This is a genomic window from Achromobacter sp. JCM 18799 (assembly GCF_055395645.1).
Genome location: NZ_AP043866.1, coordinates 4,264,998 through 4,319,418 on the forward strand (window position 1 = coordinate 4,264,998; position 54,421 = coordinate 4,319,418).

Here is a 54,421-nt window from a genome sequence, read left to right on the forward strand (position 1 = left end):
TGGCCGGGGCCAGCGCGCGCGCCAGGTCGCCGCCGGTGGTGCGCGCGGGATCGAAATAGTCCAGCGCGCGCGTGATCAGCAGATAGGTGTTGGCGTCGAAATAGCGGGTGAATTTCTCGCCCTGGTAGCGCAGGTACGACTCCACCTCGAACTCGACGTCGTAGCCATAGTGGTAGGCGCCGTTCTCGGCCGGTGCGCGCTGGGCGCGGCCGAATTTCTCGGCCATGTCGTCGTCGGACAGGTAGGTGATGTGGCCAAGCATGCGCGCCACCGACAAGCCGCGGCGCGGCACGGTATCCTGCGCGTAATAGTCGCCGCCGTGGAAATCCGGATCGGTGATGATGGCGCGGCGCGCCACCTCGTTAAAGCCGATGTTCTGCGCCGACAGGCGCGGCGTGCTGGCGATCACCACGCAATTGGCCACGCGGTCCGGCAGCGTGATGGCCCAGCTCAGCGCCTGCATGCCGCCCAGCGATCCGCCCATCACGGCGGCGAAACGTTCGATGCCGAAGTGGTCCGCGACCCTGGCCTGCGCCCTTACCCAGTCCTCCACGGTCAGCACCGGAAAAGCGGCGCCCCAGGGCTTGCCGGTTTCCGGATTGATGCTGGCCGGGCCGGTCGAGCCGAAGCAGGAGCCCAGGTTGTTGACGCCGATGACGAAGAAGACGTTGGTGTCCACCGCTTTGCCGGGGCCCACCATGTTGTCCCACCAGCCCACGTCGCTGGGATTGTCGGCCGCCTGCCCCGCCACGTGGTGCGAAGCGTTCAGCGCGTGGCAGATCAGGACTGCGTTGCTGCGCTGGGCGTTGAGCGTGCCGTAGGTCTCGACCGCCAGTTCGTAGGCAGCCAGCGACTGGCCGCTCTGCAAGGACAGGGGCTCATCGAAACGGATGAAGGTGGGGGCAACGAGACCGACCGAACCGGGATCAGCGGAAGCGGAAGTCGTGACGGTTGCGGGTACGAACCCGCTGGCCGAATCACCGGCCAAATTTTGGGCAGGAGTGGTCATACGGACCTCTTTAGCTGGATTTATTGGAAGGCGCCCGCAAGCGGATCAGGCAAATCGGCGCCGAAAAATTTTGTACTGCGGCAGGAATTCTAGCACTGCTGAAGCGCGCCGCAACGGCGGACGGCCTATCCGGCCCGCCTGGCGCGCGCGGCGGCCCCTCAGGCGCCGGCCTCCCAGGGTTCCTGGCCCAGGTACTCGTAGCGTTCGGTGTTGACGCGCGAGATGCGCCATTCCACCGCTTGCCGCTTGTAGGAAAACGCCACGCGGCGGATCTCCAGCAAGGGGCTGCCTTCGGCCACGCCCAGCGCCCGCGCCTGCATGCGTTCGGCCACGCAGGTGCGCAGCCGCTCGTCGGTGGCGATCACGTTGACGCCGAAGACGTCCTGGTACAGCGCATACAGCGTGCTGGCGCGGTCGCGCAGGTGCGCTTCGGTCATGCCCGGAAAGCACGATTCCGGCAGGCAGATCTCATCCATCATCACCACGTCGCCGTTGAGCGACAACAGGTTGAGGAACTCGAACACCATGGCGCCGGCGGGCAGGTTCAGCTTCTCGCGCGCGATGGCCGAGGCCCGCACGCGGCGAAAACGCAGCAGCTCGGTCGCTGGATAGGACTTGTCGCCGTCCTGCCGCACGATACGGAAGAACTTGAAGAAATGGTGGTTGCGCGTGTGCACCGCCACAAAGGTGCCGCGGCCCTGATGCCGCACCAGGATATTCTCCGCGGCCAGTTCGTCGATGGCCTTGCGCAAGGTGCCGATGGATACGCCGAAGCGTTCCGCCAGCAGCTTCTCGGGCGGGATCGCCTCGCCCTGCTTCCATTCCCCCTGCGCCAGCGCGGCCAGCACGGCCTGCTTGACCTGCGCGTACAAGGGACTGCCCAAAGGCACGGTCGAGGACAGGCTGGTGTTCATGGGTGCATCGCAAAAATCAGGAGTCCACAGTGTAGCGGCGGGGACGGAACCTGCTCAAGTCATACAATTCATATATATGATTTAGTTGACATGCATGAAACACGGTCCTAAGATTTCCTGGCCGTAGCGATCCGCGCCCTGCCGCCGCACCTGCCGGGCGCCCCCAAGCCCAAGAGAGGAAGACAAATGATTCACGCCGTATTGCACGATGCCAAGGACACGGTGGCGGTCGCCGTCGTGGAAGGAGTCACCGCCGGAACCGAACTGAACGCCTGGATCATGGATGAAGACAAGATCATCCACGTGCGCGCATCGCAGGACATACCCATCGGCCACAAGGTGGCGATGAAGGACATGGCCGTGGGCGACACCGTCTTCAAGTACGGCGTCGACATCGGCCGCGTGGTGGAGCCCATCAAGGCCGGCCAGCACGCCCATGTGCACAACATCAAGACCAAGCGCTGGTAAGCCCTCCACCCCGCACAGGAATCCGCCATGTCCATCATCACCGCCTCGACCACCTTCCAGGGCTACCGCCGCGACAACGGCCGCGTCGGCGTCCGCAACCACGTCATCGTCCTGCCCGTGGACGATATTTCGAATGCCGCAGCCGAAGCCGTGGCCAACAACATCAAGGGCACGATGGCCCTGCCTCACCCTTATGGCCGACTGCAATTCGGCGAGGACCTTGAGCTGCACTTCCGCACCCTGATCGGCACCGGCTGCAATCCCAACGTTGCCGCGGTGGTGGTGATCGGCATCGAAGAAGGCTGGACCAAGCGCGTGGTGGACGGCATCGCCGCCACCGGCAAGCCGGTCATGGGCTTCAGCATCGAACTGCACGGCGACCACGACACCATCATGCGCGCCTCGCGCTGCGCCAAGGAATTCGTGCACTACGCCACGGCGCTGACGCGCAGCGAGTGCCCCATCGCCGACCTGTGGGTGTCGACCAAATGCGGCGAATCCGACACCACCTCGGGCTGTGGCGCCAACCCCACCGTGGGCAACGCCTTCGACAAGCTGTATGCGCTGGGCTCCACGCTGGTCTTCGGCGAGACCTCGGAGCTGACCGGCGGCGAACACATCGTGGCCGAGCGCTGCGCCAACGATGCGGTGCGCGAACGCTTCATGTTCATGTTCAACCGCTACCAGGCCATGATCGACCGCTGGAAGACCAGCGACCTGTCTGAATCCCAGCCCACCAAGGGCAACATCGCGGGCGGGCTGACCACCATCGAGGAAAAGGCGCTGGGCAACATCCAGAAGATCGGCAAGCAATGCCGCGTGGACGGCGTGATCGACAAGGCCGAGATCCCCGACGGCCCAGGTCTGTGGTTCATGGACTCGTCCTCCGCCGCAGCCGAAATGGTGACCTTGTGCGCGGCCTCGGGTTATGCGGTGCACTTCTTCCCCACCGGCCAGGGCAACGTCATCGGCAACCCGATACTGCCGGTCATCAAGATCTGCGCCAATCCGCGCACGGTGCGCACCATGTCCGAACACATCGACGTGGACACCAGCGGCCTGCTGCAGCGTGACATCGACCTGAACCAGGCCGGCGACAAGCTGCTGGAATGCATGCTGGCCACCGCCAACGGCCGCTGGACCGCGGCCGAAGCGCTGGGCCACCGCGAATTCGTCCTGACCCGCATCTTCGAAAGCGCCTGACCGCGCCTGTCGTCCCCGGCAACGGCGTGTCCGCAAGCAGGATTGCGGACACGCCGTCCTGCCGCCAGCATTTCCCCGCAGCATCGTCTCAGAACCACACAAGCAGACCCGGGCGACATCCGCCGCGGCAGCACAGGCGGTTGCATTCCTACCCGGGCATCCCCCAAGGAGGAAGACAGATGAACAGCGAACACGATCACCATCCCGACGCCGCGCAACGCCGGCGCCTGCTTGCCGCCCTGGGCGCCGCCGGCCTCTGTGCCGTGGCGCCGTGGCAGCGCGCGTTGGCGCAGAAAGCCTGGCCCGAACGGCCCATCAACTATGTGGTGCCGTTCCCGCCCGGCGGCCTGACCGACGTGGCCGCGCGCCAGGTCGGCAAAGCCCTGAGCGACGCCGAGCGCTGGAACGTGGTGGTGGAAAACAAGCCCGGCGGCAGCGCCAACATCGGCGCGGCGCACGTTTCCCACGCCGCCCCGGACGGCTACACCTGGCTGGCGATCACGCTGTCGCATGCGGCCAACGCCACGCTCTTCGCCGGCAAGGCGGGCTACGACCTGACGCGCGACCTCACGCCGCTGGCGGGCCTGGCGTCTTCGCCCATCATGGTGGTGGTCAACGCCAAGAGCGACATCAAGAGCATGGCCGACCTGGCCAAGGCCGCCCGCTCGAAGTCGCTTTCTGCCGGGTCCAGCGGCAACGGCACGCCGCCGCACCTGACCCTGGCGCTGTACCAGAAGCTGACCGGCGTGCCGATGATGCACATCCCCTACAAGGGCGGCGCGCCCTCCCTCACCGACCTGATAGGCGGCCACCTGGACGTGGTGTTCTCCAACTACCCGGAATCGCTCTCGCACGTGAAGAACGGCTCCTTGCGGGCGCTGGCCATCACCACCCGCGAACGCAGCGCGGACCTGCCCGACGTGCCCACCGTGAAGGAGGCCGGCCTGCCCGACCTGATCGTCGAAAACTTCACCGGCGTGCTGGCGCCTGCGGGCACGCCGCCCGAGCTGGTGCAGCGCATCGGCGACGCCATCGTGCGCCAGGTTTCGCAGCCCGCCATGAAGCAGGCGCTGCTGCAGCTGGGCTTCGTGCCGCAGCCGCGCGGCCCCGCGGAGTTCGGCGCCTACCTGAAGTCCGAGGTGGAGCGCTGGGCCAAGATCATCCGCGACGCCAACATCCAGATCGCCTGACCACCGTGGAGTCCCCACCGATGCATATCCTCATTTCCGAGTTCATGGACGCGCCCGCGGTCGACGCGCTGCGCCAGCGCTTCAAGGTGCGGTACGAGCCTGAACTGGTGGAGCAGCGCGAGGCCCTGCTGGCCGCGGCGGCCGAGGCCGACGCGCTCATCGTGCGCAACCGCAGCCAGGTGAACGCCGCCCTGCTGCAGGCGGCCCCGCGGCTGCGGGCCGTCGGCCGCCTGGGCGTGGGGCTGGACAACATCGACCTGGACGCCTGCGCCGCGCGCAACATCGCGGTGATACCGGCCACCGGCGCCAATGCGCGCGCCGTCGCCGAGTACGTCGTGGGCGCCATGCTGATGCTGCTGCGCGGCGCCTATGCGTCGACGGCCGAGGTCGCGGCGGGCGCATGGCCGCGCAACGCGCTTTCGCAGGGGCTGGAAGCGCACGGCCGCATGCTGGGCATCGTGGGCTTCGGCGGCATCGGCCGGCTGACCGCAAGCCTGGCGCAGGCGCTGGGCATGCGCGTGGCGGGCTGCGACGCAGCGCTGCCGCCGGACCATCCCGCCTGGCGGGAAACCGGCGTCGCCCCCATGACGCTGGACGAGCTGCTGGCCCAGGCCGATGCCGTCACGCTGCACCTGCCGCTCACGCCCGGCACGCGGCGGCTGATGGATGCCGGCCGCATCGCGCACATGCGACCGGGCGCCGTGCTGATCAACACCTCGCGCGGCGGCATCGTGGACGAAGCCGCGCTGGCGGATGCGCTGCGCACGGGCCATCTGCGCGGCGCGGCGCTCGACGTATTCGAAGCTGAACCCCTGCCCGCCGGCAGCCCGCTGGCGGGCGCGCCCAACCTGATCCTGACGCCGCATATCGCCGGCCTGACGCAAGAAGCCAACACCCGCGTTTCCGACATGGTGGCCGCCGGGGTGACAATGGCGCTTACGGGCGGCGACCGATGAAGCCACACGGCCCGGCGCAAGCCCATGAAGAGAAGGATATGGCTCACATCTATCTGGACGAATTGCAACATCTGGCAGCGGCAGGCCTGGCCGCCGCGGGCGCCAACCCGGCCATGGCCGACACCACGGCGCGCGCGCTGGTCTTCGCCGAAAGCCAGGGGCTCAGCTCCCATGGCCTGTCGCGCGTGCCTTTCTATGCCGGGCACCTGCGCGCCGGCCGCGCCATCGGTACGGCGGTGCCGCGCATCGTGCATGAGCGCGGCGGCGCCGCGCTGATTGATGCCGGCTCCGGGCTGGCCTTTCCCGCCTGCGCCATGGCGATCGAACAGGCCGGCCTGCGCGCCCGCGAGCATGGCGTGGCCTTCATCGGCGTGGCCAACAGCCACCACTTCGGCGAAGCCGGCTACCACCTCGAAGCCCTGGCCGACCTCGGGCTGGTGGGGCTGGCGCTGAGCAACTCGCCCGCCGCCATGCCCGCCTGGGGCGGCAAGCGCCCGCTCTTCGGCACCAACCCCATCGCCGCCGTCTTTCCACGGCGCGGCGGCGCCCGGCTGGTGATCGACCTGTCGCTGTCGCAGGTCGCGCGCGGCAAGCTCATGATCGCGGCCCGCGACAACCAGCCCATCCCCCTGGGCTGGGCGCTGGACGCCGACGGCCAGCCCACCACCGACCCCAAGGCCGGCCTGGCGGGCAGCATGCTGCCCGCGGGCGGCGTCAAGGGCGCAATGCTGGCGCTGATCGTCGAACTGCTGGCTTGCGCGCTGACCGGCTCGCACTTCGGCTTCGAGACCGAATCGTTCTTCGTCGACGAAGGCGGCCCGGCGCGGCTGGGCCAGGCCTTCATGGCGATCGACCCAGGCGCCCTGGCGGGCAACAACGCCTATCTGGACCGCGTCGAAGTCCTGGTTGATGCCATGCTGGAAGACGAAGGCGTACGCCTGCCGGGCGACCGCCGCCGCAAACTGCGCGACGAAGCGCTCAAGCACGGCGTGGAGATTCCCGATGCGTTGATGGCGCAGTTGCGCGCGATGTCGGGCGCGGCGTAACTCAAGCTCAGCGGGCGCCGGGTACGAAGCACGCAAGCGTCTGGACTTGCGGCCATCGCAATTGTCGCGACAGCGTCGCGACAATTGCCGGGCTCAAGCCCCGCGGCTGAACCAAAGTATCACCGGCGCCAGCAGCAGGAACGCCACGGTCGACACCAGCACCGCGCCCGCCGCGGTATCGCCCTGCGTCGTATAGCGCTTGACGTACATGTAGCTCACCACCGCGCAAGGCATGGCCATCTGCAGGCTCAGCGCCCCGGCCAGCACCGGCTCCAGATCCAGCGCCCACACCACCGCCAGCCCCGCTCCCAGGCCCACGGCCAGGCGGATGGCGGCGACCTTGGCGCCGTCGCGCAGGCCGTTGGACGGGATCAAGGCCAGCGCGTGGCCCAGGCTCAGCAGCATCAGCGGCACGGTCACCGCGCCCAGCATGCGCGAGGTCTCGATCAGCCATGCGGGCACCGGCACGTGCATGAGGCGCAGGGCCACGGCGACCAGGGAGGCCAGCAATATCGGACTCTTCCAGCTGCCCTTGGTGTTCACGCCCGGCAACAGGCGCACCGCAATGGTATGCATGACAAAGGAACTGACGGCGAAGAACGCGACCGCCACCGACAGGCCGGCGTCGCCAAAAGCCATCTGCGAAATCGGCAAGCCGAGGTTGCCGGCATTGGGCAGGAAGGCCGTGGGCAACAGCGTGCGCACCGGCAGCTTCCATGCCTTGAGCAACAGCGCGCACACCAAGGCGCACAGCAGCAGCGCCAGCAGCGTCGCCACCGCCACGTCGGCCAGCGCGCGGTCGTCCAGGTGGGTGGTGACGAATGTGTGGAACACCAGGGCGGGCGTGGTCACCGAGGTCACCAGCATGGTGATGAAGGAGCCGCCGAACGGCAGGTCCCGCTTGCCCCAGTACACCCCTATGCCTGCGCAGAAGAGCAAAGGCAGCATCAGCACGATCGATGAAAAATAGAACTGCACGACGGCGGACATGCGCTTATTCCGTTAGAGATAAGAGGTTTGATGCGTGAAGGCATCATCGCTTGCCGGACGGCCTGCCGGGGCGGCAGCATGGGGCAACTCGTCAATCGCCAGGCTTTTGCCCCCCACCGCCATGCCAGCCACCGCCCTTTCCGCCACGTCCCCGCATCTCGCCACAAACGCGGCCAAAAACGCGGCCACGAACCCGGCCGCAAATTCAACCGTGGATGCAGGGCCAAGTCCGGCCCGGCCCATCAAACCCCTGTCGGAACGCCAGGCCAGTTGCCTGCACTGGGCCGCCATGGGCAAGACCAGCTGGGAAACCGCCCGCATCCTGGGCGTCAGTGAAAGCACCGTGAATTTCCATCTGTGCAACGCCTGCGAAAAGCTCGGCGTGCGCGGCCGGCGCGCCGCGGTGGTCGCGGCATTGAGACTGGGCCTGATCGCGCCCGTCACGGCTTGATGACGACGGAACGCAGGAATTCATGCGCCCGCTCGGCCGGCAGGCTTTCCACGGTGCCGGCTGCCACGGCCTCGATCAACATGGTGTCGGTCACCCAAACCCTGGCGCGCAGCCAGCCCGGCTTGCCCATGGCCTTGCCCTGGACTTCGATGTCCTGCCCATAGGCAGGCCATTCGGTGGGCGGCGGCGACTGCATGTTGGCGTAGAGCGAATGCATCAGCGCCATGCCCAGCGCCTGCCTGGCGGCCGGATCCTTCGCGATGTCGGGCGGCAGCGGCGCCGACCCCACCGCAAAGACCGCTTCGCCCACGGTCGCGCTGGCCAGGGTAAAACGCAGGGTATGGGTATCCAGCTTCAGGTCGCGGGTATCGGTCGTGACCCGGTCCGGAAACGCGGCGCGCGCGTGGCCGTCGGCCACGTCGACTTCGCGCCAGTTGTAACTGGGCGAGCAGGCCGTGATCAGCAAGGCCAGCGCGACAATCGCGCCGGCTTTCTTGAACATGAAACGAAACAGCGATGAAATCGTCATTACCCGAGGATCTGGACTGTCTATTCATTTCGAGGAAGCCAGAAATTGTCGCCGATTTCGATGACCCCCGCGCCCGACGGCACGCCACTGGCCAACTATGTGTGGCCAGCCGCGCCCAATGTGCCCCCGCCGATCGCCGGCCTGGGCACCCCCAGTATCTACCTGCTGCACGGACTTAGCGAGCATGCCGGGCGCTATGACCGCCTGGCGCGCTGGCTGACCGCGCGCGGCTGGACGGTGGGCGCCCACGACCACCGCGGCCATGGCCGCTCCGGCGGCCGGCCCGCGACCCTGAGCCGCGAAGACGATCTGGTCGTCGATGCGGTCGATCGCCTGCGGGCCTGGACCGCGGCGCACGGACGCCCGCCCATCCTGCTGGGCCACAGCCTGGGCGCCCTGGTCGCGGTGCGGATCGCCCTGCGCCGCCTGACCGAGATCGACGGCCTGGCGCTCAGTTCCCCGCCCTTCGTGGTGCATGTACCGCCGTGGGTGCGGCGCACCTTGACCTGGATGTCGCTGCATGCGCCCGACCTGCGCGTGCCCCATGGCCTGGCGCCCGCCCGCATTTCCCACGATCCGGCCGTGGTCAAGGCCTACCGCAGCGATCCGCTGGTGCGGCGCCAAATGACGGGACGCCTGGCGCGCTTCGTGGACGAAGGCGGCCGCGAGTCCCTGCGAGAAGCCCCGCTGCTGGCCTGCCGCACCCTGCTGATGGTGGCGGGCGACGACTCCATCGTCGCTGCCGAAGGCAGCCGACAGTTCGCCCAGCGCGCCCCCGCCGAACTGCTGACCCTGCGCTGGTACGACACCGCCTGGCACGAGATTTTCAATGAAACCGCCCCCATCGCCGACCCGGTCTACGCCGACCTGGACGAGTGGCTGGCGCGCACCGCCCAGGCATTGTCCCTGTCCCCAGTATTGACTCCCTCGGCACAGGAGGCCGGCACCCCGTAAAATCCGGCGACAGACCCAAACGAGAAGAACCCGTGACTGATACTGCCGCCAACCGCCTCTCCCGCCTGGAGGCCAACCGATCGCTGCTGACCCAGACCCTGCGGGGCATCGAAAAGGAAGGCCTGCGCGTGGACGAACAAGGTGTCCTGTCCCGCAAGCCGCACCCCGCCGGCCTGGGATCCGCGCTGACCAACGAACACGTCACCACCGACTACTCCGAATCCCTGCTCGAACTGATCACGGGCACGCACAAGGACGTCGACGCGCTGCTGGCCGAACTGACCAACACCCATCGCCACGTCTACAGCGTGCTGGACCATGAACTGATCTGGAACCAGTCCATGCCCGCCACGCTGCCGCCCGAAGCGGACATCCCCATCGCCTGGTACGGCAAGTCCAACACCGGCATGCTCAAGCACGTGTACCGCCGCGGCCTGGCCGTGCGCTACGGCAAAACCATGCAATGCATCGCCGGCGTGCACTACAACTTCTCGCTGGCCGAAGACCTGTGGTCCGTGCTGGACACGCAGCCCGGTAGCCCCCAGGACCGGCGTTCGCGCGGCTACATCGGCCTGATCCGCAATTTCACGCGCTATTCCTGGCTGCTGATGTACCTGTTCGGGGCCGCCCCGGCCTTGTCCAGCGACTTCCTGCGCGGGCGCGAACATCCGCTGAAAAAGCTGGATGACAGCACGCTGTACCTGCCCTATGCCACCAGCCTGCGCATGAGCGACCTGGGCTACCAGAACAAGGCGCAGTCGCAGCTCAAGCTCTGCTACAACGACCTGGACACGTTCCTGGGCCGCTTGTACGACGCCGTTACCCAGCCCTGGCCCGACTACCAGAAGATCGGCACCCACCGCGACGGCGAATGGATCCAGCTCAACACCAACGTGCTGCAGATCGAAAACGAGTACTACTCGAGCATCCGCCCCAAGCGCGCCACCGGCCGCTGCGAACGCCCGATCACGGCGCTGGCCGAACGCGGCGTGCAGTACGTCGAAGTACGCTGCCTGGATATCGACCCGAACTCGCCGGTCGGCATCGACGCCAGCACCAGCCGCTTCGTCGACGCCTTCCTGCTGTTCTGCACCGCGTCCGACAGCCCCTTCTTCCCCGCCAATGGCTACTGTCAGCGCAGCGCCGACAACTTCTCGACCGTCGTCAAGGAAGGCCGCAAGCCCGGCCTGACGCTGGACCGCGAAGGCCAGCCCATCGGCCTGGCGCAATGGGGCCACGAACTGCTGGACCAGATTGCGCCATACGCCGCGCTGTTCGACTCCGCCCTGGGCGGCAGCGCCTATGCCGAGGCCCTGGCGGCCCAGCGCGCCAAGCTCGACCAGCCCGACTCCACGCCGTCGGCGCGCCTGCTGGCTTCGCTGACCGACAGCGGCCTGTCGTTCCATGACTATTCGCTGGACCTCAGCCGCAAGCATGCCGACGCGCTGCGCGCCCAGGCCTTGCCGGCCGACCTGGCGGCAGCCTATGAACAGGCCGCCGCGCAATCCACGGCGGAACAGCTGCGCCTGGAGCAATCGGACACCGAGGATTTCGATACCTATGTGGCCCGCTACCACGCCGCGCTGAAGGCCCCGCGCAAATAAGGCGTATCGTTAGGGTTTTGATCCGCGCCGACCGCCTGCCGGCCGGCGCGGACCGCTCTGTCACATCAGGAGGTTTTCCCCATGCGCCGCACCGCAACATTCCTGTTGGCCTTGGCCACCAGCGTGGCGGGGGTAGTCCATGCCGCACCGCCGCCCATGCAAACCGTGGAATCGGTGGACCTGAAGCGTTACGCAGGCATGTGGTACGAGATCGCGAATTTCCCCATGTTCTTCCAGCGCGACTGCGTGGGAGACACCACCGCTGAATACACCGCGCATCCCGACGGCACGGTCGGCGTGAACAACCGCTGCCGCACCAAGGATGGCGACATCGATTCCGCCTCGGGCACCGCCAACGTGGTGGAAGGCAGCAACAACGCCAAGCTGGAAGTCTCGTTCTTCAAGCCGTTCAAGGGCGATTACTGGGTCATCGGCCTGGACCCCGAATACCGCTGGTCGGTGGTCGGGACCCCGGACCGGAAATACCTGTGGATCCTGTCGCGCTCGCCGCAGCTGCCCAAGGAAGAACTGGACAAGGCCCTGGATGCGGCCAAGGCCCAGGGCTATCAACTGGACGAACTGCGGTTTACGCCTCAGAAGTAAGACGCGCTGCGGCGCTCTATCCCGCGTAATCGCGTGCCAGCCGCAGCACCGTTACGCCCGGCTTCAGCTGCCGCAACGACGGCATGACCAGCGTGCATTGATCGTACGGCGTCACGATGGGCTGGCCGTCGGCCCAGCCTATCGTCGAGCCGGCCCGCTCGAACGTCTCCAGGCCCGTCCAGGGCTGCGAGAAGCGCAGGTCCATGGACGGCGCAACCACCGCGTCCGTCACTTCCAGCACGCGCTGGTTTTCGGCGTCCGGCAACAGCCAGCCCGCCGGCACGTCCGCCGCATCCGCCACGCCCGATTCCAGCAACATGCGCGCCACCATGTCGCGCGCCACGTCGCGCGCAGCCAGCTCGCCATGGAAACCGCATTCGATCAGCAAGGCGCAGGCGTCTTCGCGGGCCGGATCGCCGAACTGGCCGAAGTCGCGCATGCGCACGCCGTCCTTGTGGCCCGCGTCCACGATCACGTGCTGCGGCGCCTTCAGCCTGCGCGCCAGCGCGATGTTGCGCGGCAGAACGCCGGTCAGCAGCAAAGGCGCGCCCGGTTCATGCATGGAGTGCAGGTCCAGCAGCCAATCCGCGCGCTCCACCCAGGGACGCAGTTCGGCGCCGCGCCGGCGGTCCGGCGTCGTGGGGTTGTCCAGGCGCTCGGCGCTCCAGACGCGGTTCATGTCCTCGGCGACGAAGCGCGACGCATCGTGGTTGGCATGGTCGAAACGGTCGAACGCATCGAGATTGCAGAACGCCAGCGTCAGGCTGCCGCGGCGCGGCCGCAGGCCCGCCGCCAGCAGGTCCTTCAAGGCCCAGGCGCCGCACAGCTCGTTGCCGTGCACCAGCGCGGACAGCATCAACGCGCGCCCCGGCAGGCCTGAATCGAAATGCCACACGCCAGGGGTGCCGGTATTGCCGGCGCGCTCGGCGCTCAGGTCGGGTACGGGAAGCTTGAATTCCATGGATGTCGTCCGCTGCGGTGCTAGGGTGTTGCGATGATCCGGTTTCGAATCACTGGGCTTCGATCTTGGCGGCCTTGACCAGCGCGCCGTACTTCCTGGTTTCCTCGGCCTGATAGGCCGCCGGGTCCAGGCCCGGTTGCGACAGCACGCCGCCGGCTTCCTGCATCTTGGCGCGGAACTGCTCCGACTTCAGCGTCTCGGCCAGCGCGCTGCGCAGCTTGGCCGCCACCGGCTCCGGCAGGCCGGCCGGGCCATAGAGCGCGAACCAGACGCTGATGTCCACGGATTCGAACCCCGGGGTTTCAGCCAAGGCAGGCAGGTCCGGCGCCACTGGCGAACGCTTCTTCTCGGTCACGCCCAGCGCCACGATCTTGTCGGCGCGCACTTGCGGCAGGCCCGAGGACAGCACCAGCATGCCGTAGTCCAGCTGGCCGCTCATCAGGTCCGTCACCAGCGGCGCCACGCCGCGGTACGGCACGTGCTCGGCGCGCGTGCCGGTCGACTGGTTGATCATTTCGCCGGCCAGGTGCAGGGTCGTGCCCACGCCGGAAGAACCGTAGTTGAAGCTGCCGGGCGCGGCGGCGCGCAGCTTCTGCAGATACTCGGCGGCGGTCTTCACGCCCGAATTCTTGCTGGCGGCCAGCAGCATGGGCTGCGAGGCAATCACGCCCAACGGCGAAAAGTCCTTCACGCTGTCGTACTTGACCGCATTGTTGATCATGCTGGCGATGACCATTTCATTGGTGGAGCCCAGCAGCAGCGTGTAGCCGTCGGGCGCGGCGCGCGCCACGCGCTGCGCGCCGATGGTGCCGCCGGCGCCGCCCACGTTCTCGACCACCACGCTCTGGCCCAGGCGCTTGGCCAGCTCTTCGCCGAACAGGCGCGCGGTCAGGTCCACGCTGCCGCCCGCCGGGTAGCCGACCACCAGCGAGATGGCGCGTTCGGGATACTCGGCGTGGGCGGAAGACGCCGCGGCCAGCGCAGAGACGGCACAGATAGCGGCTAGCGCGCCGCGCAACGGATGCAGGACGGATTTCATGTTTTCTCCCTGGGGTGCTGAGGCGGACGGCGGCGCCGTCTCATTTGATGTTTCGGGAGCTATTCTCGGGCGTACACCAGGGATATTTCGTGCCGAATCGACACATTGCCGTGCGGATTCGGCACACGCCTGGCGCGCGACCAGCGGATTTCAGGCCTTGCGGCTGGCCGTGGCTTCCCAGGCCGCTTCGGCCAGGTCAGCCAGGCGCGCCCGCGACCGGTACAGCCGCACCTCGAACGAGATTTCCTCGCTGCGGCCGCCCAGGGCGGCCAGCGCGCCGCGGCGGCAATCCGCCGCCACCATGGACCAGGGCAGCCAGGCCACGCCCAGGCCCTTGGCAACCGCGCCATGCGCCGCGTCCAGCGAATCGCTGCGCAGAAATGGCGCCAGGGCGTAGGGCGTGGCCTCCAGGCGGTCTCCCACGATGCGCTCCATGGCCAGGCCGCCCGCATAGGTGATCAAGGGCACGGACGGACCGCCTTCCTGCAGCACGTAACGGGGCCGGCCGCGTGAATCCGCCTGACTGACGGGCACGAGCTTGTCGGTGCCCAAGGTCATGTAGCGGTAGCGTCCTGGGCTCAGCTGCACGGACAGAGCCGGATGCTCATAGCAGCACAGCAGGTCCACCCTGCCCTGCTCCAGCCGGGCCGCCATGTCCTGCATCATGCCGGTGGACAGCTCGACCTGCGTGCCCTCGGTCAACACCTTGGGCGTGCGGTGGCGCAGGCGCGCAATCCAGTCGGCCACCAGCGTCCGGGCCAGGCTGCGGCCGGTGGCAATGCGCAGCACCGCCTCGCCGCCTGCGCCGAAACTGCGGATGCGATGACGCACCTGCGCCATCTGCTCCACCACCTGCGTCGCAGTCTTGAGCAAGGCCTCGCCTTCGGCGGTCAGGACCACAGGCAGGCGCTGACGTTCGATCAATGGCGCGCCGGCCCAGGCCTCCAGCGCGCGGATGCGCCGTCCGAACGCAGGATGGGTGACGTGGCGCAGCTCGGCCGCACGCACGAAGCTGCCGGTCTGCGCCAGGGCAATCAGATCTTCAAGGAGTTTCAGGTCGGCCATGGACGTCAAGCTTACGCCATCGGCCGGCCCTTCACTTGGCGCCCAGCCCCATCATTGCCAGGGTGGCGCGGGTCAGATCGCTGTCCGGATCTTCCAGCTCATTGACCAGGTCGAAATGGTTGCAGTGCGGCGTCGGGATGCGGGTGGAAGCCAGCCCTGCGGCATTCCAGGCTGCTTCGTATGCCGCCGTCTGGTTCTTGAAGCCCTGGGTCTCCAACCCGCCCACGGCCAGCAGCATCGGGCCCGCGCGTTCCGGCAGATGGAAGATCGGGCTTTGATGCGCGGCTTGCTCGGGCGTGAGCTGCAGCCAGGTGTTGGGCAGGACGTCGCACAGCGGACGCAGGTCGAACAGCCCGCTCAACGCCAGCGTGCCCTTGATCACGTCGTCCGGCACGCCGTAGCGCGCCTGCCACGCCGGCGCGACCAGCATGCCGGCCAGATGGCCGCCCGCCGAGCTGCCGCTGACGTAGATCCTCTCGGGATCCACGCCATAGGCCGCCACGTTGCGATACAGCCAGGCCACGGCGGAACGCACCTCGCGCACCACTTCGCCCAAGGTGGCCTCGGGCACCAACGTGTATTCCAGGGTAGCCACCGCGGCGCCCGCGGCGTTGAAGGCCTCGGCCATTACCGGAGCGTCTTCCTTGCGCTGCGCGCGCCAATAGCCGCCATGGATGAACACGAACAGCGGCGCCGGCGCCTGCGAGGCGGCGGGCAGGAACAGGTCCAGCCGCTCGTCCTGGCCCATGCCGTAGCGCAGGTCCAGCACGCCGGGGCGGCGCGTGCGCACCCGCGCCGAGGACTCGGCATACCGGCGCACGCAGGCGTCGAAATCCGGCACCGATTCGCGCGCGTTGTATTGCACCTCGCGCTCGGCGATGGTGGGAAAGAAGAGATCGATGTCGGTGTTATGCATGCCTGGCCTGCGATGTGGGCTGCGATTGGGGCTGGGAAATGATGCGTTCGATGAACTGCGCGGTCTTGCGGTAGTGCGCGGCCAGCATGGCGACCGAACCTTCCACGTCACGCGCAACGGCGGCGTCCAGCAGCTGACGATGTTCGTCGTCCACGTTGCGCTCCGGTCCGTAGGCGGTCGCACCGGCGCGCGCCGGGCGGCGGTAGCGCTCAGTCTGCGCGTAGAGTTGGGTGGACAGGTCCAGCAGCCAATGGGAGCGGCAGGCGCCGATCAGCGCGTGGTGGAATTCCAGGTGGCGCGCCTCCAGCAGTTCGTCCAGTTCTTCCGAAGGTTCGGCGGCGGCCTCGGCCCGCTGCGCGGCCAGCGTCAGCGCATGGTACGCGCCAACCAGGCGCGTTTCCCAGGCGTCGTCGGCATTGGCCAGCGAGCGGCGCAGCGCGTCGCAATCGATCAGTATGCGGGTTTCACAGGCGTCCCACATTTCCTCGACCGACAAGGGCGCGATGCTGAAGCCGCGCGACGTGGTGCTGATGACCATGCGCTCGCTGCGCAGGCGGTTGAGGGCTTCGCGGATGGGAGAGAAGCTGCTGCCGTAGCGCTGCTTCAGCAGTTCCAGCCGCAAGGACTGGCCCGGCGCGAAGGCGCCGCGCATGATGTCGCGCCGCAGCAGGCGGTAGACCTGCTCGGACAGCGTGATTTCCTCCACGCCGGCGCTCCCGTCCGATCCGGGATCGTCCTGGCGGGAAGCTTTGATTCTAGGCTTCAAGATGGTCTCCAGATGTCTGCAGCCGGGGCGCGTATCCGCGCGCGGCCCATTCTACCCGCGCCCCAGGGCCGCGCGGCCTGCTCAAATACCCAGGTAACGCTGCGCCAGCTCGGGCTGGGCGGACAGCTCGGCGGGCCGCCCCGACCAGGCTACCCGGCCCTTGTCCACGATGTAATGGCGGTCGACCAGCGTCGCCATCTCGGGCAGGTTTTTGTCGATCACCAGGATGGTCTGGCCTTCGGCCTTCAGCGCCCGCAGGCAGCGCCAGATCTCCTGGCGGATCAGCGGCGCCAGCCCCTCGGTGGCTTCGTCCAGGATCAGGAGCTTGGGGTTGGTCATGAGCGCGCGCCCCACCACCAGCATCTGCTGTTCGCCGCCCGATAGCGTGCGCGATGACTGCCCGCGGCGCTCTTTCAAGCGCGGGAACAGCGTGTAGACGCGCTCCAGGTCCCATCCCCCCGGCGCGGCGCGCGAGGTCGCCACCAGATTTTCCTGCACCGTCAGTGAACCGAACACGCGCCGGCCCTCCGGCACCAGCCCCACCCCCAGGCGCGCCACGCTGCTGGGCGCGGAACGGCCCAGCGTCTGGCCGCGGAACTGCACCGCGCCGCCGGTGGCGGGCAGCATGCCCATCAGGGTCTTGATCGTGGTGGTCTTGCCCATGCCGTTGCGCCCGATCAGCGAGATCACCTCGCCTTCGCTGGCCTCGAACGACATGCCGAACAGGACCTTGCTGGAACCGTAGCCGCCAGTCAGCCCTTCAACCTTCAACATGTTCTTCTCCCAGATACGCCGCGCGCACCTCCGGATGGCGGCGCACCTCCTCGGGCGAACCGCTGAACACCACGCGGCCATAGACCAGCACGCTGATGCGGTCGGCCAGCGCGAAGACCGCGTCCATGTCGTGTTCCACCAGCAGGATGCCGTAGTCGCCCTTCATGCCTTGCAAGAGCCGCGTCATGCGCGCCGATTCCTCGGGCCCCATGCCGGCCATGGGCTCGTCCAGCAGCAGCAACCGCGGCGAACGCGCCAGCGCAACCGCCAGCTCCAGCTGCCGCTTCTCGCCGTGCGCCAGGTCCGCCGAACGCACGTGGCGCCGGTCCTCCAGCCCCACATGCTTCAGCCACTGCATGGCCTCGGTCTTCAACGCCGCATCATGGCGCGGGTTGGACCAGGCCTGGAAGGCGCGGCCGCCCTTGAGCATGCGCGACAGGATCACGTTCTCCAGCGCGGTGTATTCCTGGCACAGCTCGGTGATCTGGAACGAGCGGCCCAGCCCCAGGCGCGCACGCTCGAAGGCGCGCAGCCCGGTCACGTCCTGTCCGTCCAGATGGATGGTGCCGGAATCCGGCCGGATCTCGCCGCAGATCTGCGCGATCAGAGTGGACTTGCCCGCGCCGTTGGGGCCGATGATGGCGTGGATCTCGCCGGCGCGCACGTCCAGGTCCACGCCGTTGGTAGCCACCACCGCATCGAAGGCCTTGCGCAGCTGCGTCAGGCGCAACAGGCTCGCGCTTGCGTCAGTCGGCATGGCGCGTCTCCAGCAGTTTTCCGAACAGGCCCTTCTGGCCCCACAGCACCACCAGCACCAGGATGGGCCCCATGTACAGCAGCCAGTGCTCGGTCAGGGACGACAGCATCTGCTCCAGCCCCAGGAACACCGCCGCGCCCGCGATCGGCCCCAGCAAGGTGCCCACGCCGCCCAGGATGACGATGGCCATGAGTTCGCCGGACTTGGTCCAGGCCGCCATGTCGGGCGTCACCAGCCCGGCATAGTTGGCCCACAGCACGCCAGCCAGCCCCGTGCCCACCGCCGACAGCACGAAGGCGCTGAGCCGGTACGGCGTGGGCGCCACGCCCAGGTTGATGGCGCGCCGCTCGCTCTGGCGCAGCGCCTGCAGCACCATGCCGAAGCGCGAGTTGGTCACGCGGATGCACAGCAGCGTCCACAGGGTCAGCAGCGCCAGGCACACATAGTAGAAAACCATGGGGCTTTCCAGATTGATGCCGGGCAGCTCATTGCGCTGCGGAATCATCAGGCCGTCATCGCCGCCGTAGAACTGCAGCGACACCAGCACGAAGTACACCATCTGGCCGAACGCCAGCGTGATCATGATGAACTGCACGCCGCGCGTGCGCAGCGCCAGATAGCCGAACAGCCAGCCGGCCAGCGCGCACACGATGAGCGCTATCGGCCACACCACCAGCGCGGCGTTGCTGCCGGCCCAGCCGAAGATCGGGCCGGCTTCCGAAGTATGGAAGGCAATGATGCCAACCGCATAACCGCCCAGCCCGAAGAACATGGCATGGCCGAAACTGACCATGGCGCCATAGCCGATCACCAGGTCCAGGCTGACCGCCGCCAGGCCGTAGATCAGAAAGCGCGTCACCACGCCGATCAGGAACGGCGAGCCCGAGGCCAGCGCCGCGGCCGGCAGCAGGATCAGCACCGCCAGACCCGCCAGGCCCCAGCGGGCGCGGTTCGTAAGTGTGTATGCCATCTTCATCCTCGCGCCGGGAACAGTCCACCCGGCTTGGCAATCAGCACGATCGCCATCAATACATAGATGCTGGCGGAAGCCATGCCTGCCGCCAGCGGGTCCGCGGTGGCGGGCGAGAACATCGTCGACAGCAGCTGGGGCAGGAAGGCACGCCCCAGGCTGTCCACCATGCCCACCAACAGCGCGCCGGCCAACGCGCCACGCACCGATCCCACGCCGCCGATCACGATGACCACGAAGGTGGTGATCAGGATGCGCTCGCCCATGCCGATTTCGACCGCCAGCAGCGGCGCGGCCATCACGCCGGCCAGGCCGCAAAGCAAGGCGCCCAAGCCAAACACCAGCGTGTAGAGCTTGCGGATGTCTATGCCTAACGCGTCGACCATCTCGCGGTCGTCGGCGCCCGCGCGGATCAGCATGCCGATGCGCGTGCGGTTGACCAGCCACCACAGGCCCACGGCCACCAGCGCGCCTATGGCGATGAACGACAGGCGGATCAGCGGATACTGGAACCCCGGCGCCAGCGTCACCGCGCCTTCCAGGAAGCTTGGGATGCCCACCAGCGGCGGACGCCGGCCGAAGATCAGGCTGACCGCTTCGTTGGAGAACAGCAGCAGGCCGAAGGTGGCCAGCACCTGGTAGAGGTGATCCCGCTTGTACAGCTTGCGTATCACCACCACTTCGACGGAAATGCCATACAGGCCCGCCCCCAGCAACGCCGCCAGCACGCCCGCCAGGAACGAGCCGGTGGTGCCGATGGCGTAGGCCGCGCAATACGCCCCCACCATGTAGAACGACCCGTGCGTCAGGTTGACCACGCCCATGATGCCGAAGATCAGCGTCAGTCCGGCCGCCAGCATAAACAGCATGGCGCCGAACTGCAGCCCGTTGAGCAGCTGTTCAAACAGAAGCGTCATGACGGCATCTTGCAGAGTTGCGCGTAGGCGTCCTTGTCATCGGACACCAGCTTGCGGACCAGCTTCGGCGACAGGCTGCCGTCGCTATCCTTCTCGATGCGCATCAGGTACAGATCCTGGATCGGATGCTGGTTGGTGTTCATGCTGAACTTGCCGCGCAGCGACGTGAACTCAGGCTTGCGCAGCGCGGCGCGGAAGTCCGCGGCCTTGGACAGGTCGCCGCCGGTGGCCTTCAGGCCCGCGCCGATCAGCTGCGCGGTGTCGTAGGCCTGCATGGCGTAGTCCGTCGGCACGCGGCCGTAGGCGTCCTTGAACGCCTGCACGAAGGCCTTGGATTGCGCGTTGTCGAAGTCCTGCGACCAGATGCCGGTGATGTAGGCGCCGGCCGAGGCGTCGCCCGTGGCCTGGATCATGCGCGCATCCATCGAGAAGCTGGGCATCAGCATCGGGATGCTCTTGTTCAGCCCGGCCGCCGCGTACTGCTTGACGAAGTTGATGCCCGTGCCGCCCGGATGGAACTGATAGATGGCGTCGGGCGCCAGCGAACGCAGGCGCGCCAGCTCCACCGAGAAGTCCGACTGGTCGAGCTTGGTGTAGATCTCGGCGACCACCTCGCCCTTGTAGGTGCGCTTGAAGCCTTCGATGGCGTCGCGGCCCGCCTGGTAGTTGGGCGCCAGCAGGACGACCTTCTTGTAGCCCAGTTCGTTGGCCGCCACGCCGCCGGCCGTGTGGAAGGCGTCGTTCTGGTAGGACGCCACGAAGTAATTGGGATCGCACTTTTCGCCCGCGAAGTTCGACGGGCCGGGATTCAGGCTGACGTAGAACGCGCCCGACTTCACCACGCTGGGCACGACCGCCGCCAGCACGTTGGAGAAGTTCACGCCGGTATAGAGCTTGACGCCCGATTGCAGCAGGCGGTCGGCTGCCTGCTTGGCGTTGGCGGGCTTCAGGCCGTCGTCCTCGATCACCAGTTGCACGGGCACGCCGCCCAGCTTGCCGCCGCCCTGCTTGATGGCCAGGTTGAACGCATCGCGCTCGTCTTCGCCGATGTAGCCCGCCGGCGTGGACAAGGTGGCGATGAAGCCGATCTTGACCGGTTCCGCGGCATGGGCCGCTCCCATGGACGCCGCTGCGCCCAGCGCGACGGACAACGCGCCGCCCAGTATCTGTTTCTTGATCATGTTTTTCCCCTTGGAGACTGCGTTGCCCGCCGCCCGCGTCGGCGGCCGGGCGTTTTAGACCGCCACCACCGGATGGCGCAGCGTGCCGATGCCTTCCACGCAGGCCACCACCACGTCGCCCGGCCACAACCATTCCTGGGGCTTGCGTCCCGCGCCCACGCCTTCCGGCGTACCGGTGGCGATGATGTCGCCCGGTTCCAGCGTGATGCCCGCGCTGATATCCGAGATCAGGAACGGCACCTTGAACAGCATGTGCCGCGTGTTGGAGCCCTGCTTCTTTTCGCCGTTGACCGTGAGCCACAGGTCCAGCACCTGCGGATCCGGGATCTCGTCGGCGGTCACGATGCACGGGCCGAAGGGCGCGTAGGTGTCCATGCCCTTGGAATAGATCCACTGGCCGGCGCGGCGGCAATCGCGCGCGCTCATGTCCAGCATCACGCTGTAGCCGAACACGTACGACAGCGCATCGGCCTCGGCCACGCGCGAAGCGCGGCGGCCCATGATCACGGCCAGCTCCACTTCCCAATCCAGCTGCTGCGTGATCTTGGCGTTGTGCTCGATGGCGTCGCCCGGGCCGATGACCGTGGTGGGCGGCTTGGAGAAGATCACCGGCTGCTTGGGCAGGTCGGCCGAGGTATCCAGCGTGCGGCTGGATTCCTCCACGTGCTCCACGTAGTTCAGGCCGATGCCGAAGATGTTCTTGCGCGGACGCGGAATCGGCGCCAGCAGCTTGACGTTCTCCTGCGGCAGCGCGCTGCCCACGGGCCAGTTGCCGCGATAGGCCTCCATCAGCTTGCTGGCCTGCGCCACCGCCACGGGACCGAGGTCGATGAAAGCCAGCATGTCGTCAGGCAGGTCCACGCCGCCGGCGCGCCCCAGCAGGGCCAGGTCGATCACATAGCCTTCGGCCAGCGCGCCCAGGCGGGCAGCGGCGGTGGGGTGAGCGCGAAAAGTTACCAAGCGCATAAGAACTCCATTGATTCAGGACGAGTTGAGTCAAGCGCGCGGGCCAAGCCCGCGCGGCGGATGAAAATTCGGGAGGGAACGGGCGGCGCTAGATCAGCACTTGATGGCCGTCGTTTTCCTTGACCGCTTCTTCGCGGTAAAGCGCCAGCGCGCGCATCACGGGCAGGTCGTTGAAGCTGAACAGGCAGGCGTCGTCGTTCGATGAAAGATTGACGTGTTCATGGATGGCCCACGAGGGCACGCAGAAGATGTCGCGCTCGGTCCAGTCATAGCGCTTGCCGTCGATGATGGAATAGCCGCTGCCCTTGGCCACCTGGTAGATGAAGCTGCCGGTATGGCGGTGGGCCTTGGTGTGCTCGCCGGGCCGCAGCAGCTGCATGCTGGCGCCGATGGTGGGCATGACCGGGCCGCCCGTGGCCGGGTTGACGTATTCGAGCAGGATGCCGTCGTAGGGGCTGCCCGCAGTGGTGCGCGCATAGCGGCGCAGCGCCTCGTAGGTGGGCTCCCATTCGTACTTGAAGAGCGGCGAATAGGGCTTGGTCCAACCGGACACCTGGGGCCGTAGCGCCGGATTGGCCCAGGCTGCGCTGGTGTCGTCGACCGGATAGGTCACGGTCTGGTTCAAGTCGGGATGCACGGCATAGAAGCCGGCTTCCATGGCGTTGACCAGCGGGATGTCCAGGCCGTCCTGCCAGATGCAGGTGGTGCCGTCTTCGGCCACGCCATGCTCGTGCCAGGTGCCGTTGGGCGTCAGCACGAAATCGTTCGCGCCCAGCGTCATCTTGTGGCCGTCGACCACCGTGAAGGCGCCCCGCCCTTCCATGATGAAGCGCAGCGCCGAATGCGAATGCTTGTGGGCGGAAGCCAGTTCGCCCGGCTTCATGACCTGCAGGCCCGAATACAGCCAGCCCACGGCGGCGGCCACGTCGCGCCGGCCCGGGTTGTTCAGGTAGATCACGCGCCGGCCCGCCTCTTCGGGCGAAACCAGCTCGGACGAACGCAGCACGTGGCCGCGCAGGTCCTGGTAGCGCCACACCACCGGCACCGAGGCAGACCGCGGCGCCCACGGTTCGATCTTGTTCGCCACCGTCCACAGGGCGCCCGTCTCCAGGCGGGCCAGCTCCTGGTAATAGGCGATCAGCTCGGGCGAGTCGGCCACATTGGCGCGGCCTATGGTGTCCTCGCGGTACGCGTCATAGCGGTTCGCTTCCATCCCTTGCCTCTTTTTATAAAAGTTCGAATATTTTCGAAAATAATAGAGGCCAGCTGAAAATCGGGCAACGAGTGCGCGCTAGGGGTTTTCCCAGGCCGCCTGAAAATTGTTGGCGCGCCGCCAAACAATACTGTACAAAAACACAGTACAACGTGATACATTTCGCTCGCCCAAAAAACTGTCGTCCAGGAGAACCCTGTGTCAGAAGCTGCCCATCTCGTCCAGTACATCGTCGTTCCCTACCGCGCCGCCGCCGATGGCGTCGCGCCCGGTGAAATCCGCGCCGCCAGCAGCGAGTTCGGCGCCATACGCATCGCCAACTCCATGGCCTCCAAGTTCGCCGGCGTCGCCGCCTACGAAGTACTGGTGGACAAGGAAACCGGCGACATGGAATCGCCGCGCATCCTCGCCCAGATCGGGACCGTACCGGCACTGGACGATTGAACGCGAGTCCGCCGTGCGGCGTCGACCCCGGCCCGGCGGCAACGACTGATCGCCGCTGGGCCGTGTCATGAATTTTCTTTGATTGGAATGAATATTTTCTAGCTTCACTAGGGCAAGGATGTCCGACAGGATGCGGGGTTACGTGCAAATCGCCTACCCACCTTGCCACCAAGAAGCCGCATGATCCGCCAACTCCCCTTGCTCCGCGCCACCACGGCCGGACTCCTGTCCCTGGCTTGCGCCCTGACGCATGCGGCGCATTCGCCGGAGTCCTCCGACTGGCCGAGCAGACCCGTGACGCTGGTCGTGCCTTTTCCCCCAGGTGGAGGCAATGACGCAGTAGCGCGCCAGATCGCAGGCCCCGCAGGCCAGGCGCTGGGCCAGCTTCTGGTCGTCGAAAACCGGCCGGGCGCGGGCGGCACCATAGGCTCTGCGACCGTCGCCCGGGCACACCCCGATGGCTACACGCTGCTGCTCTGCTCGACCAGCAGTCTGGTCGTGGCAACAGCGCTCTATCCCAGCTTGCCGTACCGCGTCGAGGATCTGGCTCCGGTCGTCCATATTGCCGATACGCCGACGGTCTGGGTGGCCGATCCGGGCGTATCCGCTACCAATCTCCAGGAATTCATCGCGGCCGCCAAACAGGCGCCCGGCAAATACGGCTACGCCTCGGGCGGCACGAACACCATGCCTCATCTTGCAGGCCGGACGATCAGCGCGCGCAATGGCCTGAACATGCTGCACGTGCCGTACCGCGGATCCACGCCCGCCTATGCGGATCTCGCCACGGGACGCGTGAACCTGATGATGGACAGCATTATTTCAGCGCTGCCCTTCATCGAGTCTGGCCGCGTCAAGGGACTGGGCGTCAGCGCCGATCAACGCCTGCCACAGATGCCGTCCGTACCGACCTTGGCCGAACAGGGCCTGGACGACTTGGGCTTCGTGGGCTGGGTAGGTATTTGCGCGCCGCGCGACACGCCGCATGAGATCACCGCCAAGGTCGCTCGCAGCGTGCAGCAAGCATTGGCCCAGCCCTCGTTGCGGGAAACGTTTGCGAGGCAGATTGCGAAACCGGTAGGTAACGGCCCCGACGCGTTTGCGCAGAAGATACAGCGCGATACCGTGGCGTGGCGGCAGATCATCGCGGCGTCTCAAGCGGGCCAGGATTGAGGCACAGGCAGCACACGCCGAAGCCCGGCTGCGCTCAGGCGGCTAGCGTCGGCCCGTTCGCCATGCCATCCGAGACCAGCCTGGCGACCTCGCAAATGCAATCGACCATGGCTGCGCGCAGCGGAATCGAGGGCTGGTCGACATAAGCGGCAAAGTAGGTCTGCTTAGGAAATGGCATGGAAAATGGCAGCCGCACAAGCTTGCCCGAATCGAGTTCCCCGCGGATGAGCTCGATCGGCAAGACCGCGTATCCCGCGCCCGCAACGGCCAACCGCAGCATGACCGACAGCGATCTCAACACGATCAGCTTGAAGCCTTGCATCTGAGGAGACGAAAAATAGCTGGCGATGGCAGAGTACAACAGCGAATCCACCGGATAGGACAACAGAGGCAGCCGCTTCAAGTGGCTCACCGACGGCTCGACATCGCCGCGCATCAGGCTTGGGCTGCAGACCCAGACGTAGTCCAGCTCGAGCAACTGCCGGTTTACCACCATCGGCTCTTCGATGCTGCCCAGCAACAGCCCGATGTCGAGCGTGCCCTCACGCAATTGCTGCCGTATGTCCGTGCTGGTCAAAGACTGCAGATGCACGGTGACGTTCGGCCATTGTCTGCAGAGGGCGGCGGCCATGGGCTCGAGTATCGCTTCCGCAACGGTCCCGCTCATGCCGATGCTGATCTGGGTAAGCCTTACGTCCGTGGTCGCGAACCGGCTGGTGAAGGCTCTCGCATGTGCCAGCAGTTCTTCCGCAGGGCCAAGCATTTCTGCGCCTATCGGCGTCAAGCTCAGCTGCTTGCCCTTCTCCCGCACAAAGACCCTTACGCCCAGTTCTTCCTCGAAGGCCGCAATGCGGGCGGAAATGGCCGCCTGGGACGCGTGGAGTTCTTCCGCGGCCAAAGTCATTTTCTTGAGCCTGGCGGCTCGGACAAACGTTTCCAGAAACCGGAGATTCATGCGTGGATATCCTAAGCCTGAGATACACCCCTGTCCCACCGGCCAGCGGCGGAACAGTCCCGGTCAGTATCGGGATGGGTTATCAGAATCCGAAGGGGCTGGGCTCCCCTGCTGCGACGCACCAATACACTCGCCGGATTGGCGAACGACGGCCGACTTTGGAAGAAAAACAAGGACCGTTAACCCGTTTTTCTCATGGCCCGCAGACGTTGGTATACGCCGACGGGCCTAAATGCAAAGCGGGAGACGATGCTCCCGCTCATAATCCCAAGCGATTGATTTTAACTAAATTTCCGGACTTTAAACACGAAATACCCCTATCAAAACTTCGTGTTTTTTCTCGTATCCCGCCCTTGTGAGACTGCGTCAATCGGCATGCAACCATGAAACTCGACGGCTGCAGCATTCCGCATGTTTCACTGCAACAAATTTCGCCATCATCGGCATCCTGACGCCGGATTCATGTCTCGCTTTATCAAGCATTTATGGATTTATGCAGACACCTCGTCCGGACAAATCAACACAGAAGTCGCTGTCCAAATTTCCAATAATCAGCAATAAACAATCATTGCCTGAATTCGAAATTCGTCACGCGCAGAGTTAATCAAACGTATCCAAACCGGCCCCGGCCGTTGACCGGCCGCGGGCCAATGCGCGTCGCCGACGCCCAGCCTTTGCAGAATGGGCGTCTCAGCGCACTCAAAAATCCCAGATGACCGGCACCCAGCGGAACGCGTCGCCGTCAACCGCGACCCGCCCGAGGGACGGAAACGGCAAGTGGGCGGCGACCAGCAACCCACGGTTCCGCGCCAACTCCTGGAACAGACCGAGACGGACGCGGGCCGATTCCTCGGGGTCGTGCTCGAAGCCGTTGTGCCATTCGGGATGGTCGAATGCCACCGGGAACATGGCGTCGCCAGCGAAGGTCAGCCGTTCGCCGCCCGAGACCAGATCGACCACGCTGTGTCCGGGCGTATGGCCGCCTGTCATGCGCACGATGACGCCCGGCGCCACCTCATGCCGGTCTTCGAAGAGCCGCAGACGGTCGCGGTATTCGTTGTAGAAGCTGGTGGCGGTCGACTTCAGCACCGCAGGCACCGGCTTGGGCATGACGGTGTGCGAGAAATCCGGCGAAGTCCAGAACGCCACTTCGGTCGCGGACACGTGGATGCGCACATCCGCACGCAAGCGTTCCTTGACGCCGGGTACGAGCAGCCCACCCACGTGGTCCATGTGCATGTGCGTGATGATCACGTCGGTCACGGATTCCAGCGCGATGCCGGCGGACTCGAGCCGCTGGGGAAACAGCCCGGCGCGCGGAAAGCCCGCGAACTGCCCGCCCAGTCCCGCATCGATGAGTATGGTCTGATCGCCGCTGCGCGCCACCATCACGTTCAACGGCCAGTCGAACGCGTCGGGCGGCATGAACATGTGTTCCAGCCAGGCCGCGAGATCGGCGGGGTCGGCGTTGGTGGCCATCGTCGAGGTCGGCAGCGGCAGCACGCCGTCGCTGACGACCAGCGCGTCGATGTCGCCGATCTGCAGCGCGTAGCGCGACGGCACCAGGTCGATGGATTCGGTGTTTTCAATGGCAAACATGGCGGTATCTCCAGGAAGGTGCGCCACCAAGGTGGCGGCGCGGAGGCTTCTGCGCGTGGCGAAGTTGGGAGGATCGTAGGTCTGGCTCTTCAGGCGCGGTAGGCGTGTGCGGGGAAGCATGCTGTTGTGCGATCCGCACCAATTCGCGGCGGTTCCCTACTCTTGTTCTGCCCACGCCGCTACGGCAAAATGCCCTGCCTCCCATCCTTCCCTCCAAGCGTTGGCCCATTCCATGACCGGCTCCGTGACTTTGTTCGACCGCCATCGCCCGCGCCTCCACGCGATCGCCTATCGCATGCTGGGTTCGGTGGCCGAGGCGGAAGACGTGGTGCAGGATGCGTGGCTGCGCTGGCATGGCGCCGACCGTGCCACGCTGGAGAACCCCGAAGCCTGGCTCGTCACCGTCACCACCCGTCTGGCGATCGACCGCCTGCGCGCCGCCCGTGCCGAACGGGAAAACTATGTGGGCGTCTGGCTGCCGGAACCGATGCTGATGGCCGCGCCCTCCACGCCCGAACAGATCCACGAACTGGCCGACGATGTGTCAGTGGCATTTCTGTTCATGCTGGAGCGCCTGTCGCCGAACGCCCGCGCGGCCTTCCTGATGCGCGAGGTGTTCGACGCCGACTACGAGGACATCGCGCAGACCCTGGACAAGACCCAGGCCGCGGTCCGCCAGCTGGTGCGGCGCGCCAAGCAGCAATTGCGCCAAGGCACCCCGCGCGAGGCCGTGCCGCGCGCGACGCTGCATCGGCTGCTGCTGACCTTTGCCGACGCGATGGACCGCAGCGACTTCCACGGCCTGCATGCGCTGCTGAGCGACGACGCCGAACTCATCGGCGACGGCGGCGGCAAGGCCACCGCCTTTGCCAGCCTGGTGGGTGGCAAGCGGCTGGCGCAGCTGTTCTACGCCGGCAAGCGTCGCTACCGCGAGGCGCTGCGCACCGAAGTGGTCCAGGTGAACGGACAATGGACGCTGCTGCGCTTTATCGATGGCGAGCTTGAATCCGTGCAATCCTACGAGACGGACGGCAAGCGCCTGACCCGGATTCTGGTGCAGCGCAATCCGGACAAGCTGGCCCGCATCGCGGCCGCGCTGGCGCAACGCTGAGGCCGCCCGCGCCGGCGTTGGTGCATGAGGGGCAACATGGTGATCCCTTGCGCGGACCTACCGCCGCGCCGCCCGCGCTTCTACGATGGACCTGTCACCCATCCACTCAGGACAGGCCATGCCGAAACTCACCAAACTCGCGTTGTCTTTCATCGCCGCCGGCGCGCTGCTGGGCCAGCCCGCCCATGCCGCATCGCACCACGCGGCGTCCGCCGGCAAGCCCGCCGATCCCATCGTCACCGAAGTAATGAGCAAAGACCTGCCGGACATCCCCGGCCGCGATGCCGTGATGCTCGTCGTCGACTATCCGCCCGGGGCGGCCGACCCCCTCCACCGCCATGACGCCTCGGCCTTTGTCTATGTACTGGAGGGCAGCATCGTCATGCAGGTCAAAGGCGGCAAGGAAGTGACGCTGACCCCGGGCCAGACCTTCTACGAAGGGCCGGACGACATCCACACCGTGGGCCGCAATGCCAGCCAGACCCAGCCGGCCAAGTTCGTGGTCGTGCTGATCAAGAAAAAGGGCGCTCCCGCCCTGATCCCCGTTCAATAGGGGACACGCACTTATCCCATCCTGGCCAGCCCCGGGCGCCACTCGCCCGAGGTTGGCCTTTTTTTTTTCCGCGGCAGCGTCACAAAACCGGCCTGCCCCACGTCTTAGGGGGTAGGATCAACCAACTTGCGGCGCTGCCACCATGCCTACCCCTCTCCCCGCCTCCCCGGTTACCTCTCCCGCGAACGGCCCGGACTCCCTGGCCGACAGCTTCGCCACCAGCTATGCCGGCGTCATGGCCTTCCTGGCCGTCGCGGCCGAGGGCAACTTCGCCAAGGCCGGCGACCGGCTGGGCATAGGCCGTTCGGCAGTCAGCCGCAGCGTGCAGAAGCTCGAAGACCAGCTGGGCGTGCGGCTCTTCGTGCGCACCACGCGCAGCACCTCGCTTACCGCCGAGGGGCAGCGCTTTTACGAACAATGCCATCCCGGCGTGGAACGGATCATCCAGGCCCTGGACAATATGCGCGACCTGCGCGAGGGTCCGCCTTCCGGCCTGGTGCGCGTCTGTTCCACCGTGGGTTTTGGCCGCAAGATCGTGGCGCCCCTGCTGAAGGCGTTCCGCCAAGCGCATCCGAACATCTCGGTGGAGCTGCTGCTGGATGACGGCCCGACCGACTTCACCACGGACCGCGTCGACGTGTCGTTTCGCAACGGCCGCATGGAAGACAGCCAGGTGATCGCCAAGAAAGTGATTCCCATGCAGATGATGCTGTGCGCCTCGCCGGACTATGCCGCCAGGCATGGACTGCCGCTCAGCGTCGACGAGCTATCCAGCCATAGCTGCGTGAATTTCCTGCTGGCGTCCGGCCGCGTATTCGAATGGGAGTTCAAGGTCGGCGGCCATCTGCGCAAGTTCGCGCCGCCCGCCATGCTGACCTTCAACGATGCCGATCTGGTCTTACAGGCCGTGCTGGACGGCCATGGCATCGCGCAGATGGCGGCCTATCAGGTCTGCGAGCATCTGCGCGCAGGCACGCTGGTCGCCTGCATGCCGCAGTACTCGCCCGACGACCGCGGACACTACCTGTGCTTTCTGAGCCGCCAGCACCTGCCGGCGCGCATGCGTGTCTTCATCGACTTCATGACCGAAGGCATCCGCGCACAGGATCTGCTGATCATCGACAGCCTGCTGTCGAAACAGGCCTGAGCGCTATTGGGTCAGGGCCACCACGCTCTCGATCCCGCCCTGGGCCATCTTGGCGTACGGACACAGGCGTTCCGTATTGCGCACCAGCTCTTCGGCGACCGGCGCAGGCACGCCTGGAAGGTGGATGTTGACGTCCGCCGTCAGCGCGAAAAAGCCGTCGACGGGGTCCCGGCCGAACGAGATGGTGGCCGTCACGGCAGCGTCCGGGGTGGCCAGACCGGCACGTTCGGCCAGCATGCCGAGCGCGCCATGGAAGCACGCCGCAAAGCCGGCGGCGAATAGCTGTTCAGGGTTGGTGCCCCCGCCCGTGCCGCCCAGCTCCACCGGCAGGCGCAGTTCCACCACCAACTCGCCGTCGTCCGAAATGGCCATGCCGGAGGCCCGTCCATCCGCAGCCTCCCCGCCGCGCACCGTCACGCTGGTGGTGTACAGGGCATGGAAATCCTTCCCCCGGTACTTGTCCAGGAGACGCTGGGAAGGAGGCCGCGGTTTGCTCATGAAGGTCCTTGTGCCCGCCGCTACTTTCTTGCGCCCGAACGGCTGAACCAGGTTTCGAAGCCGATCTTGCCCAGCCGTGGGCCGGCTCCCGGAACCAGCGTGTCGTCGTGGAGCTGCGCGCCGAAGTAGCGCGCGCCGGCGTCCGCCCGCACGGTGCGTGCGTCGCCGATCTTGGCCATGTAGCGCTGCGCCAGCTCGGCCAGTCGCACCCGCTCGGGGCCGGCGATTTCCACGATGCCGTTCACTGGCGGCGCCAGCGTGGCATCGGCCATGGCCAGGGCCACGTCGTCCGACGCAATGGGCTGGACGTAGGCCGGCGACAGCCGCACCTCCGTCCCTTCGGTACCCGACTGCACGATACCGCCCAGGAATTCGAAGAACTGGGTGCTGTGCACGATGGTGTACGGGATGCCGGCAGCCACGATCAGCGCCTCCTGCGCGATCTTGCCGCGGAAGTAGCCGCTTTCGGCCAGGCGCTGCGTGCCGACCACCGACAACGCGATGTGGTGGCGCACGCCGGCGCGGGCCTCCGCCGCCAGCAGGTTGCGCCCCGAGGTCTGGAAGAATTCCAGCACGGCGCGGTCTTCGAACGACGGCGAGTTGGCAACGTCGACCACCGTGTCGACGCCGGAGAGCGCGGCATCCAGGCCCTCGCCGGTCAGCGTGTTGACGCCGGTAGCGGGGGACGCGGCAATTGCCTCATGACCGCGCTCAAGCAGCAGTTTGACCAGTTTGGAGCCGATCAGGCCCGTGCCGCCGATAACCAGGATTTTCATGATGGTTCCTCAGTTGAACTTGGCTTTATCCAGGCCATAGGCCTTGTCGGCCGAACCCGGCACGGTGCGGAAACCCACGTTCAGGCGGTTCCAGCCATTGATCGCCATGACCGCGAAGCTAAGGTCCGAGATTTCCTTTTCGGACAGCTGCGTGCGGACGCGTTCATAGATCTCGTCGGGCACGCCCTGCGCGCCCAGCGTAGTCAGCGCTTCGGTCCAGGCCAGGCAGGCGCGCTCGCGCGGCGAGAATTCGCCGGATTCGCGCCAGATCGCCACGTGGTGCAGGCGCAGCTCGCCCTCGCCGTGGATCTTGGCATCCTTCACATGCATGTCCAGGCAGAAGCCGCAGCCGTTGATCTGCGAGGCGCGGATTTCGACCAGGCGCAGGATCGGCTGCTCGATCGCGCCGGACTTCAGCAGCATGCCGAATTCGACGAATTTCTTGAACAGTTCGGGCGATTGCGCAAAGGCATTCAGGCGTTGACTCATGGTGACTTCCTCGATGGGTTGAACGACGCCCAAATCGTAGGTCTGCCCGCAGAACGGCAGTAGATCCGCGGAGGGGACCATGATGTTGCCGCGACGGCAACAATCGTCAACGCGCGCTGACGGCCATGCCGGGCGTCAGGATCGCGGCTCGACCCCGAGCTGCTTCATGGCCCGGCCGATGGCCTGGGGCGCGTAATCGTCCCAAGGCTCGTTGCCCGCATCCAGGCGGGTGTGGATGTTGGCGATGGTCCATTGCGCCGACCCTTTCAGCCCCGCCAGTTCGTCCCAGCGGACGGGTACGGACACGCCCAGGCCGGGCCGGGCGCGGGCCGACCAGGCCGCCACCGTCGTGGCGCCGAAGCCGTTGCGCAGGTAATCGGCGAAAATCTTGCCCACACGGTTCTTGGGACCGCTCTTGGCGACGAACAGCTTCGGCAGCGTTTGCGCCAGATGGCGCACCATGGCTTCGGAAAAGTCCTTCACGGCGTCCCAGCCGTATTGCTTGCGGATCGGCACGACCACATGCAGGCCCTTGCCGCCGCTGGTCTTCAGCCAGCCGCGCAGGCCTAACTCCTGCAGCAGCACGCGCACCAGTTCCGCGCCCTGCTGCACCGCAGGCCAATCCACCCCTGCTCCTGGGTCCAGGTCGAACACCATCCGGTCCGGCTTGCCGATCGCGGTCTTGAGCGCATTCCACGTGTGGAACTCCACGACGTTCAGCTGGGCGGCGGCGAGTATCGCCGCTACGTTCGATATTTCCATGAGCGGCGGATGCCCCGGGTACAGGCGTTCAGGCAGCGCAAGCACCCCCGGGATGGAGGACTCCGAATGCCGCTGGAAGAAATGCTCGCCCTCGATCCCCGCGGGCGCCCTGACGAACGAAACCGGGCGGCCGCGCAGGTGCGGCATCATCAGCGGCGCCACCAGCGCGTAGTAGCGCGCCAGGTCGAGCTTGGTCGCGCCTGAAGAGGGATCGATGACGCGATCGGGATTGGACAGCTTCATCCCCTTCGCAGACGTTTCAGCGCCCGCTTTTATGGGTTTGGCGGGGTGATTGCGGGTGGATATCTTTTCAGCCGGCATGGCAACCTCGCGCGTGATCTTCTTGGGTGGTTTGTCAGTCCGCAGCCCGCGGAAGGTCGAATGGCGTACATGGCCGTCGCCAGTCCATTCTCCGAACGAAACCTCACCTACCAGCGTAGGCTGGACCCAGTGGACCTGCTTGAGGGCGCGCGGCTTGCCTTGGGTCAACGCGCTGGCTTTTTGTTCGATGCCGGCCAGCTTACGATGCAGGTCCTGCAGCGTCTTGTCGTCGAACCCTGTGCCCACGTTGCCGGCGTAGCGCAGCCCGCCATCCGGCTCATGCACCGCCAGCAGCAGCGCGCCGAAGCCCTTGCGGCTGCCCTTGGGCTCGGTGTAACCCACGATGACGAACTCCTGGCGTCTGGTGCACTTGATTTTGATCCAGTCGTCCGTGCGGCGCGACACGTAGGGCGCGGACAGCCGCTTGCCGATGATGCCCTCCAGGCCCAGCTTGCAGGCCGAAGCGACCAGGTCTGCCGCCGGCTTGTCGAAGGCCTCGCTGAACTTCACGTGCTTGCCCTGGCTCGTGGCGATGATCCGCCGCAGCAGATCCCGCCGCAGCCTGAGCGGCTCGTCGCGCAGATCGCGCCCCGTGACGTAAGGCAGGTCAAACGCATAGAAGACGATGTCCGCCGTACTGGCGGCATCGAAGGCGTTCTGCAAGGCCTGAAAGCTGGGTACGCCTTCGCGCGTCAGCACCACGATCTCGCCGTCGATCCAGGCATTGGCGATCTGCAGCGCCGCCAGCTCCTGGGCCAGGCGCGGCATCCTGGCCGTCCAGTCGTGGCCGTTGCGCGTGTACAGCTTCACGCTGCCGTCGTCCAGCCTGGCCAGGATCCGGTAGCCGTCGAACTTCATTTCGTAGGACCAGTCGTCCGCGCCCCGCGGCACGCCCTCGACCAGGGTGGCCAGCTGAGGTTTGAGCGATGCAGGCAGGGCGGCGGCCTTGCCCGGTAACGCTGCCACGGCTGCTGCCGCCTTCGCGGCGCGGATTGGCGGTTCGCTGCGCGCAGTCGCCGCCTTCTTCTTGCGCAACGGCACCACGCTGTCCGGTAGCTCGTCCACCACGCTGAAATCCCGCTCAGGCCGCGCGTACTCGTCGCTTTCCTTGATCAGCAGCCAGGGCGGCTGGCGCTCGCCCTCTTTGCCCTTCATGCGGATCAGCGCCCAGCGCCCGCGCATCTTCACGCCTTCGAGCGTGAACTTCAGATGGCCAGCCTTATATGCCTTCCGGGGATCGCCGATCGGAGTCCAGCGCCCCTCGTCCCAGATGATCACCTTGCCGGCGCCATACTGTCCCTCGGGGATGGTGCCTTCGAACTGGTTGTATGCGATGGGATGGTCTTCGACCTGCACCGCCATGCGTTTGATGGAAGGATCGAACGACGGCCCCTTCGGCACTGCCCAGCTTTTCATCGCGCCGTCCAGTTCCAGGCGGAAGTCATAGTGCAGGCGGCTGGCCCAGTGTTTTTGAATCACGAATGCCAGGCCTTCACCGCCAGAATCGCCGCCGTCCGCAGGTTCGGGCGTGACGGCGAAATTGCGCTTCTCGCGATATTTCTTCAGGCTGTCTGCCATCGCTAGGCCGCCTTTTTCGCCTGCCTGGCGCTCTTGGCCGCCTTCTTCGCGGGCGCCTTCTTCACGGCGGCGCTGCGCGGCGCGGCTTTCTTCGCGGGCCTGGCATCGGCTTTGGCACGCCCCTTGGACGCCCCGCCGCGCAGGCTGCGCTGCAGCAGCTCGGTCAGATCGATCACGTTATCCGCATACGCCGGCGCTTCCTCCTGCGGCTCGACCACGGTTTCCGTCTTGCCCGCCTTTACCTTCTTTTCCACCAGCCCCATGATGGCCGCCTTGAATTCGTCCTGGTAATCGGCCGGGTTCCACTGCGCCGACATCTCGTCCACGAGCATCTTGGCCATCTTCAATTCGGCCGCGCTGGGCGACATGCTCTTGGCACCGGCCTTGGGCAGATCCAGGTCCTCCACGGACTTCACGTCGTCGCCCCAGCGCATCAGGTTCAGGACCAGCGCGTCTCCCATCGGAATCAAGGCCGCCAGATGCTGCTTGGTCTGGATCACGACCTTGGCAATGCCGATCTTGCCGCTTTTCACCAGCGTGTCGCGCAGCAGCGCGTAGACCTTTTGCCCCTTGTTGATCGGAGCAACGTAATAGGGACGTTCCAGATACACGAACGAGACTTCGGACGCCTCCACGAATTGCTGGATTTCGATGGTCTGGGTGGTGCGCGGATAGGCTGCCGCGATTTCATCGGGCGAGATGATGACGTACTGGCCGTCCTCGTACTCGACCCCTTTGACGATGTCCTTGGATTCGATCTCCTTGCCCGTGCGCTTGTTGATGCGCTTGTAGCCAACCGGGTCCATCGACCGGCGGTCCAGCCAGTCGAAATCCACGCCCGATTCCGTCGTGGCGGTATGCAGGCCCACGGGAATGTGGACCAGGCCGAAGGTGATCGCGCCCTTCCAGATGGTTCGCGTGGCCATGAGCATTCTCCCAGAAGATGGGCGCGCGGCCTCGCCTGCGGGCCCAAACAAGCCGCCAGGGCTGTGCGGAGTAGGCTGAGCAGCAAATTCCGTGCCTGGGGCTTCGGCTTCGACCGTCCCGTTGTCTCTGGATTATGGCCTCATGGCGGCATGGCTGGGAACCATGCCGCCTGATCCCGCGTTCAACGATAGAAGCTCGCCTTGGTCACGGACGTGGCATTCACGCGCCCGCCTTGCGGCCCGGGAACCCCCGGTTTCTTGCCATTTGCGCCGCCGCTGACCGCCTGGATTTCCTCGGCGCTCAAGGGGCGGATCTGATCCCCGGCAGTCTGCTGCCGGTTCGTTTGCTCCGTTTTCTTCATGTCCTGCTCCTGCTGTGCTGACGAAGGAAGCCGCGCCAGCGTCGGCCAAGCCTCAGCGGACGGACCGCGCTGGCCTCCTGGCCCGAAGGACCGGAACACCGACGCGCCGGCCGTCGAACGGCCCGACGCGGACAGTAGCAGTGGAGCCGCAGCGCCGAATCGGTCTTTGGTCGTAGGCACGCAAACGATCCGTCTCCCGTCCCGGCCGGCGCGAAACCGCGCCGGTCAGACCGCCGGATTTCCGTCCCTACGACTAAAGACCGATGCGCCTGCACTGGTGCGCTGCTACTGTCCGCCCCGAGCATGCCAGTGTTTGGGAGCTTGGCTTCCCGTTTGCAGCGCATCGCGACGGGCGCCTCGTTTCGGACGATGCTCGGCCGACGCTGGCGCGGCTTCCTTCGTCAGCACGCAGCAGGAGATAGAGATGGAAAAAACTGAACAACCCGATCCGCAGCGCGACGCGGAACAACAGATCAGACCCTTGAGCGCCGAAGAAACCCAGGCGGTCAGCGGCGGCTGGGGACCGAACCGTAACACCATCACCTTTGCCCCCCAGAAAGGCAGCTTCCCCGCCGGCAAGACGGTTTACATGCCGAAGTAGTCAGTCGGAATCCCGGCCGCATCGGACGGATGCCCCGGCTGACATCCGATTTCATGGCGCGGCGGCGCGTTCGCCGCGGTTTTTTTCCACCATGCCGGCCGGCTTTTGCTCACCACGCTTTCCTGGGCTGCCTCCAACGCCGTGACGCTCTATCGCAAACAGGCGCTTGCCGCACAACGCTCCGTCGGGCTGGGCGATATCGTCCTGATCCGGCCGGTGTCGTTCGCACTGGTCACCGCCGTGCTGGCGGGTTTCGTGCTGGCCGTCTGTCTCTTACTTGCCCTTGGCTCGTACACCAAACGCGCGACCGTGAGCGGCCAGCTGGCGCCCGACACCGGGCTCATCAAGCTTTACGTGCCGCAGGCCGGCATCGTGCTGGAACGCCGGGTCCTGGAAGGCCAGCATGTCGCCGCTGGCGAGGTGCTCTACGTGGTGTCGGGCGATCAGCAAAGCGCCCTGGGCGAAACCCAGGAGGCGATCAGCGGCCAGATCCGGCAGCGCGAAGAAAGCCTGCGGCTGGCACGCCAGAAGACGCTATTGCTGCAGCAGGGCGAACACGACAACCAGGCCACGGTAATCGCCAGCCTGAAGGCCCAGCTGGCCGCCATGGACAGCCAGATCGAGGGGCAGCGCGCCCGCATCAAATTGGCCGAAGACAGCGCGCGCCGCTATCACGGCCTGATGGAAAAAGGCTATCTGTCCGCCGAGGAAGCCGACCAGAAGCGCGCCGAACTGCTGGAACAGCGCAATCAGCTGCAGGCGCTGCTGCGCGACCGCATCGGGCTGGCCATGGACCTGTCCAACCGCCAGGCCGCGCTGGCGGACCTGTCGTTGCGGCAACAGAACCAGCTGGCGCAGCTGGACCGGGACATGGCCGACATTGCCGTGGACCTCAGCCGCAGCGAAGCCAGGCGCCGCGTCGTCATCTCCGCCCCCCAGGCGGGCATCGCGACCGCCGTCACCGCCGCGGCGGGCCAGGCCGTGGACGCCAAGCGGCCGCTGGCCACCATCGTCCCCGACGGCGCCCGCCTGCAGGCCGAACTGCTGGCGCCCAGCCGCGCCGTCGGCTTCGTCGCGCCCGGCGACCAGGTGCTCATGCGTTTCGCGGCCTACCCGTATCAGACCTTCGGACAGCAGTCCGGCGTGGTCCGGACCGTGACGCGCACCGCCTTGCCCGAATGGCAATTGAATGAAGCCGCCGCGAATGGCGATGTGCAGGAGGATCTGTACCGGATCACGGTGTCGCTGGATACCCCTGCGCGCGGCCCCCACGGAGAGGCGCTGGCGCTGCGGCCCGGCATGCGGCTGGAAGCGGACATCCTGCAGCAGACGCGCCGCCTGTACCAATGGGCGTTCGATCCCGCCCAGCGGCTGTCGGGGAAACTATGAACATGCTCGAACGCCTGACGCTGGGAGTCAAACGGCGCGTGCCCAGGCTGCTGCAGACCGAGGCCGCCGAATGCGGCCTGGCCTGCGTGGGCATGATCGCGGGCTATCACGGCCATGAGCAAAGCCTGGCCACCCTGCGCGGCCGCTTTCCCGTATCGCTCAAGGGCGCGACGCTGGCCACCCTGATCCACGTCGCCAGCCAGCTAGGATTGGCGTCGCGGCCGGTCAAGGTCAGCCTGGGCGCCTTGGGCAAGCTGAAACTGCCCTGCATCCTGCATTGGGAGTTCAATCACTTCGTGGTGCTGACGGCCATCAACGGCCGCTCGGCCACGCTGATCGATCCTGCCAGCGGCACGCGCAAATGCTCCATCGGCGAACTGTCCGCATCGTTCACCGGAGTCGCGCTGGAACTCTGGCCCACGCCCGATTTCCAGGAGGTCCGGGATCACAAGCGCGTGCGGCTGCGCGAGCTGACCGGCAGGGTTTCCGGCCTGGGCGGCGCGTTCTCGCAGGTGCTGCTGCTGGCGCTGGCGCTGGAAATCCTCACCGTGGTCCAGCCGTTCTTCCTGCAATGGGTGGTGGACCATGTGCTGAACACCGGGGACCGGGATCTGCTGACCACGCTGGCGCTGGCCTTCGGACTGCTGATGATCATGAAGCAGCTGACTTCGGTGGCGCGCAGCTGGATGCTGATGGTCATGGGAACCACGCTGAACCTGCAATGGCGCACCAACGTCTTCACGCATCTGCTGCGCCTGCCGGTGGCTTACTTCGAGAAGCGGCACCTGGGCGACGTGGTGTCGCGCTTCGGCGCCATCGACGCCATACAGCGCACCGTGACGACGTCCTTCCTGGAGGCGTTGCTGGACGGCCTGGTCATGCTGATCACGCTGGTGCTGATGTTCCTGTACAGCCCGCCCCTGGCATGGATCGCGGTGGGCGCCATGGCGTTGTACGGACTGGCCCGCTGGTCCGGCTATGCGCCGCTGCATTACGCCACCGAAGAGCACATCGTGCACGCCGCCAAGGAGCAATCGCATTTCCTGGAAACCGTGCGGGGCGTCAAGGCGATCAAGCTGTTCCAGCATCAGGACGACCGGCGCTCCCGCTGGCTGTCGCTGTTGGTCAACGAGATCAACGCCGACCTGCGCGTGCAGAAATGGACGCTGTTCTTCCGCACGTTCAACGGCTTGCTGTTCGGCCTGTCCTCCATCGCGATACTGTGGCTGGGCGCAAGACTGGTGCTGGACGGCCAGTTCACCGTGGGCGCCCTGCTCGCCTTCATCGTCTACAAGACCTTGTTCGACCAGCGCGTGGCGGCGCTGCTGGACAAGCTGGTGGAGGTGAAGATGCTGCGGCTGCAAGGCGAACGCCTGGCCGACATCGTGCGCGAGACACCCGAGCCGGTCGACGAAAGGTTGCCAGTGCAGGATGAGCACCCGCGCTCGCCCGTCATCGAAGTCCGCAATCTGCGCTTCCGGTACGGGCCGCAGGAACCGTATGTGCTGGACGACATCAGCTTCAGGATCGAGCCAGGCGAGTCGGTCGCGATCACCGGGCCTTCCGGCGGCGGCAAGACCACTTTGATCAACATCCTGCTGGGCGTCCTGACGCCGACCGACGGTGAAGTGCTGATAGACGGAGTGCCGGCGCGAGGCGCGGGCGCGGCCGCCCTGCGCCGAATCGCCGGCACGGTATTGCAGGACGACGTCCTCTTCGCCGGATCCATCGGCGAGAACATCAGCTTCTTCGATCCGCAATACGACCCTGACCGCGCCAGCCGCTGCGCCGCAATCGCCACGATCCACGACGACATCAGCGCCATGCCCATGGGCTACAACACGCTGGTGGGAGACATGGGCACGGTGCTGTCGGGCGGCCAGAAGCAGCGGGTGCTGCTGGCGCGGGCGCTGTACAAGCAGCCCGCCATCCTGTTCCTGGACGAGGCCACCAGCCACCTGGACCTTGAGCGCGAACGGATCGTCAACACGGCCATCGCCAGGCTCGACATGACGCGGGTGATCGTGGCGCACCGGCCCGACACGATCGCGGCGGCCGGACGCGAGATCTCGCTCGTGGCCGGCAAGGTCGCCAGCGACAGCGGACAGCCGCCTAGACCGGCTTCCCGAACACGCCGCCGCGCCGCGCCACTAGCGTCGCCTGCGTACGATTGAGCACGCCCAGCGTGCCCAGGATGGCCGACACGTGCGTCTTGACGGTCTTCTCGGTCATGTTCAGCCGTTCCGAGATTTCCTTGTTGCGCAGCCCGTCGCACATCAGGCACAGCACCTCGACCTGGCGCGGCGTCAGCGCGCGCAGCAAGGCCGCTTCGTCCTGGTCACCTGCGGACAACGCGCTGCGCTGCGGTGGCGCCGCCTCGCTGACCGCTTCCAGCGCGGCGGCCAGCTCCTGGCAGCTGGCGGACTTGTTCAGGAAGCCCTGCGCGCCAGCTTCCAGCGCCCGGCGCATGTCATCGGGATCTTGCGAGGCCGACAGCACCAGGATGCGCAGCTGCGATCGGCGCTGACGCAAGCGTTTGAGCAGGTCGGCCCCGGCCATGTCGGGCAGATAGAAATCCATGATGACGTGCTGGATCGCGGTATGCCGGTCCAACACCTCCAGCGCTTCCTGGCCGCTGGCCGCGGGATGGATCGTCAAGCCGGGCACGCCCTGGCCCAACGCCATCACCAGCGCTTCGCGGAACATGGCGTGGTCGTCAACCAATAACACTGCCGTCATTCGGCATCTCCGGTAAGGGACGCAGCCGCTCTGGCATGCAGCAGGCCCGTCACGTGCTCGCGCAGGGCCTGGACTTGCACGGGCTTGTGCAAGAGCGGCACGCCGCGCTCGGCGGCTTCCGTCAGGCGCGCCGGATCGGTGTCGCCGCTGACCAGCAAGGCAGGCAGATCGGGATCGTTGTATTCCTCGCGCAGCCTTTCGATCACGTGGATGCCGGTCTCGTGTTCGCGCAGCCGGTAATCGGTGACGATCAGGGCAGGCGTCTCGGCCAGCGGCAGCACGCGCTCGAACAGCGCGTTGCCGCTGGTCGCGGCGATGACGCGGCAGCCCCAGCTTTCGAACAGCATGGACAGGCCCGCCAGGTTCTGCGCGTCGTCGTCCACCAGCAACGCCAGCTTGCCGCGCAGGTTGTCTTCGCTTGCAGGCGCCCGTGGCAGTCCTACATTGGCATCCGTGATCGAAAGGCCTGCCGCGGCCGGATCCGACAGCGGCGCCGTGACCGTGAAAACCGTGCTGCGGCCTTCTTCCGAGCGCAGCGCCAGTTCGTGGGCCAGCAGCCTGGCGGTGCGGCGCACGATGGCCAGGCCCAACCCCAGGCCCTTGCTGCGGTCGCGCTCGGGATTGGCCAGTTGATGGAACTCCCAGAAGACGCGCTCCTGTTCGGCCTTCGGGATCCCCGGGCCGTTGTCCCAGACCTCGATGCGCAATCGGCTTCCGCGCCTGCGGCAGCCCACCAGGACGCGGCCGCCGTCGGAGTGCACGATGGCATTGCTGATCAGGTTGCGCAGCATGCGCTCCAGCAGCACGGGATCCGAACGCACGCTGGCCGCGCACGCGCGCACCCGCAGCCGTATCCCCTTCTCGCCCGCCTGCGGCGCGTACTCGGCCTTTAGCTGGTCCAGCAGCGGCTGCATCCTGAACGTCTCGAAACGAGGCTCGATGACGCCGGCGTCCAGCCGCGACAGGTTCAGCAAGGCGTCGAACAGATGGCCCATCGCCGACAGCGCGCTGGTGATGTTATCGACCAGATAGCGTCCGTGCCGGGACAAGGGCTCGTTGGCCAGCAGGCCCAGGAACAGGTTCACCGCGTGCACGGGCTGGCGCAGGTCGTGGCTGGCCGCCGCCAGAAAGCGGGACTTCTCCAGGTCGCTGCGTTCGGCGGCTATCTTCTCCTGGCGCACCTGTTCCAGCAGCGCCAGGTTCTCATAACCCAGCCGCAAGGCGTCCAGGTGAGTGCGGTTCATGCGATGGATGAAGGCCAGGGTCGCGATCAGATATGCGAGACCGCCCGTCACCAGCGCCAGATGGATGGCGGAAGGCTGCGCCGCCAGCGCGATGAACATCGGTGCGAAGGCCGGCACCTCGAACGCGTACATCACCGGCAGCATCATGTAGTTCGAATAGATGGCGCCGGTGCCCAGTCCGAACAGGATGACGATGAAGAACAGCTGGTATTCCAGCGGGACGAAAAAGGTCCAATAGGCGAACGGCAAGCCCCACAGAATGCCGGAACACAGGTTGCCGGCCAGCATCCGGCGCACCCAGCGCTGCGCCGCCGACGGATCGGTGCGATGGCGGTCGTAGGCCACCACTGCGGCCCAGCGCAGCGCGCCCACCATCAGCGTGGCGCCCAGCCATAGGAGGATCTCGTGCTGGGGCAGCACGCCGACCAAGGCGAATGCGGAAAAACAGGCGCTGATCAGCGACCCGGCCAGGGCGAACGGAAAGCTTCGGCGCAATGCGTCGACCTGCACCTGATGGATGCGGGCGGCATAGGACGAACTTGGCGGCGCGGAAGCGGAAGTCTGACCGATGGCGGGCTGCAATGGCGTGGGATGTTACGTGCGAGGGACCTGCCGCTTGCGCAGGCACGGATCGAAACGTGTGCGGATTTTAGACCGATCGTGTGGATTTCCACAGGGTTCTCGCGCATTTCTGGCGGCCTTGACATTCCAACGTTGGTAAGCCCCAGGCTTCTCTCACGCCACTACGCCTTCCTTTGAACAGGGAGACGTCCTTGAACAGGAATCAGATATGCCCAAGATCACCGTACTCCCACACGCAGAACTGGCGCCCGAAGGCGCCGAGCTGGAGGTGCAGGCCGGCGCCACGATCTGCGAGGCCTTGCTGGCCAACGGCATTGCAATAGAACATGCATGCGACATGAGTGCCGCCTGCACCACCTGCCATTGCATCGTGCGCAAGGGTTTCGAATCCTTGAACGAAGCGAATGAGTCCGAAGAGGATCAGCTCGACCGCGCCTGGGGGTTGGAAGCGCAGTCCCGCCTGAGCTGTCAGGCGATCGTCGCGGAGGAAGACCTTACCGTCGCCATTCCCAAGTACACGATCAACCATGCCAAGGAGGAGCACTAGGAACCTTGCGGCCGAAGCGCCGCGCGCCCTATCGGCCGCCTGCTTCGTAAAGATCCCACGCCTGCCTGGCGCTCGCGTTGTCGTGGATCATGGCCATCAGCGCCCGCACCACTGAGGACGGATCGGCGTGCTGGTAGACATTGCGACCATACACCAGCCCCACCGCGCCTTCATCCAGCAATTCGCGCGACCGCTCGAAGACCTGGCGCAGGTCTTCGCGGCCGCCGCCGCGCACCAGCACCGGGCAGCGCGCCGCCTGCACCACGCGATGGAAATCGCGCGTGGCGGTGGTGGGGTCGGCCTTGACGATATCGGCGCCCATTTCACGCGCCAGCCTGACCAGCGTGACGATCTTCTCGGCGTCGCCATCGACCATGTAGCCGCCGCGCGCGGAGTGCGGGGCCATGACCAGGGGTTCGATCATCAGCGGCATGCCGTAGCGGTCGCAGTCCGCGCGGACTCGCGCGATGTTGGCGACGCATTGGCGAAACAGGTCGGGTTCGTCCGGCAGCATGAACAGGTTGACCACCACGCAGGCCGCGTCCATCTGAACCGCAGGCAGCACCGGGTCCTGCTCGTTCTGCAGCACGGCCCACATGACGCGATGGACCGTGGCGTTGTAGGGGTTGCCCATGTCCAGGCGCATGACCAGCGCGGGCTTGTCCCGGCCTGGACGCTGCTGCAGCAGGTCGGCCTGGCCGTAGTTCAGCTGGATGGCGTCGGGCCGCGCCGCGGCCAGCTGTTCCATCACGGCCGGCATGTCCTCCAGTCCGGACAGGAAGCTGGGTTCATTGCAAACGCCGTGGTCGACGGCGATGTCCAGGCAACGGCCGCCGTTCAGCAGCCGGTTCAGACGCGCTTCTTTTCTGTGCAGCATGGGAATTCCTTGTTCAATCCAGTGTTTGCAGGTGGCGCCCGGCCGCCTGGTCGATGGCGCCGAGGTCTTCAGGCGAGAGTTCCAGCGCGGCGGCGCCGGCGTTCTGCATGGCCTGCTGCGGCGTGCGGGCGCCGCACAGCGCCACGGACACGCCGCCTGGGCGCGTGGTCCAGGCGATCATCAGCTGCGAAGCCGAGCAGTCCAGCCGCTGGCGCAGCGGCTCCAGTTCCGCGAAGAAGCCTTGCAGCCGGCTGCGGTTGGCGACGCTGAAGCGGGGGTTGCCGGCACGCTGGTCGTCGCCGGTAAAGCGGCGTTGCGGATCGATGGGGCCCGCCAGCAGGCCGAGCGCCAGCGAGGAGTACCCGAGGATGCCGACGTTGTGGCGGCGGCACAGCGGCATCAGCGTGGCTTCGATCTCGCGGTCGATCAGGCTGTAGCGTTCCTGGATGGCGTCGACCGGGCCATGGCGCAGGTATTCCGTCAAGGTGCCGGGATCCACGTTGCTGACGCCGATGGCGCGGATCTTGCCTTGCCGCTTCAGATCCAACAGGGCGTCCATGGTCTCGGCGACGGGCGTGCCGGCGTCCTGCCAATGGGTGATGTAGAGGTCGATATAGTCCGTCTGCAGCCGCGCCAGGCTTTGCTCCACTTCGTGGAAGATGGAGGCGCGGCCCAGGTGGCGGTGCACGGCCTGGCCTTCCTCGTCGAAGAAATGCTCGCCTTGGCGGGTGTGCCAGACCAGTCCGCATTTGGTGGCGATGACGGCTTGCTGGCGGCGCCCCTTGAGGGCCTGGCCGACCAGGCTTTCGGCATGCCCCAGGCCATAGGCAGGCGCGGTGTCGATGAGCCGCACCCCCGCGTCGAGGGACGCCTGGATGGCGGCAATGGCGGCCGCGTCGTCCCCGCCGCCCCACATCCAGCCGCCCATGGCCCAGGTACCCAGGCCGACGGATTCGCAGACGATGCCGGACGCGCCCAGTGTTGTAGTCTTCATCGGGAAACCTTTTTGACGTTCATGAGATGGTCGACGGTGACGGCGCCCAGCAGGATCAGCCCCTTCACGACGTCTTGCCAGTACGGCGACACGTCTAGCAGGATGAGCGAGCTGGTAACGACCGACAGCAGGGCCAGGCCCAACACCGCGCCCAGCACGGTGCCCGAACCGCCCTTGAGGCTGGCGCCGCCGATCACAACCGCCGCGATGACGTTGAGTTCCATGCCCACGCCGAAGTTGGGCGTGGCAGCGCCGAAGCGGGCCGTGTAGACCACGCCGGCGACGCCGGCCAAGGTCGAGCACAGCACCGTGACCCAGAACTTCACGCGGCCGGTGCGGATGCCGGCATAGAGCGCCGCCTTTTCATTGCTGCCGGTGTAGAACACCTTGCGCAACAAGGAGGCGCGGCGCAACGCGAAGTCGCTGACGACGACGATGGCTGCGAAGATCAGGATGACGGCGGGTATGCCCGCGATGGATCCCTGCCCGATGAACTTGAACTGCGGGGGCAATGAGAACAGCGATTGCGGCGTACCCTGGGTAATTGCCAGGCACAGGCCGCGCACGATCACCATGAACGCCAGCGACGCGATGAAATGGCTGAGGCCGATGCGCGTGACGCAGCTGCCGATAAGCGCGCCCACCATCGTGCAGACGGCGATCGCGGCCAGGCTCGCGGTCCATGGGTCCAGCCCCAGCAGGAAGAGCTTGCCGGTGATGACCATGGCCAGGCAGACCACCGAGCCCACCGACAAGTCGATGCCGCCGACGATGACCAGAATGGTCATGCCGACCACCACGATGCCTTCGATGGAAAACGACAGCAGCATGGCGCGCACGTTTTCCCAAGTCAGGAAATGCGGCGATGCGAAACTCATGACGACGCACAACGCGGCGATGATCAGCAGCAGTCCCGCTTCGCGGAAGCTGCCCAGCCGGCGCCCTGGGCGGGGCTCCGTCGGCAGGCCGGCGGCGGGAGGCATCAGGACCGCTTGCGCCGCCGGCTGGGTTTTCAGGTCGCTCGTCATGTGGCCTCCTCGGCGGTCAGGCCCGAGGCCAGCCGCAGCAGTTTTTCTTCCGTCATCTCGCTTGCCGCCAGTTCTCCGGCGAGCCTGCCGTTGCGTATGACCAGGGCCCGGTCGCATAGCCCGATGATCTCCGGCAGCTCGGACGAGATCACCACCACGCCCACGCCCTGATTGGCCAGGTCGCGCAGCAGGTGATGGATCTCGGATTTGGCGCCGACGTCCACGCCGCGCGTCGGTTCGTCCATCAGCAGCACCGAGGGGCGGGTCGCCAGCAGTTTGGCGATGGCCACCTTCTGCTGGTTGCCGCCCGACAGGCAACTGGCATCGATCGCCACGCCGTCCGACTTGAGCCTGAGCCGGGCGCCCAGCTCGACGGCCAGGCTGCGTTCCGCCGTGCGTTTGAGCAGGCCGAAGCGCGAGCTGATGCGGCGCAGCGCCATCGAAGACACGTTCTGCTCGATCGGCATGTCCAGGAACAGGCCGGCGGCCTTGCGGTCTTCGCTCAGGTAGGCGATGCCGTGGCGCAGGGCATCGGCGTAGCGGCGCAGCCGCAGGGGCTGGCCGCGCAGCCGCACGGCGCCTCGCCGCGCGCGCCGCAGGCCGCACACGGTTTCGGCCAGCTCGCTGCGGCCCGCGCCCATCAGGCCGGAGATGCCCAGGATTTCGCCCCGGCGCAGCGTGAACGAGATGCCGTGGACGGCGGCGCCATCGGCGAGGTCCTCGACTTCCAGCAGGGTCTCGGCCGGCGCATCGCCAGCCGCCTGCCGGGGCGGGTAATAGTTGCCCAGGTCGCGGCCCACCATGCAGCGCACCAGCGCATCCGGAGAAAGCGCCGCAATATCGGCGCTGTGCACGTCGCGGCCGTCCCGCAACACCGTGACGCGGCCGCAGTGCTCGAAGATCTCGGCCATGCGGTGACTGATGTAGACGATGCCGATGCCCTGGGCCTTGAGGTCATGCAATACGCGGAACAGCGCCACGGACTCCACTTCCGTCAACGCGGCGGTGGGTTCGTCCAGGATCAGCACCTTGCAGTCCAGCGTCAAGGCGCGGGCGATCTCGACCAACTGCTGGCTGGATATGCCCAGCGCATCGACCCGCAAGCCCGGATCGATGTCCTGGCCCAGCCGCCGCAGCACGGCCGCGGCGCGCTCTTGCAGGCCGGCATAGTCCATCCAGGCCTGCGCGCCGGCGCTGATCATGGGCATGAAGATGTTCTCGGCCACGGTCGCGTCGCCGCAGAGCGAGATTTCCTGGTGGACCAGGCCGATGCCCAGGCGCATCGCATGGGCCGGCCCATTGATGACCACGCGCTCGCCTTCCAGGTAGATGTCGCCGCTGTCCGGCTGATGGATGCCGTCGATGATCTTCATCAGCGTCGACTTGCCAGCGCCGTTCTCGCCGCACAAGGCATGGATTTCGCCCCGGCGCAGCGTGAAGCGCACGTCGGCCAGGGCTTTGGACGCGCCGAACTGCTTGCTGATGCCTTGCAGTTCCAGCAGCGCTGCGGGCGCCTTCATTCGTTGATGCCCTTGGTGCCGCGACGCGCCAGGTACTTGTCCCAATAGAAGTCGTCGGCGTTCGCCTTGCTGACGATGGACAGGCCGTTGTCCAGGAACGGCACGGCCATGGGGTTGGTGCCGTTGCGCTTGGCGTCGTTCATCGGGTCGATCAGTTGCTGGTTGCGCGCCAGGAACAGCAGCATCATGCCCATGTAGCCCTGCACGCCCTGGTTCGGGTTGACGGAGCCGAAGACCTCGCCCGACTTGATCATGTCCAGGATCTTGGCGTTCACGTCGCAGCACAGGACCTTGATATTCTTCTTGGTCTCGATGGAGGCCTGCGCCGCGCCCAGCGCCGAATTGGCTTCAGGCATGAACAGCGCGCCCAGGCCGGGGTTGGCCTGCGCCAGGCTCAGCGTGGCCTGGTATGCCTTGTTCGGATCCTGGTTGCTGGCCGCGCGGCCCACCAGCTTCATGCCGGGGTGCTGGGTCTTCATGCGATTGATGAAGGCGGCGACGCGGCGGTCATGGTTGTCCTGGCCGGGGTTTTCCAGCACCGCGTACTCGCCCTTGCCATTGAGCGAGGCCGCAATGGCGTCGGCGGCCTGCGCGCCTTCGCGGTCGTTGTCGGACGTGACAAACGACACGCGCTTGGAATTGGGCGAGTCGGCCGCGAAGGTCACCACCGGAATGCCCATGGCCGCGGCGCGGTTGATGGGTTCGATGAAGGGGTCGGGGTTCATGGGATGCAGCAGGATGCCGGCCGGCTTGCGCGCCAGTTCCTGCTCGAACGAGGCCAGCTGCTTGTTGACGTCGTATTCGGGCGTGCCCGAATAGCGGGTGCGCACGCCGAGCGAATGGCCCAGTTGTTTCATCATTTCGTAGACAGGAAACCAGTACTCCACCCCGGACACCATCACGTTCATCACGTAGACATCGTTGGCGTTGCCGCGCAGCCCGGGGGCTTGCGGGGTGTTCTGCGCAAAGGCGTTGGCGCTCGCCAGGCCGGCGCCCGCCGCCGCTACGGTCTTCAAGAAATCTCGTCTCATGTTCCGCTCCTTTTTTCGCATCGTTCCAAGAACCCTGCAGCCCTCGGTGCCTGTTGTTCAACCTGTTTCGGTCGAATCGTTGTTATGACATCGCTGAACTATATTGCAGCCGGATTTTTTAAATTACTAGGGGAAACACTGCTATCCTGCGTGAAATTTCCGTAGACAATGTTATGACATGAGAACAGACATCTACCTCGGCATAGACATGGGCTCCACGGGCTTGAAGGCGGTTGCCTTCGAGGCTGGGAGCGGCGCCACACTGGCCGCATCGGGCGGCGCGCTGCCCTATCGGCAATTGGCGCAAGGCGGTTGCGAGCTGCCCGCGGACGCCATCCACACGGCGCTGGCGCGGGCCTTGCAAGGCGTGGCCGCCCAACTGGGTCCGCGCGTGGCCGACGTGCGCGCGCTGTGCTGCACGGGCCATGGCGCCGGCTTGTATGCGCTGGATGCCAGCGGCCAATTGCTGGGAGGCCGCGCGGTGGCATCGACCGACCAGCGCGCCGCCGCCCGCGCCCGGGCGCTGGGCCGCCGCATGGGCGACGCGCTGTATGACGAAGTCGGCTGCCGGCCATGGTCGGGGCAGTCGTCGCTGATCGCGGCCGAACTCTACGGCGCGGACGCCGGTCAACTCGGCCGCATCCGCCACCTGCTGTTCGCCAAGGACTATCTGGGGTTCCTGTTGACCGGCGAGATCGCCACGGACGCCAGCGACGCCAGTACGGCGGGCCTGCTGTCGCTCGATGCCGGGACTTGGTCCACGATGGCTTGCGAGGCAGCCGGCCTGTCCGGCCTGGCCGCCACGGCGCTGGCGCCCATCGCGCCCAGCGGCGCCGTGATCGGCCGGCTACTGCCAGCCCAGGCGGCCGCCTTCGGCTTGCCGGCCGGCCTGCCCGTGGCGCTGGGCGCAATCGATCTGCTCGCCTCGCTGAAAGCGGTGAATGCAGAACGCCAGGGCCATGCCGTGGCCGTACTCGGCACCTGGTGCGTGAATGCGGTGGTGGCGCCGGCCCGCGAACCGAAGCCGGAAGTCGGCGCCATCGTCAGCTTCGGCGATCCGGATCGCAGGCTCTATCTGGAAAACAGTCCCTCATCGATGGCGAACGTGGCCTGGCTGGCGCGCACCCTGCAGTTCCAGGATGCGGCCGCGGCGGTGAATTGCGCGATGGAGGTGCCCTTGGGAGCCGAGGGTCTGCGTTTTCTGCCCTTCATCAATGGCGGCAGCTGGCCGGCGGGAGCCAGCGCGGGATACGTCGGCCTGCAAGGGCATCACACCCGCGCGCACATGGCGCGCGCCGTGGTCGACGCCGTGGTGGCGTTGCACGCGCGGCATCTGAAACGCCTGGCGGCGCTTGGTCTGGGCGTGCCGGGCAGAGTGGCCGCGTTGGGCGGCGGCGCCCGGGACTTGCGCTTGGCGCGCCTGCTGGCGGGCTTTCTGGGCCACGCCGTGGAACGCTGCGGCGACGACGAAACCGGCGCGCGCGGCGCCGCCTTGTATGCCGCGCTGTCGCAAAACCCTGGCGGCGATGACTTGCTGCCCGCCCCATGCGAACGGGTCGAGCCCCTTGCCGCCGAAGCGCAGGCGCACGCCGACTTCTACGACAGCTTCCATGGCTTGGTGGACAGCATGGCCCCTGCTTTCGGCCATCTCGCGGGACCCGCCCGATGACCCCGCGCACCTCGCCTTTCGTGCGCCCGGCCTCCTTGGCGGGCCGCCATTTTTCCACCGTGATCGTTGGCGCGGGCATCAACGGGGCTGGCGTGTTCCGCGACCTGTCGCTGCAGGGCGTGGATTGCCTGATCGTCGACAAGGGCGATGTGGCCGCAGGCGCCAGCAGCGCGCCATCGCGCATGATCCACGGCGGCTTGCGCTACCTGGAAAGCGGATCCTTTTCCCTGGTGGCCGAAGCCACGCGCGAACGCAATCTGCTGCTGCGCAACGCGGCGCATCTGGTGCAGCCGCTGGAAACCGTGGTGCCGCTATCCAGCCGCTTCGGCGGCCTGTGGGGCAGCATGCTGCGCTTTGCCGGCCTGAACGCCTCGCCGGGCGCGCGCGGGCGGTGCGTGGTGGGACTGGGCTTGCGCCTCTACGACAAGCTGGGCCGCAACCAGCGCGTCATGCCGGAACATCGCATCGAACGCGTGCCGGCGGCGGACAGTACGCTGTTCGGCGCGGCGGTGCGCTGGACGGCCACGTACTACGACGCCTGGATACGGCATCCGGAATGGCTGGTGCTGGAGCTGATCGACGATGCGCATCGCGGCCATCCGGCCTCGGTCGCATCGAACTACTGCAGCGTGACGGCTTGCCAAGGCCGCGTCATTACGCTGCGCGATGCGCTGACCGGCGAATCCGTGCAAGTCACGGCCGACACGGTGGTCAACGCGACGGGCGCCTGGCTGGACCGCGCGGCCGGCGCCCTGGAAGGCGATGGCTCGCGCGTCATGGGCACCAAGGGGTCACACCTGATCCTGGACCATCCGGCGCTACGCGCCGCGCTCCAGGGGCGCATGGCTTACTTCGAAGCGTCCGACGGCCGGGTGTGCATCGTCTACCCGTTCCTGGACCGGGTGCTGGTGGGATCCACCGACATTCCGATTGATGATCCCGACCTCGCCGCGACCGAGCCGGCGGAGATCGACTACCTGCTCGACGTGTTGCATGAGGTGTTTCCCCGCCTGCATTTCTGCCGCAAGGACGTGGTCTACACTTACGTGGGCGTCAGGCCGCTGGCCCAGTCGGATGCCGACAAGCCCGGACAGATATCGCGCGATCACGCGGTGGTGATCGACCCGCCCAACGCCCGACGCGAGGTGCCGATGGTGTGCCTGGTCGGCGGCAAGTGGACGACCTTCCGTTCGCTGGCGCAACTGGCGGCCGACGCGGTGCTGCAGCAGCTGGGCCGCGCACGGCGCCAGTCGACCGAGCAGGTGGCTATCGGCGGCGGGGCGGGCATGCCCGCCGATGCGGCGGGACGCCAACGCTTTCTGGACAGCATTCAGGCAGCCGCCGCGCTGGACCGCGGGCGCGTCGCCGAACTGTTCATGCGCTATGGTTCACGGGCAGGCGCCATGGCGGCGGATTTCGCCGCGGCGGGCGATAAGCCCTTGCGCCACGCGCCAGATCATTCAACCGCCGAGATCCGCTATCTGTGCCGCGAAACGGCTGTGCAGCACCTGGCCGACCTGGTGATCCGGCGCACCTTGCTGGCCATCCGCGGCCAAGTCACGCCGGCACTGCTGGCGGAACTGGCGGATATCGCCGCGGCCGAGCTGAGCTGGAGCCTTGCGCGCCGGCAAGACGAGTTACGAGCCTGCACCGCGACGCTGCGGGACCGGCATTGTGTTCAACTTCCTCCAGACGAGGCGTCCTGGGCAGAGCCCGCCGAATCCGCCTTGGCTACAGGTTCGATTTCAAACTCTTTGACGACATGAGCAGCCCCATCTCCACCGAAGCCATATTGGACCGCAGCGCCGGCGCCCCGCTCTGGACTCAGTTCCGCGACGTGGTGCGCGGCAAGATCCTGCAAGGCGAACTGGCCGTCGGCGACAAGCTGCCCACCGAGGCCGAGTTCGGCGAGCAATATGGCATTTCGCGCATCGTCGTGCGCGAAGCGCTGGCGGACCTGGTCCGCAACGGCCTGATCTACAAGATCCGCGGCCAGGGCGCCTTCGTATCGGCGCGCGAGCGCGACGAAGACTTCGTGTCCACCGTGCTGGGCTTTTCGGACGAAATGGAACGCAAGGGCCGCACGGTACGCACCCAGGTGCTGCTGCAGGAACTGCGCGCACCCACGACGCACGAAGCCAGTTCGCTGGGGCTGGCCGAAGACAGCCAGGTCGTGGCGCTCAAGCGCCTGCGCAGCGTCGATGGCGAACTGCAGTTGCTGGTGGAAACGGCGGTGCCCGCCGATCTGGTGCCGGGCCTGCACCGCACCCGTCTGGAAAACCGCTCGCTGTATGACGTGCTGCGCAGGCAGTACGGCCTGCGCATCGTGCGCGCGGAACGTTGGATCGACGCGGTGCAGCCGGACGCCCAGACCTGCGAATTGCTGGGCATGAAGGAACCCGAACCCCTGCTGCGCATCGAGTCCATCGCCTATGGCGCCAACGGGCGCGCGCTGGAGCATTACCGCGCCTTGCACCGCTGCAAGTCCAGCCGGCTGCATGTGCAGACTACAACCTGAGACGGCAGGAAGCTTGCAGATTTGGCGATCGGATCAAGAGCGTTGGCAGTCCGCGCAAGGATCCGCGGCGGACTGGACTGCTCTCCTATGACCCCAGACTCTACGCGGCCAGATCAGAAAAATTGGTGATCTTGACAGCGCCATCCGGGAAACGAGCGACCACTTCAAGCTTGCCACCCATTGCCTCAATGTGGCTTCGTAACGTCGATATATACATGTCCGTCCGCTTCTCCATTTTTGCAATGGACGGCTGTTGAACATGCAACACCTCTGCCAGAACTTTCTGCGACAAACCTCGTGCCTGTCGCAGTTCCTGAAGCGGCATCTCTTGAAGCATCTGCTCTGTGGCAGCCTTGGCGCGAAGCTGTGATTCCGGCGACATGGCGGCGCGGAGCGTCCCAAATTTCTTAGCCATTTATCTGCCCTTCCTTTCGCAATAATCTCAAATGATCGTCATATAGTTTGTCTGCCAACGGCACAAACTCTTCATACCAACGATCGTTGCCCGTCTTGTCCCCGCCTATCAACAAAATTGCCGCTCGCCTTGGATCAAAGGCATACAACGTGCGCAGCGGGCGGCCTCCGGCTTGAGTCCTAAGCTCCCGCATGTGCTCATGCTTGGAACCGTTGATGCCGCTGGAATGCGGGAAGCCGAGGGTGGTGCCACGAGCTTCCAGAAGACCAACGGTAGCGGCGACAGACTCCTGTTCTCGCTCCGACAGACCATTCCACCAAACCTCAAATTCGTCCGTGAACTCGACTTCCCAGGCCATCGCTCCCCCCGTCAGCACGGCAACCGAATTATAGCCCCGAAGGAATATTCCATCAAGGGAATATTCCTTCTGCTTGAATCCTCAGAAGATTGCCTCCGGGGGAGTCGGTACAACTTCCGCCGCGAGTGGATGGCCGGCACCGCAGCCCTCGGAATCTGGAGATCAGAGTTGCGGGAGCTAGACATTCGGGAGCGCATACGCGAGGAGCTGCTCTTCGAGGTCTACTCGAAGTGGATCGACAAGATCGCAAATCAGCGAGGAGGAGACAAGATGCGGCGACTTGCTGCGCGGCATCTTCCGGAGAGGCCAATCAGACCTTCTGAACCGGAGTCGGAACAGCCACGTCAGGCCCAGTGTGGACCCAAGCCATTCTTAGTCTTGGAGTTGGTGGCGCGCCCGACAGGAATCGAACCTGTATCAAGAGCTTCGGAAACTCTCATTCTATCCATTGAACTACGGGCGCAGCGCAAGGAGGCGGTATTGTACCCAGTTTTCGCTGAACTGCATGAACTGGATCAAATCTTCCGTCAAACTCAGCGAAAACCCCGTCGGTTGCATTGGACTCGTGTCTATGACACCGTTATATAATCCAGCGTTTGCTTGCAAGGCGGGCTCTTCATGCCGCCGACTTGTGCAGTACTGATTTTCTGTTGCCGCCGCCAGGCGCCCCCGGTACCCGTTAGCAGGATTTGGTCATGAGCAACGAGCAGGAACACATAGAAGAGCACTCCTCCCCCATCAAGACCCCGAAGCAACTGATCGTCACGATCGTC

The 54,421-nt window shown here is 66.2% G+C and carries 55 protein-coding genes, 1 tRNA gene and 1 riboswitch (2 of these 57 only partly in view); of the genes, 22 read left to right on the plus strand and 34 right to left on the minus strand.

What is annotated here, in order from left to right; genetic code table 11:
- Positions 1-1,009: the 5' portion of a homoserine O-succinyltransferase MetX gene (metX, locus tag ACZ5YA_RS20060; RefSeq protein WP_181953334.1), read on the minus strand. Its footprint begins 251 nt before the window's first position; the window shows 1,009 of its 1,260 coding nt (coding positions 1-1,009); the start codon lies at positions 1,007-1,009; its stop codon lies beyond the left edge, outside the window.
- A riboswitch (SAM riboswitch) is annotated at positions 999-1,080 on the minus strand. It overlaps the preceding gene by 11 nt.
- 87 nt (positions 1,081-1,167) lie before the next feature.
- A complete protein-coding gene (locus tag ACZ5YA_RS20065; protein ID WP_059377452.1) occupies positions 1,168-1,923 on the minus strand; it encodes a GntR family transcriptional regulator in 756 nt (251 codons plus the stop codon).
- 186 nt (positions 1,924-2,109) lie between these two features.
- On the opposite strand from ACZ5YA_RS20065, the gene ACZ5YA_RS20070 reads away from it, so the two are divergent.
- The 5 genes from ACZ5YA_RS20070 (at position 2,110) to ACZ5YA_RS20090 (ending at position 6,786) form a co-directional block, all read left to right on the plus strand.
- Entirely contained in the window at positions 2,110-2,391 is a 282-nt protein-coding gene (locus tag ACZ5YA_RS20070) for a UxaA family hydrolase (RefSeq protein ID WP_042795507.1), read from the plus strand.
- 27 nt (positions 2,392-2,418) lie between these two features.
- Positions 2,419-3,594 (plus strand): UxaA family hydrolase, encoded by a 1,176-nt coding sequence (locus tag ACZ5YA_RS20075; RefSeq protein ID WP_059377451.1) that lies wholly within the window; start codon positions 2,419-2,421, stop codon positions 3,592-3,594.
- A gap of 179 nt (positions 3,595-3,773) precedes the next feature.
- On the plus strand, positions 3,774-4,784 hold the full coding sequence (locus ACZ5YA_RS20080; RefSeq protein ID WP_059377449.1) for a Bug family tripartite tricarboxylate transporter substrate binding protein: 1,011 nt from the start codon (positions 3,774-3,776) through the stop codon (positions 4,782-4,784).
- 20 nt (positions 4,785-4,804) lie between these two features.
- Complete coding sequence (locus tag ACZ5YA_RS20085) at positions 4,805-5,740, plus strand: hydroxyacid dehydrogenase (RefSeq protein WP_251878737.1); 936 nt, start codon at positions 4,805-4,807, stop codon at positions 5,738-5,740.
- 38 nt (positions 5,741-5,778) lie between these two features.
- Positions 5,779-6,786 carry an Ldh family oxidoreductase gene (locus ACZ5YA_RS20090; RefSeq protein WP_059377446.1) on the plus strand — a complete coding sequence of 336 codons (1,008 nt, stop codon included), beginning with the start codon at positions 5,779-5,781 and terminating at the stop codon, positions 6,784-6,786.
- A 93-nt stretch (positions 6,787-6,879) separates the two neighbouring features.
- On the opposite strand, the gene ACZ5YA_RS20095 is transcribed toward ACZ5YA_RS20090, so the two are convergent.
- Positions 6,880-7,776, minus strand: coding sequence for an AEC family transporter (locus ACZ5YA_RS20095; protein WP_059377444.1), 897 nt, complete (start codon positions 7,774-7,776; stop codon positions 6,880-6,882).
- A gap of 211 nt (positions 7,777-7,987) precedes the next feature.
- Between ACZ5YA_RS20095 and ACZ5YA_RS20100 the strand changes: the two genes are divergently transcribed.
- The gene (locus ACZ5YA_RS20100) at positions 7,988-8,227 is read left to right on the plus strand and encodes a helix-turn-helix domain-containing protein (protein ID WP_118933458.1); all 240 of its coding nucleotides are present in this window, start codon (positions 7,988-7,990) and stop codon (positions 8,225-8,227) included.
- Here the strand turns inward: ACZ5YA_RS20100 and ACZ5YA_RS20105 are convergent.
- Complete coding sequence (locus tag ACZ5YA_RS20105) at positions 8,217-8,756, minus strand: hypothetical protein (protein WP_464091140.1); 540 nt, start codon at positions 8,754-8,756, stop codon at positions 8,217-8,219. The genes ACZ5YA_RS20100 and ACZ5YA_RS20105 overlap by 11 nt on opposite strands.
- A gap of 60 nt (positions 8,757-8,816) precedes the next feature.
- Between ACZ5YA_RS20105 and ACZ5YA_RS20110 the strand changes: the two genes are divergently transcribed.
- From ACZ5YA_RS20110 to ACZ5YA_RS20120, 3 genes are all read left to right on the plus strand, one after another.
- Positions 8,817-9,710: an alpha/beta hydrolase gene (locus ACZ5YA_RS20110; RefSeq protein ID WP_187524003.1), complete on the plus strand. Its 894-nt coding sequence runs from the start codon at positions 8,817-8,819 to the stop codon at positions 9,708-9,710.
- A gap of 32 nt (positions 9,711-9,742) precedes the next feature.
- A complete protein-coding gene (gene gshA, locus ACZ5YA_RS20115; RefSeq protein ID WP_464091141.1) occupies positions 9,743-11,314 on the plus strand; it encodes a glutamate--cysteine ligase in 1,572 nt (523 codons plus the stop codon).
- Positions 11,315-11,395: 81 nt separating this feature from the next.
- Positions 11,396-11,917: a lipocalin family protein gene (locus tag ACZ5YA_RS20120; RefSeq protein ID WP_059377434.1), complete on the plus strand. Its 522-nt coding sequence runs from the start codon at positions 11,396-11,398 to the stop codon at positions 11,915-11,917.
- Between the two features lie 16 nt (positions 11,918-11,933).
- Here ACZ5YA_RS20120 and ACZ5YA_RS20125 read toward each other — a convergent pair whose 3' ends face one another.
- From ACZ5YA_RS20125 to ACZ5YA_RS20180, 12 genes are all read right to left on the minus strand, one after another.
- Entirely contained in the window at positions 11,934-12,878 is a 945-nt protein-coding gene (locus ACZ5YA_RS20125) for a M14 family metallopeptidase (protein WP_059377431.1), read from the minus strand.
- A gap of 49 nt (positions 12,879-12,927) precedes the next feature.
- The gene (locus ACZ5YA_RS20130) at positions 12,928-13,917 is read right to left on the minus strand and encodes a Bug family tripartite tricarboxylate transporter substrate binding protein (RefSeq protein ID WP_059377429.1); all 990 of its coding nucleotides are present in this window, start codon (positions 13,915-13,917) and stop codon (positions 12,928-12,930) included.
- A gap of 150 nt (positions 13,918-14,067) precedes the next feature.
- A complete protein-coding gene (locus tag ACZ5YA_RS20135; RefSeq protein ID WP_059377426.1) occupies positions 14,068-14,982 on the minus strand; it encodes a LysR family transcriptional regulator in 915 nt (304 codons plus the stop codon).
- 31 nt (positions 14,983-15,013) lie between these two features.
- Positions 15,014-15,898 (minus strand): alpha/beta hydrolase, encoded by an 885-nt coding sequence (locus ACZ5YA_RS20140; protein WP_059377423.1) that lies wholly within the window; start codon positions 15,896-15,898, stop codon positions 15,014-15,016.
- Positions 15,891-16,664 (minus strand): GntR family transcriptional regulator, encoded by a 774-nt coding sequence (locus tag ACZ5YA_RS20145; protein ID WP_118933452.1) that lies wholly within the window; start codon positions 16,662-16,664, stop codon positions 15,891-15,893. The genes ACZ5YA_RS20140 and ACZ5YA_RS20145 overlap by 8 nt, the downstream gene beginning before the upstream one ends.
- Positions 16,665-16,745: 81 nt before the next feature.
- Positions 16,746-17,438: an ABC transporter ATP-binding protein gene (locus ACZ5YA_RS20150; protein ID WP_118933469.1), complete on the minus strand. Its 693-nt coding sequence runs from the start codon at positions 17,436-17,438 to the stop codon at positions 16,746-16,748.
- Positions 17,425-18,195, minus strand: coding sequence for an ABC transporter ATP-binding protein (locus ACZ5YA_RS20155; RefSeq protein WP_118933451.1), 771 nt, complete (start codon positions 18,193-18,195; stop codon positions 17,425-17,427). Before ACZ5YA_RS20155 ends, ACZ5YA_RS20150 begins: the two co-directional genes overlap by 14 nt.
- Positions 18,185-19,171, minus strand: a complete 987-nt coding sequence (locus tag ACZ5YA_RS20160; protein WP_059377416.1) for a branched-chain amino acid ABC transporter permease — start codon at positions 19,169-19,171, stop codon at positions 18,185-18,187. Before ACZ5YA_RS20160 ends, ACZ5YA_RS20155 begins: the two co-directional genes overlap by 11 nt.
- Complete coding sequence (locus ACZ5YA_RS20165; protein WP_054455060.1) at positions 19,168-20,082, minus strand: branched-chain amino acid ABC transporter permease; 915 nt, start codon at positions 20,080-20,082, stop codon at positions 19,168-19,170. The genes ACZ5YA_RS20160 and ACZ5YA_RS20165 overlap by 4 nt, the downstream gene beginning before the upstream one ends.
- Positions 20,079-21,263, minus strand: coding sequence for an ABC transporter substrate-binding protein (locus tag ACZ5YA_RS20170; protein ID WP_059377414.1), 1,185 nt, complete (start codon positions 21,261-21,263; stop codon positions 20,079-20,081). Before ACZ5YA_RS20170 ends, ACZ5YA_RS20165 begins: the two co-directional genes overlap by 4 nt.
- A 54-nt stretch (positions 21,264-21,317) precedes the next feature.
- Positions 21,318-22,229, minus strand: a complete 912-nt coding sequence (locus ACZ5YA_RS20175; protein ID WP_251878726.1) for a fumarylacetoacetate hydrolase family protein — start codon at positions 22,227-22,229, stop codon at positions 21,318-21,320.
- A gap of 88 nt (positions 22,230-22,317) precedes the next feature.
- Positions 22,318-23,442 carry a cupin domain-containing protein gene (locus ACZ5YA_RS20180; protein ID WP_059377411.1) on the minus strand — a complete coding sequence of 375 codons (1,125 nt, stop codon included), beginning with the start codon at positions 23,440-23,442 and terminating at the stop codon, positions 22,318-22,320.
- A 198-nt stretch (positions 23,443-23,640) separates the two neighbouring features.
- Here ACZ5YA_RS20180 and ACZ5YA_RS20185 point away from each other — a divergent pair, with 198 nt between their 5' ends.
- A complete protein-coding gene (locus tag ACZ5YA_RS20185; RefSeq protein WP_054455066.1) occupies positions 23,641-23,886 on the plus strand; it encodes a hypothetical protein in 246 nt (81 codons plus the stop codon).
- Positions 23,887-24,066: 180 nt separating this feature from the next.
- The gene (locus ACZ5YA_RS20190) at positions 24,067-25,059 is read left to right on the plus strand and encodes a Bug family tripartite tricarboxylate transporter substrate binding protein (RefSeq protein ID WP_118933448.1); all 993 of its coding nucleotides are present in this window, start codon (positions 24,067-24,069) and stop codon (positions 25,057-25,059) included.
- A 34-nt stretch (positions 25,060-25,093) separates the two neighbouring features.
- Here ACZ5YA_RS20190 and ACZ5YA_RS20195 read toward each other — a convergent pair whose 3' ends face one another.
- Both ACZ5YA_RS20195 and ACZ5YA_RS20200 read right to left on the minus strand, forming a co-directional pair.
- Positions 25,094-26,014 (minus strand): LysR family transcriptional regulator, encoded by a 921-nt coding sequence (locus ACZ5YA_RS20195; RefSeq protein ID WP_306635049.1) that lies wholly within the window; start codon positions 26,012-26,014, stop codon positions 25,094-25,096.
- A 699-nt stretch (positions 26,015-26,713) separates the two neighbouring features.
- The gene (locus ACZ5YA_RS20200) at positions 26,714-27,613 is read right to left on the minus strand and encodes an MBL fold metallo-hydrolase (protein ID WP_306635047.1); all 900 of its coding nucleotides are present in this window, start codon (positions 27,611-27,613) and stop codon (positions 26,714-26,716) included.
- A gap of 232 nt (positions 27,614-27,845) precedes the next feature.
- Here ACZ5YA_RS20200 and ACZ5YA_RS20205 point away from each other — a divergent pair, with 232 nt between their 5' ends.
- The 3 genes from ACZ5YA_RS20205 to ACZ5YA_RS20215 all read left to right on the plus strand — a co-directional run bounded on the left by ACZ5YA_RS20205 (position 27,846) and on the right by ACZ5YA_RS20215 (position 30,424).
- The gene (locus ACZ5YA_RS20205; RefSeq protein ID WP_251878720.1) at positions 27,846-28,724 is read left to right on the plus strand and encodes an RNA polymerase sigma-70 factor; all 879 of its coding nucleotides are present in this window, start codon (positions 27,846-27,848) and stop codon (positions 28,722-28,724) included.
- Positions 28,725-28,842: 118 nt separating this feature from the next.
- Positions 28,843-29,277: a cupin domain-containing protein gene (locus tag ACZ5YA_RS20210; RefSeq protein ID WP_118933446.1), complete on the plus strand. Its 435-nt coding sequence runs from the start codon at positions 28,843-28,845 to the stop codon at positions 29,275-29,277.
- Between the two features lie 142 nt (positions 29,278-29,419).
- The gene (locus ACZ5YA_RS20215; protein WP_118933445.1) at positions 29,420-30,424 is read left to right on the plus strand and encodes a LysR family transcriptional regulator; all 1,005 of its coding nucleotides are present in this window, start codon (positions 29,420-29,422) and stop codon (positions 30,422-30,424) included.
- A gap of 3 nt (positions 30,425-30,427) precedes the next feature.
- On the opposite strand, the gene ACZ5YA_RS20220 is transcribed toward ACZ5YA_RS20215, so the two are convergent.
- The 6 genes from ACZ5YA_RS20220 to ACZ5YA_RS20245 form a co-directional block, all read right to left on the minus strand.
- Positions 30,428-30,922 (minus strand): Ohr family peroxiredoxin, encoded by a 495-nt coding sequence (locus ACZ5YA_RS20220; protein WP_464091142.1) that lies wholly within the window; start codon positions 30,920-30,922, stop codon positions 30,428-30,430.
- 20 nt (positions 30,923-30,942) lie between these two features.
- Positions 30,943-31,698: an SDR family oxidoreductase gene (locus tag ACZ5YA_RS20225; RefSeq protein ID WP_306635043.1), complete on the minus strand. Its 756-nt coding sequence runs from the start codon at positions 31,696-31,698 to the stop codon at positions 30,943-30,945.
- Between the two features lie 9 nt (positions 31,699-31,707).
- On the minus strand, positions 31,708-32,187 hold the full coding sequence (locus ACZ5YA_RS20230; RefSeq protein WP_118933468.1) for a carboxymuconolactone decarboxylase family protein: 480 nt from the start codon (positions 32,185-32,187) through the stop codon (positions 31,708-31,710).
- A gap of 135 nt (positions 32,188-32,322) precedes the next feature.
- Positions 32,323-34,848 (minus strand): DNA ligase D, encoded by a 2,526-nt coding sequence (gene ligD / locus ACZ5YA_RS20235; RefSeq protein ID WP_464091143.1) that lies wholly within the window; start codon positions 34,846-34,848, stop codon positions 32,323-32,325.
- Positions 34,849-34,850: 2 nt separating this feature from the next.
- Entirely contained in the window at positions 34,851-35,774 is a 924-nt protein-coding gene (gene ku, locus ACZ5YA_RS20240) for a non-homologous end joining protein Ku (protein ID WP_059377389.1), read from the minus strand.
- Positions 35,775-35,956: 182 nt separating this feature from the next.
- Positions 35,957-36,136: a hypothetical protein gene (locus tag ACZ5YA_RS20245; protein WP_059377386.1), complete on the minus strand. Its 180-nt coding sequence runs from the start codon at positions 36,134-36,136 to the stop codon at positions 35,957-35,959.
- Positions 36,137-36,560: 424 nt separating this feature from the next.
- Here ACZ5YA_RS20245 and ACZ5YA_RS20250 point away from each other — a divergent pair, with 424 nt between their 5' ends.
- The 3 genes from ACZ5YA_RS20250 to ACZ5YA_RS20260 all read left to right on the plus strand — a co-directional run bounded on the left by ACZ5YA_RS20250 (position 36,561) and on the right by ACZ5YA_RS20260 (position 40,300).
- Positions 36,561-36,737, plus strand: a complete 177-nt coding sequence (locus tag ACZ5YA_RS20250) for a hypothetical protein (protein ID WP_165867897.1) — start codon at positions 36,561-36,563, stop codon at positions 36,735-36,737.
- A gap of 105 nt (positions 36,738-36,842) precedes the next feature.
- Entirely contained in the window at positions 36,843-38,126 is a 1,284-nt protein-coding gene (locus ACZ5YA_RS20255; RefSeq protein ID WP_464091144.1) for an HlyD family secretion protein, read from the plus strand.
- Entirely contained in the window at positions 38,123-40,300 is a 2,178-nt protein-coding gene (locus ACZ5YA_RS20260; protein WP_464091145.1) for a peptidase domain-containing ABC transporter, read from the plus strand. Before ACZ5YA_RS20255 ends, ACZ5YA_RS20260 begins: the two co-directional genes overlap by 4 nt.
- On the opposite strand, the gene ACZ5YA_RS20265 is transcribed toward ACZ5YA_RS20260, so the two are convergent.
- Positions 40,239-40,865 carry a response regulator transcription factor gene (locus tag ACZ5YA_RS20265; protein WP_118933440.1) on the minus strand — a complete coding sequence of 209 codons (627 nt, stop codon included), beginning with the start codon at positions 40,863-40,865 and terminating at the stop codon, positions 40,239-40,241. The genes ACZ5YA_RS20260 and ACZ5YA_RS20265 overlap by 62 nt on opposite strands.
- Entirely contained in the window at positions 40,862-42,691 is a 1,830-nt protein-coding gene (locus tag ACZ5YA_RS20270) for an ATP-binding response regulator (protein WP_118933439.1), read from the minus strand. The genes ACZ5YA_RS20265 and ACZ5YA_RS20270 overlap by 4 nt, the downstream gene beginning before the upstream one ends.
- A 208-nt stretch (positions 42,692-42,899) precedes the next feature.
- On the opposite strand from ACZ5YA_RS20270, the gene fdx reads away from it, so the two are divergent.
- Positions 42,900-43,238: an ISC system 2Fe-2S type ferredoxin gene (gene fdx, locus ACZ5YA_RS20275; RefSeq protein ID WP_118933438.1), complete on the plus strand. Its 339-nt coding sequence runs from the start codon at positions 42,900-42,902 to the stop codon at positions 43,236-43,238.
- Between the two features lie 28 nt (positions 43,239-43,266).
- On the opposite strand, the gene ACZ5YA_RS20280 is transcribed toward fdx, so the two are convergent.
- From ACZ5YA_RS20280 to ACZ5YA_RS20300, 5 genes are read right to left on the minus strand one after another with little or no spacing between them, the layout of a single operon-like run.
- Complete coding sequence (locus ACZ5YA_RS20280; RefSeq protein ID WP_118933437.1) at positions 43,267-44,115, minus strand: class I fructose-bisphosphate aldolase; 849 nt, start codon at positions 44,113-44,115, stop codon at positions 43,267-43,269.
- Positions 44,116-44,128: 13 nt separating this feature from the next.
- Entirely contained in the window at positions 44,129-45,109 is a 981-nt protein-coding gene (locus tag ACZ5YA_RS20285; protein WP_280015250.1) for an aldo/keto reductase, read from the minus strand.
- The gene (locus ACZ5YA_RS20290) at positions 45,106-46,092 is read right to left on the minus strand and encodes an ABC transporter permease (protein ID WP_464092865.1); all 987 of its coding nucleotides are present in this window, start codon (positions 46,090-46,092) and stop codon (positions 45,106-45,108) included. Before ACZ5YA_RS20290 ends, ACZ5YA_RS20285 begins: the two co-directional genes overlap by 4 nt.
- A gap of 41 nt (positions 46,093-46,133) precedes the next feature.
- Entirely contained in the window at positions 46,134-47,657 is a 1,524-nt protein-coding gene (locus ACZ5YA_RS20295) for a sugar ABC transporter ATP-binding protein (protein ID WP_464091146.1), read from the minus strand.
- Positions 47,654-48,688 carry a substrate-binding domain-containing protein gene (locus ACZ5YA_RS20300; RefSeq protein WP_059377361.1) on the minus strand — a complete coding sequence of 345 codons (1,035 nt, stop codon included), beginning with the start codon at positions 48,686-48,688 and terminating at the stop codon, positions 47,654-47,656. Before ACZ5YA_RS20300 ends, ACZ5YA_RS20295 begins: the two co-directional genes overlap by 4 nt.
- A 178-nt stretch (positions 48,689-48,866) precedes the next feature.
- On the opposite strand from ACZ5YA_RS20300, the gene ACZ5YA_RS20305 reads away from it, so the two are divergent.
- The 3 genes from ACZ5YA_RS20305 to ACZ5YA_RS20315 are packed head-to-tail and all read left to right on the plus strand — an operon-like array spanning position 48,867 to position 52,875.
- Positions 48,867-50,357, plus strand: a complete 1,491-nt coding sequence (locus tag ACZ5YA_RS20305; protein ID WP_464091147.1) for an FGGY family carbohydrate kinase — start codon at positions 48,867-48,869, stop codon at positions 50,355-50,357.
- A complete protein-coding gene (locus tag ACZ5YA_RS20310) occupies positions 50,354-52,123 on the plus strand; it encodes a glycerol-3-phosphate dehydrogenase/oxidase (protein ID WP_464091148.1) in 1,770 nt (589 codons plus the stop codon). Before ACZ5YA_RS20305 ends, ACZ5YA_RS20310 begins: the two co-directional genes overlap by 4 nt.
- Positions 52,120-52,875, plus strand: coding sequence for a GntR family transcriptional regulator (locus tag ACZ5YA_RS20315; protein WP_059377355.1), 756 nt, complete (start codon positions 52,120-52,122; stop codon positions 52,873-52,875). The genes ACZ5YA_RS20310 and ACZ5YA_RS20315 overlap by 4 nt, the downstream gene beginning before the upstream one ends.
- Positions 52,876-52,975: 100 nt before the next feature.
- Here the strand turns inward: ACZ5YA_RS20315 and ACZ5YA_RS20320 are convergent, their stop codons facing one another.
- From ACZ5YA_RS20320 to ACZ5YA_RS20330, 3 genes are all read right to left on the minus strand, one after another.
- Positions 52,976-53,290, minus strand: coding sequence for an XRE family transcriptional regulator (locus ACZ5YA_RS20320; RefSeq protein WP_059377351.1), 315 nt, complete (start codon positions 53,288-53,290; stop codon positions 52,976-52,978).
- Entirely contained in the window at positions 53,283-53,648 is a 366-nt protein-coding gene (locus tag ACZ5YA_RS20325; protein ID WP_059377349.1) for a type II toxin-antitoxin system RelE/ParE family toxin, read from the minus strand. Before ACZ5YA_RS20325 ends, ACZ5YA_RS20320 begins: the two co-directional genes overlap by 8 nt.
- 388 nt (positions 53,649-54,036) lie before the next feature.
- Positions 54,037-54,111, minus strand: a tRNA-Arg gene (locus ACZ5YA_RS20330).
- Between the two features lie 232 nt (positions 54,112-54,343).
- Here ACZ5YA_RS20330 and ACZ5YA_RS20335 point away from each other — a divergent pair.
- Positions 54,344-54,421, plus strand: the beginning of a protein-coding gene (locus ACZ5YA_RS20335) for a c-type cytochrome (protein WP_306635027.1). The gene runs 840 nt beyond the window's last position; the window shows 78 of its 918 coding nt (coding positions 1-78); it begins with the start codon at positions 54,344-54,346; its stop codon lies off the right edge, out of view.

What these genes read in the sequence shown, in the direction of transcription:
- ACZ5YA_RS20065 (WP_059377452.1), bottom strand. Translation starts at nt 1,923, where the DNA reads ATGAACACCAGCCTGTCCTCGACCGTGCCTTTGGGCAGTCCCTTGTAC.
- ACZ5YA_RS20070 (WP_042795507.1), top strand. Translation starts at nt 2,110, where the DNA reads ATGATTCACGCCGTATTGCACGATGCCAAGGACACGGTGGCGGTCGCC.
- ACZ5YA_RS20075 (WP_059377451.1), top strand. Translation starts at nt 2,419, where the DNA reads ATGTCCATCATCACCGCCTCGACCACCTTCCAGGGCTACCGCCGCGAC.
- ACZ5YA_RS20080 (WP_059377449.1), top strand. Translation starts at nt 3,774, where the DNA reads ATGAACAGCGAACACGATCACCATCCCGACGCCGCGCAACGCCGGCGC.
- ACZ5YA_RS20085 (WP_251878737.1), top strand. Translation starts at nt 4,805, where the DNA reads ATGCATATCCTCATTTCCGAGTTCATGGACGCGCCCGCGGTCGACGCG.
- ACZ5YA_RS20090 (WP_059377446.1), top strand. Translation starts at nt 5,779, where the DNA reads ATGGCTCACATCTATCTGGACGAATTGCAACATCTGGCAGCGGCAGGC.
- ACZ5YA_RS20095 (WP_059377444.1), bottom strand. Translation starts at nt 7,776, where the DNA reads ATGTCCGCCGTCGTGCAGTTCTATTTTTCATCGATCGTGCTGATGCTG.
- ACZ5YA_RS20105 (WP_464091140.1), bottom strand. Translation starts at nt 8,756, where the DNA reads ATGACGATTTCATCGCTGTTTCGTTTCATGTTCAAGAAAGCCGGCGCG.
- ACZ5YA_RS20110 (WP_187524003.1), top strand. Translation starts at nt 8,817, where the DNA reads ATGACCCCCGCGCCCGACGGCACGCCACTGGCCAACTATGTGTGGCCA.
- ACZ5YA_RS20120 (WP_059377434.1), top strand. Translation starts at nt 11,396, where the DNA reads ATGCGCCGCACCGCAACATTCCTGTTGGCCTTGGCCACCAGCGTGGCG.
- ACZ5YA_RS20125 (WP_059377431.1), bottom strand. Translation starts at nt 12,878, where the DNA reads ATGGAATTCAAGCTTCCCGTACCCGACCTGAGCGCCGAGCGCGCCGGC.
- ACZ5YA_RS20130 (WP_059377429.1), bottom strand. Translation starts at nt 13,917, where the DNA reads ATGAAATCCGTCCTGCATCCGTTGCGCGGCGCGCTAGCCGCTATCTGT.
- ACZ5YA_RS20135 (WP_059377426.1), bottom strand. Translation starts at nt 14,982, where the DNA reads ATGGCCGACCTGAAACTCCTTGAAGATCTGATTGCCCTGGCGCAGACC.
- ACZ5YA_RS20140 (WP_059377423.1), bottom strand. Translation starts at nt 15,898, where the DNA reads ATGCATAACACCGACATCGATCTCTTCTTTCCCACCATCGCCGAGCGC.
- ACZ5YA_RS20150 (WP_118933469.1), bottom strand. Translation starts at nt 17,438, where the DNA reads ATGTTGAAGGTTGAAGGGCTGACTGGCGGCTACGGTTCCAGCAAGGTC.
- ACZ5YA_RS20155 (WP_118933451.1), bottom strand. Translation starts at nt 18,195, where the DNA reads ATGCCGACTGACGCAAGCGCGAGCCTGTTGCGCCTGACGCAGCTGCGC.
- ACZ5YA_RS20160 (WP_059377416.1), bottom strand. Translation starts at nt 19,171, where the DNA reads ATGAAGATGGCATACACACTTACGAACCGCGCCCGCTGGGGCCTGGCG.
- ACZ5YA_RS20165 (WP_054455060.1), bottom strand. Translation starts at nt 20,082, where the DNA reads ATGACGCTTCTGTTTGAACAGCTGCTCAACGGGCTGCAGTTCGGCGCC.
- ACZ5YA_RS20170 (WP_059377414.1), bottom strand. Translation starts at nt 21,263, where the DNA reads ATGATCAAGAAACAGATACTGGGCGGCGCGTTGTCCGTCGCGCTGGGC.
- ACZ5YA_RS20175 (WP_251878726.1), bottom strand. Translation starts at nt 22,229, where the DNA reads ATGCGCTTGGTAACTTTTCGCGCTCACCCCACCGCCGCTGCCCGCCTG.
- ACZ5YA_RS20180 (WP_059377411.1), bottom strand. Translation starts at nt 23,442, where the DNA reads ATGGAAGCGAACCGCTATGACGCGTACCGCGAGGACACCATAGGCCGC.
- ACZ5YA_RS20190 (WP_118933448.1), top strand. Translation starts at nt 24,067, where the DNA reads ATGATCCGCCAACTCCCCTTGCTCCGCGCCACCACGGCCGGACTCCTG.
- ACZ5YA_RS20195 (WP_306635049.1), bottom strand. Translation starts at nt 26,014, where the DNA reads ATGAATCTCCGGTTTCTGGAAACGTTTGTCCGAGCCGCCAGGCTCAAG.
- ACZ5YA_RS20200 (WP_306635047.1), bottom strand. Translation starts at nt 27,613, where the DNA reads ATGTTTGCCATTGAAAACACCGAATCCATCGACCTGGTGCCGTCGCGC.
- ACZ5YA_RS20205 (WP_251878720.1), top strand. Translation starts at nt 27,846, where the DNA reads ATGACCGGCTCCGTGACTTTGTTCGACCGCCATCGCCCGCGCCTCCAC.
- ACZ5YA_RS20210 (WP_118933446.1), top strand. Translation starts at nt 28,843, where the DNA reads ATGCCGAAACTCACCAAACTCGCGTTGTCTTTCATCGCCGCCGGCGCG.
- ACZ5YA_RS20215 (WP_118933445.1), top strand. Translation starts at nt 29,420, where the DNA reads ATGCCTACCCCTCTCCCCGCCTCCCCGGTTACCTCTCCCGCGAACGGC.
- ACZ5YA_RS20220 (WP_464091142.1), bottom strand. Translation starts at nt 30,922, where the DNA reads ATGAGCAAACCGCGGCCTCCTTCCCAGCGTCTCCTGGACAAGTACCGG.
- ACZ5YA_RS20225 (WP_306635043.1), bottom strand. Translation starts at nt 31,698, where the DNA reads ATGAAAATCCTGGTTATCGGCGGCACGGGCCTGATCGGCTCCAAACTG.
- ACZ5YA_RS20230 (WP_118933468.1), bottom strand. Translation starts at nt 32,187, where the DNA reads ATGAGTCAACGCCTGAATGCCTTTGCGCAATCGCCCGAACTGTTCAAG.
- ligD (WP_464091143.1), bottom strand. Translation starts at nt 34,848, where the DNA reads ATGGCAGACAGCCTGAAGAAATATCGCGAGAAGCGCAATTTCGCCGTC.
- ku (WP_059377389.1), bottom strand. Translation starts at nt 35,774, where the DNA reads ATGGCCACGCGAACCATCTGGAAGGGCGCGATCACCTTCGGCCTGGTC.
- ACZ5YA_RS20245 (WP_059377386.1), bottom strand. Translation starts at nt 36,136, where the DNA reads ATGAAGAAAACGGAGCAAACGAACCGGCAGCAGACTGCCGGGGATCAG.
- ACZ5YA_RS20250 (WP_165867897.1), top strand. Translation starts at nt 36,561, where the DNA reads ATGGAAAAAACTGAACAACCCGATCCGCAGCGCGACGCGGAACAACAG.
- ACZ5YA_RS20260 (WP_464091145.1), top strand. Translation starts at nt 38,123, where the DNA reads ATGAACATGCTCGAACGCCTGACGCTGGGAGTCAAACGGCGCGTGCCC.
- ACZ5YA_RS20265 (WP_118933440.1), bottom strand. Translation starts at nt 40,865, where the DNA reads ATGACGGCAGTGTTATTGGTTGACGACCACGCCATGTTCCGCGAAGCG.
- fdx (WP_118933438.1), top strand. Translation starts at nt 42,900, where the DNA reads ATGCCCAAGATCACCGTACTCCCACACGCAGAACTGGCGCCCGAAGGC.
- ACZ5YA_RS20280 (WP_118933437.1), bottom strand. Translation starts at nt 44,115, where the DNA reads ATGCTGCACAGAAAAGAAGCGCGTCTGAACCGGCTGCTGAACGGCGGC.
- ACZ5YA_RS20285 (WP_280015250.1), bottom strand. Translation starts at nt 45,109, where the DNA reads ATGAAGACTACAACACTGGGCGCGTCCGGCATCGTCTGCGAATCCGTC.
- ACZ5YA_RS20290 (WP_464092865.1), bottom strand. Translation starts at nt 46,092, where the DNA reads ATGCCTCCCGCCGCCGGCCTGCCGACGGAGCCCCGCCCAGGGCGCCGG.
- ACZ5YA_RS20295 (WP_464091146.1), bottom strand. Translation starts at nt 47,657, where the DNA reads ATGAAGGCGCCCGCAGCGCTGCTGGAACTGCAAGGCATCAGCAAGCAG.
- ACZ5YA_RS20300 (WP_059377361.1), bottom strand. Translation starts at nt 48,688, where the DNA reads ATGAGACGAGATTTCTTGAAGACCGTAGCGGCGGCGGGCGCCGGCCTG.
- ACZ5YA_RS20305 (WP_464091147.1), top strand. Translation starts at nt 48,867, where the DNA reads ATGAGAACAGACATCTACCTCGGCATAGACATGGGCTCCACGGGCTTG.
- ACZ5YA_RS20310 (WP_464091148.1), top strand. Translation starts at nt 50,354, where the DNA reads ATGACCCCGCGCACCTCGCCTTTCGTGCGCCCGGCCTCCTTGGCGGGC.
- ACZ5YA_RS20315 (WP_059377355.1), top strand. Translation starts at nt 52,120, where the DNA reads ATGAGCAGCCCCATCTCCACCGAAGCCATATTGGACCGCAGCGCCGGC.
- ACZ5YA_RS20320 (WP_059377351.1), bottom strand. Translation starts at nt 53,290, where the DNA reads ATGGCTAAGAAATTTGGGACGCTCCGCGCCGCCATGTCGCCGGAATCA.
- ACZ5YA_RS20325 (WP_059377349.1), bottom strand. Translation starts at nt 53,648, where the DNA reads ATGGCCTGGGAAGTCGAGTTCACGGACGAATTTGAGGTTTGGTGGAAT.